Origin of the sequence: Vibrio sp. Vb339, from assembly GCF_902751245.1 — a bacterium.
Taxonomy (GTDB): Bacteria; Pseudomonadota; Gammaproteobacteria; order Enterobacterales; family Vibrionaceae; genus Vibrio; species Vibrio coralliirubri.
Genome location: NZ_CADDIS010000002.1, coordinates 288,225 through 345,895, shown reverse-complemented (window position 1 = coordinate 345,895; position 57,671 = coordinate 288,225). Strand labels below are relative to the sequence as shown.

The 57,671-nt window shown below is 44.4% G+C and carries 52 protein-coding genes (2 of these 52 cut by a window edge); 30 read left to right on the top strand and 22 right to left on the bottom strand.

Annotation, left to right across the window (positions count from 1 at the left end):
* From HRQ85_RS10440 to uspE, 5 genes are all read left to right on the top strand, one after another.
* Nucleotides 1-1,111, top strand: the 3' portion of a protein-coding gene (locus HRQ85_RS10440) for a heavy metal translocating P-type ATPase (protein WP_172379557.1). 1,262 nt of this gene lie to the left of the window's left edge; 1,111 of the gene's 2,373 nt are visible here — the last part of the coding sequence; its start codon lies beyond the left edge, outside the window; the stop codon is at nt 1,109-1,111.
* Nucleotides 1,111-1,347, top strand: a complete 237-nt coding sequence (ccoS, locus tag HRQ85_RS10435) for a cbb3-type cytochrome oxidase assembly protein CcoS (protein WP_048658746.1) — start codon at nt 1,111-1,113, stop codon at nt 1,345-1,347. The genes HRQ85_RS10440 and ccoS overlap by 1 nt, the downstream gene beginning before the upstream one ends.
* Complete coding sequence (locus HRQ85_RS10430; RefSeq protein ID WP_048658745.1) at nt 1,337-2,011, top strand: sulfite exporter TauE/SafE family protein; 675 nt, start codon at nt 1,337-1,339, stop codon at nt 2,009-2,011. The genes ccoS and HRQ85_RS10430 overlap by 11 nt, the downstream gene beginning before the upstream one ends.
* Before the next feature lie 86 nt (nt 2,012-2,097).
* Complete coding sequence (locus HRQ85_RS10425) at nt 2,098-2,844, top strand: FNR family transcription factor (protein ID WP_017632474.1); 747 nt, start codon at nt 2,098-2,100, stop codon at nt 2,842-2,844.
* A 132-nt stretch (nt 2,845-2,976) separates the two neighbouring features.
* Nucleotides 2,977-3,927 carry a universal stress protein UspE gene (gene uspE, locus HRQ85_RS10420; protein WP_017070547.1) on the top strand — a complete coding sequence of 317 codons (951 nt, stop codon included), beginning with the start codon at nt 2,977-2,979 and terminating at the stop codon, nt 3,925-3,927.
* Nucleotides 3,928-4,066: 139 nt separating this feature from the next.
* Here uspE and ttcA read toward each other — a convergent pair whose 3' ends face one another.
* The 4 genes from ttcA to HRQ85_RS10400 all read right to left on the bottom strand — a co-directional run bounded on the left by ttcA (nt 4,067) and on the right by HRQ85_RS10400 (nt 7,705).
* On the bottom strand, nt 4,067-4,960 hold the full coding sequence (gene ttcA / locus HRQ85_RS10415; protein ID WP_017059635.1) for a tRNA 2-thiocytidine(32) synthetase TtcA: 894 nt from the start codon (nt 4,958-4,960) through the stop codon (nt 4,067-4,069).
* A 303-nt stretch (nt 4,961-5,263) separates the two neighbouring features.
* Nucleotides 5,264-5,914 (bottom strand): DUF2987 domain-containing protein, encoded by a 651-nt coding sequence (locus tag HRQ85_RS10410; RefSeq protein ID WP_172379556.1) that lies wholly within the window; start codon nt 5,912-5,914, stop codon nt 5,264-5,266.
* A 122-nt stretch (nt 5,915-6,036) separates the two neighbouring features.
* Nucleotides 6,037-6,885: a glucosaminidase domain-containing protein gene (locus tag HRQ85_RS10405; RefSeq protein WP_172379555.1), complete on the bottom strand. Its 849-nt coding sequence runs from the start codon at nt 6,883-6,885 to the stop codon at nt 6,037-6,039.
* Complete coding sequence (locus tag HRQ85_RS10400; protein ID WP_048612081.1) at nt 6,878-7,705, bottom strand: hypothetical protein; 828 nt, start codon at nt 7,703-7,705, stop codon at nt 6,878-6,880. The genes HRQ85_RS10405 and HRQ85_RS10400 overlap by 8 nt, the downstream gene beginning before the upstream one ends.
* 329 nt (nt 7,706-8,034) lie before the next feature.
* Between HRQ85_RS10400 and potA the strand changes: the two genes are divergently transcribed.
* From potA to HRQ85_RS10370, 6 genes are all read left to right on the top strand, one after another.
* Entirely contained in the window at nt 8,035-9,150 is a 1,116-nt protein-coding gene (gene potA / locus HRQ85_RS10395; protein ID WP_017059631.1) for a spermidine/putrescine ABC transporter ATP-binding protein PotA, read from the top strand.
* The gene (gene potB, locus HRQ85_RS10390; protein ID WP_017059630.1) at nt 9,134-9,991 is read left to right on the top strand and encodes a spermidine/putrescine ABC transporter permease PotB; all 858 of its coding nucleotides are present in this window, start codon (nt 9,134-9,136) and stop codon (nt 9,989-9,991) included. Before potA ends, potB begins: the two co-directional genes overlap by 17 nt.
* Nucleotides 9,991-10,761 (top strand): spermidine/putrescine ABC transporter permease PotC, encoded by a 771-nt coding sequence (gene potC, locus HRQ85_RS10385; protein WP_004733706.1) that lies wholly within the window; start codon nt 9,991-9,993, stop codon nt 10,759-10,761. Before potB ends, potC begins: the two co-directional genes overlap by 1 nt.
* Before the next feature lie 148 nt (nt 10,762-10,909).
* Entirely contained in the window at nt 10,910-11,944 is a 1,035-nt protein-coding gene (locus tag HRQ85_RS10380; protein WP_172379554.1) for an extracellular solute-binding protein, read from the top strand.
* 211 nt (nt 11,945-12,155) lie between these two features.
* Nucleotides 12,156-13,193: an extracellular solute-binding protein gene (locus HRQ85_RS10375; protein ID WP_017059627.1), complete on the top strand. Its 1,038-nt coding sequence runs from the start codon at nt 12,156-12,158 to the stop codon at nt 13,191-13,193.
* A gap of 85 nt (nt 13,194-13,278) precedes the next feature.
* On the top strand, nt 13,279-14,064 hold the full coding sequence (locus tag HRQ85_RS10370; RefSeq protein WP_086774436.1) for a GGDEF domain-containing protein: 786 nt from the start codon (nt 13,279-13,281) through the stop codon (nt 14,062-14,064).
* Between the two features lie 139 nt (nt 14,065-14,203).
* Here HRQ85_RS10370 and cobB read toward each other — a convergent pair whose 3' ends face one another.
* The 11 genes from cobB to HRQ85_RS10315 all read right to left on the bottom strand — a co-directional run bounded on the left by cobB (nt 14,204) and on the right by HRQ85_RS10315 (nt 25,799).
* Nucleotides 14,204-14,938, bottom strand: coding sequence for a Sir2 family NAD+-dependent deacetylase (gene cobB / locus HRQ85_RS10365; RefSeq protein WP_048615943.1), 735 nt, complete (start codon nt 14,936-14,938; stop codon nt 14,204-14,206).
* A 258-nt stretch (nt 14,939-15,196) separates the two neighbouring features.
* A complete protein-coding gene (locus tag HRQ85_RS10360) occupies nt 15,197-16,417 on the bottom strand; it encodes an ammonium transporter (protein ID WP_048610990.1) in 1,221 nt (406 codons plus the stop codon).
* Nucleotides 16,418-16,793: 376 nt separating this feature from the next.
* Nucleotides 16,794-17,210, bottom strand: a complete 417-nt coding sequence (locus HRQ85_RS10355; RefSeq protein ID WP_172379553.1) for a hypothetical protein — start codon at nt 17,208-17,210, stop codon at nt 16,794-16,796.
* Entirely contained in the window at nt 17,194-18,267 is a 1,074-nt protein-coding gene (locus HRQ85_RS10350) for a formate dehydrogenase subunit gamma (RefSeq protein ID WP_012603931.1), read from the bottom strand. Before HRQ85_RS10350 ends, HRQ85_RS10355 begins: the two co-directional genes overlap by 17 nt.
* 13 nt (nt 18,268-18,280) lie before the next feature.
* Nucleotides 18,281-18,889 carry a formate dehydrogenase FDH3 subunit beta gene (gene fdh3B, locus HRQ85_RS10345; protein WP_004742271.1) on the bottom strand — a complete coding sequence of 203 codons (609 nt, stop codon included), beginning with the start codon at nt 18,887-18,889 and terminating at the stop codon, nt 18,281-18,283.
* Between the two features lie 11 nt (nt 18,890-18,900).
* Entirely contained in the window at nt 18,901-21,756 is a 2,856-nt protein-coding gene (locus tag HRQ85_RS10340) for a formate dehydrogenase subunit alpha (protein ID WP_048615939.1), read from the bottom strand.
* 10 nt (nt 21,757-21,766) lie between these two features.
* Complete coding sequence (locus tag HRQ85_RS10335; protein WP_004733728.1) at nt 21,767-21,967, bottom strand: twin-arginine translocation signal domain-containing protein; 201 nt, start codon at nt 21,965-21,967, stop codon at nt 21,767-21,769.
* A 76-nt stretch (nt 21,968-22,043) separates the two neighbouring features.
* Nucleotides 22,044-22,676 (bottom strand): TorD/DmsD family molecular chaperone, encoded by a 633-nt coding sequence (locus tag HRQ85_RS10330; RefSeq protein ID WP_172379552.1) that lies wholly within the window; start codon nt 22,674-22,676, stop codon nt 22,044-22,046.
* A 9-nt stretch (nt 22,677-22,685) separates the two neighbouring features.
* A complete protein-coding gene (locus tag HRQ85_RS10325; protein ID WP_050621323.1) occupies nt 22,686-24,347 on the bottom strand; it encodes a 4Fe-4S dicluster domain-containing protein in 1,662 nt (553 codons plus the stop codon).
* A gap of 299 nt (nt 24,348-24,646) precedes the next feature.
* Nucleotides 24,647-25,345: a DUF3306 domain-containing protein gene (locus tag HRQ85_RS10320; RefSeq protein WP_172379551.1), complete on the bottom strand. Its 699-nt coding sequence runs from the start codon at nt 25,343-25,345 to the stop codon at nt 24,647-24,649.
* Complete coding sequence (locus HRQ85_RS10315) at nt 25,335-25,799, bottom strand: DUF3305 domain-containing protein (RefSeq protein ID WP_050645560.1); 465 nt, start codon at nt 25,797-25,799, stop codon at nt 25,335-25,337. Before HRQ85_RS10315 ends, HRQ85_RS10320 begins: the two co-directional genes overlap by 11 nt.
* Nucleotides 25,800-26,252: 453 nt before the next feature.
* Here HRQ85_RS10315 and HRQ85_RS10310 point away from each other — a divergent pair, with 453 nt between their 5' ends.
* The 10 genes from HRQ85_RS10310 (at nt 26,253) to HRQ85_RS10265 (ending at nt 36,332) form a co-directional block, all read left to right on the top strand.
* Nucleotides 26,253-27,083 (top strand): formate dehydrogenase accessory sulfurtransferase FdhD, encoded by an 831-nt coding sequence (locus HRQ85_RS10310; protein WP_048611568.1) that lies wholly within the window; start codon nt 26,253-26,255, stop codon nt 27,081-27,083.
* Nucleotides 27,084-27,466: 383 nt separating this feature from the next.
* Nucleotides 27,467-28,408, top strand: a complete 942-nt coding sequence (locus HRQ85_RS10305; RefSeq protein ID WP_046225231.1) for an MBL fold metallo-hydrolase — start codon at nt 27,467-27,469, stop codon at nt 28,406-28,408.
* Between the two features lies 1 nt (nt 28,409).
* Nucleotides 28,410-28,724 carry a hypothetical protein gene (locus HRQ85_RS10300; RefSeq protein WP_172379550.1) on the top strand — a complete coding sequence of 105 codons (315 nt, stop codon included), beginning with the start codon at nt 28,410-28,412 and terminating at the stop codon, nt 28,722-28,724.
* A gap of 83 nt (nt 28,725-28,807) precedes the next feature.
* Nucleotides 28,808-29,692 (top strand): DUF692 domain-containing protein, encoded by an 885-nt coding sequence (locus HRQ85_RS10295; protein ID WP_172380053.1) that lies wholly within the window; start codon nt 28,808-28,810, stop codon nt 29,690-29,692.
* A complete protein-coding gene (locus HRQ85_RS10290; RefSeq protein ID WP_046225232.1) occupies nt 29,685-30,470 on the top strand; it encodes an HvfC family peptide modification chaperone in 786 nt (261 codons plus the stop codon). Before HRQ85_RS10295 ends, HRQ85_RS10290 begins: the two co-directional genes overlap by 8 nt.
* Entirely contained in the window at nt 30,467-31,111 is a 645-nt protein-coding gene (locus HRQ85_RS10285) for an HvfX family Cu-binding RiPP maturation protein (protein ID WP_172379549.1), read from the top strand. Before HRQ85_RS10290 ends, HRQ85_RS10285 begins: the two co-directional genes overlap by 4 nt.
* A gap of 67 nt (nt 31,112-31,178) precedes the next feature.
* Entirely contained in the window at nt 31,179-32,795 is a 1,617-nt protein-coding gene (locus HRQ85_RS10280; protein WP_052878434.1) for a cytochrome ubiquinol oxidase subunit I, read from the top strand.
* 9 nt (nt 32,796-32,804) lie between these two features.
* Nucleotides 32,805-33,941 (top strand): cytochrome d ubiquinol oxidase subunit II, encoded by a 1,137-nt coding sequence (gene cydB, locus HRQ85_RS10275; protein ID WP_172379548.1) that lies wholly within the window; start codon nt 32,805-32,807, stop codon nt 33,939-33,941.
* Between the two features lie 26 nt (nt 33,942-33,967).
* Nucleotides 33,968-34,075, top strand: coding sequence for a cytochrome bd-I oxidase subunit CydX (cydX, locus tag HRQ85_RS10270; protein ID WP_082151276.1), 108 nt, complete (start codon nt 33,968-33,970; stop codon nt 34,073-34,075).
* A gap of 367 nt (nt 34,076-34,442) precedes the next feature.
* Nucleotides 34,443-36,332 carry a methyl-accepting chemotaxis protein gene (locus HRQ85_RS10265; RefSeq protein ID WP_172379547.1) on the top strand — a complete coding sequence of 630 codons (1,890 nt, stop codon included), beginning with the start codon at nt 34,443-34,445 and terminating at the stop codon, nt 36,330-36,332.
* A 140-nt stretch (nt 36,333-36,472) separates the two neighbouring features.
* On the opposite strand, the gene HRQ85_RS10260 is transcribed toward HRQ85_RS10265, so the two are convergent.
* Nucleotides 36,473-38,056, bottom strand: a complete 1,584-nt coding sequence (locus HRQ85_RS10260) for an ABC-F family ATPase (protein ID WP_050650342.1) — start codon at nt 38,054-38,056, stop codon at nt 36,473-36,475.
* A gap of 462 nt (nt 38,057-38,518) precedes the next feature.
* Between HRQ85_RS10260 and HRQ85_RS10255 the strand changes: the two genes are divergently transcribed.
* Nucleotides 38,519-40,864, top strand: coding sequence for an ATP-binding protein (locus HRQ85_RS10255; RefSeq protein WP_172379546.1), 2,346 nt, complete (start codon nt 38,519-38,521; stop codon nt 40,862-40,864).
* Nucleotide 40,865: 1 nt separating this feature from the next.
* Nucleotides 40,866-41,753 carry a mechanosensitive ion channel family protein gene (locus HRQ85_RS10250; protein WP_048612067.1) on the top strand — a complete coding sequence of 296 codons (888 nt, stop codon included), beginning with the start codon at nt 40,866-40,868 and terminating at the stop codon, nt 41,751-41,753.
* 131 nt (nt 41,754-41,884) lie between these two features.
* Here the strand turns inward: HRQ85_RS10250 and HRQ85_RS10245 are convergent, their stop codons facing one another.
* The 3 genes from HRQ85_RS10245 to HRQ85_RS10235 all read right to left on the bottom strand — a co-directional run bounded on the left by HRQ85_RS10245 (nt 41,885) and on the right by HRQ85_RS10235 (nt 47,258).
* Complete coding sequence (locus HRQ85_RS10245; protein ID WP_172379545.1) at nt 41,885-43,504, bottom strand: methyl-accepting chemotaxis protein; 1,620 nt, start codon at nt 43,502-43,504, stop codon at nt 41,885-41,887.
* Between the two features lie 273 nt (nt 43,505-43,777).
* Nucleotides 43,778-45,805 carry a sensor histidine kinase gene (locus HRQ85_RS10240; RefSeq protein ID WP_061038997.1) on the bottom strand — a complete coding sequence of 676 codons (2,028 nt, stop codon included), beginning with the start codon at nt 45,803-45,805 and terminating at the stop codon, nt 43,778-43,780.
* Entirely contained in the window at nt 45,795-47,258 is a 1,464-nt protein-coding gene (locus HRQ85_RS10235) for a sigma-54-dependent transcriptional regulator (protein WP_172379544.1), read from the bottom strand. Before HRQ85_RS10235 ends, HRQ85_RS10240 begins: the two co-directional genes overlap by 11 nt.
* Before the next feature lie 302 nt (nt 47,259-47,560).
* Here HRQ85_RS10235 and HRQ85_RS10230 point away from each other — a divergent pair, with 302 nt between their 5' ends.
* From HRQ85_RS10230 to HRQ85_RS10205, 6 genes are all read left to right on the top strand, one after another.
* On the top strand, nt 47,561-48,367 hold the full coding sequence (locus HRQ85_RS10230; protein ID WP_017059611.1) for a substrate-binding domain-containing protein: 807 nt from the start codon (nt 47,561-47,563) through the stop codon (nt 48,365-48,367).
* A gap of 302 nt (nt 48,368-48,669) precedes the next feature.
* Nucleotides 48,670-49,368 carry an ABC transporter permease gene (locus HRQ85_RS10225; protein ID WP_017067174.1) on the top strand — a complete coding sequence of 233 codons (699 nt, stop codon included), beginning with the start codon at nt 48,670-48,672 and terminating at the stop codon, nt 49,366-49,368.
* Nucleotides 49,369-49,378: 10 nt separating this feature from the next.
* Nucleotides 49,379-50,098 (top strand): energy-coupling factor ABC transporter ATP-binding protein, encoded by a 720-nt coding sequence (locus HRQ85_RS10220; protein WP_050621333.1) that lies wholly within the window; start codon nt 49,379-49,381, stop codon nt 50,096-50,098.
* A complete protein-coding gene (gene mobA, locus HRQ85_RS10215; RefSeq protein ID WP_017067176.1) occupies nt 50,076-50,660 on the top strand; it encodes a molybdenum cofactor guanylyltransferase MobA in 585 nt (194 codons plus the stop codon). Before HRQ85_RS10220 ends, mobA begins: the two co-directional genes overlap by 23 nt.
* On the top strand, nt 50,660-52,477 hold the full coding sequence (locus HRQ85_RS10210) for a bifunctional molybdopterin-guanine dinucleotide biosynthesis adaptor protein MobB/molybdopterin molybdotransferase MoeA (RefSeq protein ID WP_172379543.1): 1,818 nt from the start codon (nt 50,660-50,662) through the stop codon (nt 52,475-52,477). The genes mobA and HRQ85_RS10210 overlap by 1 nt, the downstream gene beginning before the upstream one ends.
* Before the next feature lie 299 nt (nt 52,478-52,776).
* The gene (locus HRQ85_RS10205) at nt 52,777-53,043 is read left to right on the top strand and encodes a DUF2960 family protein (RefSeq protein WP_017063882.1); all 267 of its coding nucleotides are present in this window, start codon (nt 52,777-52,779) and stop codon (nt 53,041-53,043) included.
* A gap of 197 nt (nt 53,044-53,240) precedes the next feature.
* Here the strand turns inward: HRQ85_RS10205 and nagK are convergent, their stop codons facing one another.
* Complete coding sequence (gene nagK / locus HRQ85_RS10200) at nt 53,241-54,149, bottom strand: N-acetylglucosamine kinase (protein ID WP_050621335.1); 909 nt, start codon at nt 54,147-54,149, stop codon at nt 53,241-53,243.
* Between the two features lie 163 nt (nt 54,150-54,312).
* Nucleotides 54,313-55,059, bottom strand: a complete 747-nt coding sequence (locus HRQ85_RS10195) for a tRNA-uridine aminocarboxypropyltransferase (protein ID WP_172379542.1) — start codon at nt 55,057-55,059, stop codon at nt 54,313-54,315.
* 68 nt (nt 55,060-55,127) lie between these two features.
* Between HRQ85_RS10195 and HRQ85_RS10190 the strand changes: the two genes are divergently transcribed.
* Nucleotides 55,128-55,931, top strand: coding sequence for a sterol desaturase family protein (locus tag HRQ85_RS10190; protein ID WP_172379541.1), 804 nt, complete (start codon nt 55,128-55,130; stop codon nt 55,929-55,931).
* A 190-nt stretch (nt 55,932-56,121) separates the two neighbouring features.
* On the opposite strand, the gene HRQ85_RS10185 is transcribed toward HRQ85_RS10190, so the two are convergent.
* Nucleotides 56,122-57,671, bottom strand: the 3' portion of a protein-coding gene (locus tag HRQ85_RS10185) for a methyl-accepting chemotaxis protein (protein WP_172379540.1). It continues 496 nt past the right edge of the window; 1,550 of the gene's 2,046 nt are visible here — the last part of the coding sequence; its start codon lies off the right edge, out of view; its stop codon occupies nt 56,122-56,124.

Sequence of the window (57,671 nt, the reverse complement as noted above, 5' to 3'; positions counted from 1 at the left end):
GCGATACTTTGTTGCGGTTATCTTGATCATTTCATTTGGCACTTGGTTCTACTGGCACCAAACACGACCAGAAGACGCTTTCTGGATCATGTTGTCTGTACTCGTTGCGACTTGTCCGTGTGCTCTGTCACTCGCGACACCGACGGCAATTACCTGTTCCACTTCTCGTATGGGTAACTTCGGTATCTTGCTGCGTAAAGGCCATGTATTTGAAACCTTGTGCAAAGTGAATCACTTGATCATTGATAAAACAGGCACATTGACTGAGGGTGATATTCGTATCAGCCAAGTTGAAACCTTCGCTGAGCTTGATAAAGACACCTGTCTCAAAGTAGCGGCGAGCTTGGAGCAACACGCTAACCACCCTATTGCGAAAGCGTTCAAAACTCATATTTCAGATGATATTGAAGTAGAGTCTGTCAATAACGTGATCGGTTCAGGTATTACTGGTGAGTGGAATGGCCTGGAAGTAGCGATCGGCAGTAGTGAGTTCATTTTGGGTGAAGCTCAACCATCGGAAAGTAACGGTATTTACTTGTCGATGGCGGGCCGTCATATCGCAACGTTTACTTATGAAGATCCCATTCGCAAAGAAAGCATCGAGTTTATTAAGCAATTTAAAGAAGCGGGAATCAAAACGACTCTGCTTACTGGCGATTCTTTGATTAACGCGAAGCCTGTTGCTGAAGAGATCGGTATTACAGACATTGTTGCTAACGCGAAGCCTGAAGATAAACTTGCTTACTTGAACTCTCGAGATGCAAGTGACATTACCATGATGGTTGGCGATGGCATTAACGATGCCCCTATTCTTGCGGGTGCTCACCTTTCAGTTGCTATGGGTGGCGGTACGGATGTGGCGAAAGCTTCTGCGGATATGGTGTTGTTGGGTGATAAACTCGATAGATTACTTAAGTCGCGTACTTTGGCGTTAAAAACGCGTAAGATAATTCGTGAAAACCTAGCTTGGTCATTAGGGTATAACTTACTCATTCTTCCATTGGCTGTTGCAGGTTTGGTTGCTCCATACATCGCCGTTGTTGGCATGTCTGCCAGCTCTATTATTGTTGTGTCTAACTCGTTAAGGCTTTTAAAAGAGCAAGGTAAATAATGGAAAGTTTATACATCCTGATCCCCATTGCGATTGTACTAGTGTGCATCGCTGTTGGTATTTTTCTATGGGCGGTGAAGAGCGAACAGTTTGAAGATCTAGAACGTCAAGGTCACAACATTCTGTTTGATGAAGACGAAAAGGCTCACAACCATTCTGATAGCAAACCTGTCAAGAATGAGACAGCTTACAGCGAAAGCCAAACTAACGTAGACAAAAAGAACGATGACGCCTGATTGGATCGGAGCCTTTGTTGTTGGATTGATCGGCGCAGGCCACTGCATGGGAATGTGTGGTGGTATTGCGTCGCTTCTTTCGATTGGCAACAGTAAACCTTCCCCTGTTATTCCCCTACTTTATAACCTAGGACGCTTGCTAAGTTATGCCGTGATTGGTGGTGTGATTGGCGGTGCAATTTCTTCGATAGGTCAGCTAAGCGATTTTAACGCTCTGCTGGGTTGGCTGCGATTATTTGCTGCTGGCTTTATGATCGTCTTAGGTTTGTATATCGGTAAATGGTGGTTCGGCTTGTTGTTCTTTGAAAAGATCGGACAGAAACTATGGCGCTATATATCTCCTTTAGGTAAATCATTTCTACCATTGAAGCACCCTAGCCATGCTTTGCCGTTTGGCTTTATTTGGGGTTGGCTTCCATGCGGCCTGGTTTACTCTATGCTTACGTGGGCAGCCGTATCAGGAAGTTGGTACAACGGAGCCGGTATCATGCTTGCTTTCGGTTTAGGCACGCTTCCGGCAATGTTAACAGTTGGCATGGGTGCCAATTTCCTCAAAAAACTGCAACAAGCTGACTTATTTCGCCAACTAGGCGCAATTTTAATCCTCATTTACGGCTTCTATACCGGATATATGGCGCTACAGCTCATTATTTATACCGTATAGCCATTCTTTAAATCCGGTTTTTTTACTACCCTTTAGGATTAAGGAATGCTAAAATATTGACGTATATCAAATAGTGAAAGATTGTTATGATTTCTGAAAAGCCTGTGACGAAACGTGTTCAGTCTGGTGGTTGTGCGATCCATTGCCAGGATTGTAGTATTAGCCAGCTCTGTATTCCGTTTACTTTGAATGAATCTGAACTCGATCAACTTGATCAGATCATTGAGAGAAAAAAGCCTATTCAAAAAGGCCAAGAGTTATTTAAAGCCGGTGACGAGCTTAAATCTCTATACGCTATTCGCTCTGGAACGATCAAGAGCTACACGATTACCGAGCAAGGTGATGAGCAGATTACTGCATTCCACCTAGCGGGCGATCTTGTTGGCTTCGATGCGATTACTGGTGACCTACACCCTAGTTTCGCACAAGCGCTAGAAACTTCTATGGTATGTGAAATCCCATATGAGATTCTTGATGACCTATCAGGAAAAATGCCTAAATTGCGTCAGCAAATTATGCGCCTGATGAGTAACGAGATTAAAGGTGACCAAGAAATGATTCTGCTTCTTTCTAAGAAGAACGCGGAAGAGCGTCTTGCTGCATTCCTTTACAACCTTTCTACTCGCTTCTCTCAGCGTGGCTTCAGCCCGCGTGAGTTCCGCCTAACGATGACTCGTGGCGATATTGGTAACTACCTTGGCTTGACTGTTGAAACAATCAGCCGTCTTTTAGGTCGTTTCCAAAAAGCAGACATCTTGAGCGTTAAAGGCAAATATATCACTATCGAAGATCACGATGCGTTGATGGAACTTGCTGGCGTTTCAAAAGAATAGTCTAGATATCAATGATGTAGTTCAATAATGAGCTACATCATGTTTCTCTCTTAAAACCTCTTATATTTCTCTTAATCTCTCCATAACTACGCTACATTATTTATATGTTCGGTCTGAAAAGTAGGCTTAGTTATGAGTATCTATAACAAAATTTTAGTTGTCGCAGACATTAATCACGATGAGCAACCTGCTCTAGTTCGTGCTATCCAACTTGCCAAGAAAAGCACCTCAACAAGCCACATCACTTTCTTTTTGTCGATATACGACTTCTCGTATGAAATGACATCTATGCTCTCTATCGATGAAAGAGACGCAATGCGCAAAGGTGTAATTCACCAACGCGAAATTTGGATGAATAAAGTCGCAGAACCTTACCTAGATGATTCTATTGAATTTAATGTACAAGTGGTTTGGCATAACCGCCCGTATGAAGCGATCATTGCCGAGGTTTACAGTGGCGAGCATGACATCTTAATCAAAGGTACGCGCAAACACGATACCTTGGAATCTGTCATATTCACTCCAACTGATTGGCATCTTTTGAGAAAATGCCCTAGCCCAGTGCTATTGGTTAAAAATGATTTCTGGCCAGATCACGCGAAGATTTTTGCTTCAGTTCATGTTGGTTCGGAAACAGAAGCTCACTTAGAGCTTAACGACACTATGGTCGACAGGTTACTAGAGATCACGGGTCGTTTGGATGCTGAACCGTTCTTGGTGAATGCCTACCCAGTGACACCTGCTAATATCACGATTGAACTGCCAGAGTTTGATCCAACGTCTTATACTGACGCAGTTCGTGGTCACCACTTGACGGCAATGAAAGCGCTTCGCCAAAAGCACGGTATGTGTGAAGAACAAACTGTGGTTGAGCAAGGCTTGCCTGAAGATGTTATTCCTCGTGTGGCTTCTGAAAATAACGCTGCAATGGTTATTCTGGGTACCACGGGTCGTACTGGCTTGTCTGCCGTGTTTATTGGTAATACAGCGGAGCATGTTATCGACAAAATTAACTGTGATGTGTTGGCTCTTAAACCGTCTGGTTACGTGAGCCCATTAGACCCTAACCTTTCGAAAGGTTAAGTCGTTTAAGCACAGAGCTTCACTACAAGTTCAACTCATAAAAAAACGCCTCAAGCATTGCTTGAGGCGTTTTTGTTTATCTAGAGCAACGCCATTCCAAATACAGAATGGCTAATATCATCTTTATCGACTCAAATGGCTAAACGTTCGTTACGTCGATGAACATTGACTCATCAATGTTTGAAGATGAGATTTCAGCTTCTTCGAATTCGTATGCTTTGCGATCTTCACTACGGTCTAGAGGAAGGTTCACGAAATCAAACAGCTCGCGGTCAGCCAGTTGACTTGGGCTTACGTTCTGGATTGACTTGAAGATCTTCTCAACACGACCTGGCGTTTTCTTATCCCAATCAATTAGCATCGCTTTAATGTTCTGACGCTGTAGATTCTCTTGTGAACCACATAGGTTACAAGGGATGATTGGGAACTCTTTGTGCTCAGCGTATTTGATTAGGTCCGTTTCGCGACAGTAAGTCAGTGGACGGATAACAACGTTACGACCATCATCTGAACGAAGCTTTGGTGGCATAGCCTTTAGGCGCGCGCCGTGGAACATGTTTAGGAACATGGTCTCAACGATGTCGTCTAGGTGGTGACCAAGTGCGATCTTAGTTGCGCCGATCTTCTCTGCGAATGAGTACAAAGTACCACGACGAAGACGAGAACATAGGCCACACGTTGTTTTGCCTTCAGGCACTTTCTCTTTAACCACTGAATACGTATCTTTATCTACGATGTAGTAAGGAATGTTCAGCGTTTCAAAGTACTCAGGAAGAATGTGTTCAGGGAACCCAGGTTGTTTTTGATCTAGGTTTACTGCCACAACATCAAACTTGATAGGCGCTGCTTCACGTAAACGTAGCAAAATGTCTAGCATCGCAAATGAATCTTTACCGCCACTAATACATGCCATTACTACGTCATTCTCTTCGATCATGTTGTAGTCGATGATGGCATTTCCAACATTTCTTCTCAGACGTTTCTGAAGTTTGTTGAATTCAAGTGTTTCTTTTCTATTATCGTTTTGGTTCATTGCGACTCTCACACCGTCGTATTACCGACTGTAGATTGCTAGTGGGACTGTTTTAGGGCGTGGATTATACGGATTTTTATTTCATGTTGAAATAGTAACGGCAGGATAAACAAGCTGAGTATTAGAAAGATTCGGCTTTTATTGTTCGATAAGCTCCCTAAGCGGTAGGGAAACGCGGCTTCACAAGCTCTCGGTTGGTATCACAGATAAAGAAAAGCAGCCTGCTCTAATTCGATCAGGCTGCTTTAAGATATGTCATGAAAGTTTGGAGACTGATTCTGCTAACAATAATTCCTTTAAAAATTATTGCGCGGGAATGTACGGCAATACGCGAACTGTTGGTTCTGGTAACGTGATGCTGTCACTTCCACTCAGTTCTTCTAACGTGAATTTCGCACGTCCTTCTTTGATTGGTAGTTGTTTGCCATTTGAAAGCTCGATGTTGCCTTCCAGCTTATTAGCGAATTCCAGCGTTAACCCTTGGATATCTGGTGTGAACCAACCAGAGAACATGCCGCTGACGTCTTCTAACATCGCTTGCATCTGTGGTAACAGGCTTTTCAGTTGTGAGACCTCGACCTTTCCAGCTAAAGGCTCTTGAGTCATTACAACCAAAGAGTACGCACACTCTTCTTCTTGAGTTTGTACAAAGATAAGAGGATTAGCTGAACGAAGGTTTTGATCTACAGGTAGAAGCAGTTCATTCGCAGAAGAGACTTTTAGCTCCTCGTAGTGCTCTTCTTTTTCCATCCAAGCTTTGCTGATGTGACAGGTTTGCTGAGCTTGTTGATCAACAAAGAAGACCGCAACTTTGACATCATCATGCCCTTCTTTGGTGTTGTTTTTCAGTTGAGTATAAAGCTTAGAATACGTGAACATGTACTCTTGCGCGGAAGCTGGAAGAGAAACCCCAAGGCTTAATGAGGCTAATATAGCGAGTGCTGTCTTTTTCATTATTATAATCTTGTCGAAGTTGAGCGTTTATAAATAGAAAGAGCAGCCAATGAGCTGCTCTTTATGTGATGTTATTTGGTCGAACTTATCGTATAAGCTCAACAAATGATTATCAAATCGAGTTACTTTGTCCAGTATACCTCGTTGTGACGGATCATAGCTTGTAAATCAGTCACATAGTCTGAACCGCGCTCAGAATATTTTAACAAGCCATTGGTGAGCTCTGTCGCCGTTGCGGTTGTTAAAAGGTCATCACCTTGCGCAGCAAGTTTTGCACGAATCGCTCTTAGATCGGCGTAAGCACGATTACGATTAAGGTTCATGAAGTAACGATGTACGGATTCTTGGCTTGAAGAGAAAGTGGCGACTTCATGCGAGCTACCTTCGTTACGTTGTAGCGGAACAAGGCCACAACCTTTGGTGTAACACCAGTGTCCGAAATAGTTGTTGGCTTTAGTAGCGAAACGTGACGTTCCCCAAGCTGACTCATTCGCAGCTTGTGTCAGTACAAGCGCTTCTGGCAGCACATTCACGCGGTTAAGCATCTCTGTTAGCCATGCCTGATCCAAACCTTCACTAGGTACTGGCAGGCTGTACAACTTCCCTAACCTTTTCGCATAAGACGCGTCTTCAGAATCAATATTGCTTAAACCAGACTCAGAGAGCTTAGATAAAAACGCGCGCTCTTTGGTGATACGCTTGTTTTCAATATTGATGCTTGGACGAAGGAACGAAAAGAACGTGTCCTTTTTCTCATTCACATCTTCGATGGCCGCAAAGTTTGGTGTGCTCGAAGAAACCGTCAAGTCACCAAACTGGTCCGCTGAATTGGCGCTTTGCTCTGTCGTACGTCGACGCTCTTCTTCTTGGTAAATATAAGGACCAATCAGTGAAATAGAGCCAACAAGAGCTAGTGCCGTCACTTTAAGCGCAAGTGATTTGCTTGCGCTTGCTTGTGTGTCTTTATGCATCGAACACCTGTGGGTTTTTGTTATTGTCGTCGTTATTGCTGTCGTTGTTATCGTCATCGCTCTTAGGACGGTCTGAAGCAATCAGTTTCAACTTGATGCCAAACATTTCACGGTAAAGGATACCTTTCACGTGGAAGAAGAACGGAAGAACGAAGATTAAGCCAATGCCGTACATCATCGCAGCCACAATGAACATCAACATAACCATTAGGTAAATAGAAGCGACTACAAAGATCTTCTTGTTTACTGCTCTTAATGAAAGCAGCAGCGATTGCATTGGCGGCACTTTCTTATCACAAATCAGCAGAATTGAATGGCTGAACGCAAGTGAGAAGTAGATCGACAAGAACGGTAGAATCATACCTGCGATGCCTTGAAGCATTAGGCTAAACAAAGTCACTAGAATCACCGGAACCGTAAACTGCAGACCTTTACCGATGTGGCGTACTTTGGTTTGTAAGCCAGCAGCGTGGCTCATTGCCATTAAACAGATACCGGCATAGATAGGTGCACTGATCACTTCATAGCTAAAATTCGCAATAAAAATCGATTCAACGATTTGTGGCGTAAACGACTCTGGGTCGATAACTGCATCCAAGATAACCGCAGGATCACCAAGCTGTAGTTTTAGTGCGATATAAAAGATAGCGAGCTGCACAAACATCAAAGCAATAATCGCTGGGGAAAACGAAAGAAAGTGACTTATCGTATGTTTCCAAGCTTCTTGGAATACAGCCGTTGCTTTGAGCTCATAATCGCCAGAAAGTGCACGGTTGATACTACCGCCCAAATTAAAATCTTTTTCGATGTCGTTGTTCATATTGATACCTAGGTGTGCCGATTAAGCGAAGCCACCTAACTTATTGATAAAAAATTACCTTCATTATACTCATATGTCGGATACAAACTAAAATATGAATCTGTAACAAGGCTTGCTTTTGCGTCTTAATGGTTAATAATTAGACACTTGTTAGGGTGTAAACCCAGTAAATAACAGTATGGTAAAGGATGTTTACTTTTACCTGCGAAATTTTTTATCTTCGAAAGGTAAAAAATGCTTTGAATTCACGTTTTTGGTGATTATGATGCGCGCCTTAAAGGTGTATAGCAACAGGTCTCAAATAGAACCAAGGTGGAGAAAAACAGACGTTGAACGCTAAAAAATCAGTAGGAAAGCCAGTAGTACAGCTAACTGGCATCAGTAAAAGTTTCGATGGTAAGGAAGTCATCGGCAATCTGGATTTAAACGTAAATCATGGTGAGTTTCTCACGATTTTAGGCCCATCAGGTTGTGGTAAAACAACCGTGCTAAGAATGATTGCGGGTTTTGAAACGGCAGATAGTGGTCAAATATTATTAGCTGAACAAAACGTAACCCAAGTTCCTGCTGAACAAAGGCATGTAAACACTGTATTCCAAAGCTATGCCCTATTCCCGCATATGACCGTTTTCGACAATGTGGCATTTGGCTTACGCATGCAGAAAGTTCCAAATAGCGAGATTGAACCTCGTGTAATGGATGCTTTGAAAATGGTGCGCCTAGAACAAATGGCACAACGAAAGCCACACCAGCTATCTGGTGGCCAACAGCAACGTATCGCAATCGCTCGTGCTGTCGTTAATAAGCCTAAAGTTCTTTTGTTGGATGAATCTCTATCTGCTCTGGATTACAAACTACGTAAACAGATGCAAATCGAGCTGAAACAATTACAACGCCAACTTGGTATCACGTTCATTTTTGTAACGCATGACCAAGAAGAAGCGCTGTCTATGTCTGACCGTATTATTGTTATGCGTGATGGCGTGATTGAACAAGACGGAACACCAAGAGAGATCTACGAAGAGCCTAAGAACTTATTTGTAGCGCGTTTCATTGGTGAAATTAACGTATTCGAAGCGACAGCGAAATCTCGTCAAGATGAAAAACGCATTGTTGCGACAATCGAAGGTGAAGAGTCCATTATCTATCACGATAAAGACGTAACACCGGGTCAAAAACTGCAAGTATTGCTTCGCCCTGAAGATCTTCGAATCGAAGAAATTAAAGAGTCTGAGCAACGCGGTATTGTTGGCCACATTGTCGAGCGAACCTATAAAGGCATGACATTAGATTCAGTCGTAGAACTTGAATCTGGTATGCGTGTCATGGTTAGCGAATTCTTCAACGAAGATGACCCTGATGTTGATCACTCACTGGGCCAAAAAGTTGCAGTAACTTGGGTTGAGAGCTGGGAAGTGGTATTAGAAGATGAGCAAGAAGTTTAATTTACAAAACGCAATTGTTGCTTTAATCACAGGTTGGTTAGTGCTGTTCGTGATGATTCCAAACATCATGATCATCGGTACTAGCTTCTTAACTCGTGATGAAGCGAACTTGATTGAGATGACCTTCACTCTCGATAACTACGTGCGTTTGGCTGACCCGCTGTATTTTAAAGTGTTGATGCACTCTTTCTATATGGCAATTGTCGCAACCCTACTTTGTTTAATCATTGGTTACCCGTTCGCTTACATCGTGGCAAAAATGCCGGCGAAGTGGCGTCCAATCATGTTGTTCTTAGTGATAGTGCCATTCTGGACTAACTCTTTGATTCGTACATACGGATTGAAAATTGTACTGGGTACGCAAGGTGTCTTGAACAAAAGCTTGTTAGCGCTAGATATCATTGATAAACCGCTACGTATCATGTACTCAGAAACCGCAGTAATGATCGGTTTAGTGTACATCCTACTTCCGTTTATGATTCTGCCGCTGTATTCAGCGATTGAAAAACTGGACGATACGTACTTAGAAGCGGCTAAAGATTTAGGTGCGAACAAACTGCAAACGCTATTGAAAGTGGTACTGCCACTAACAATGCCGGGCATTATTGGCGGCTGTTTGTTAGTTCTACTGCCAGCGTTAGGCATGTTCTACATCTCTGACCTATTAGGCGGAGCTAAGAACCTATTGATTGGTAACGTGATTAAGAGCCAGGTGCTTAACGCTCGAGACTGGCCGTTTGGTGCAGCGACGAGTATCGCACTGACCATGGCAATGGCTGTGATGCTGTATGCCTACTACCGAGCAGGTAAGTTATTGAACAAGAAAGTGGAGCTAGACTAATGGGGCGCACAGTTAAGTTCAGCTTTATGGCGCTGGTATACGCCTTTCTATACCTACCTATTATCGTATTGATCGCTAACTCGTTTAATGCCAATAAGTTTGGTATGAAATGGGGTGGCTTCACCACTAAATGGTATGACGCGCTTATTAACAACGACAGCCTAATGCAGGCTGCGTGGCACTCGATCAACGTAGCGGTGTTCTCTGCAACAGCCGCAACGATTGTCGGGAGCCTTACAGCAGTAGCCCTATTCCGTTACCAATTCAAAGGTAAAGGCATCGTAAATGGCATGCTGTTCATCGTAATGATGTCTCCAGATATCGTAATGGCGATTTCGCTTCTTGCGCTATTCTTGGTAATGGGTGTTCAACTTGGGTTCTTTACCCTACTTGCTGCTCACATTACCTTCTGTCTACCGTTTGTTGTAGTAACGGTATACAGTCGCTTGAATGGTTTTGATGTGAAGATGCTAGAAGCCGCAAAAGACTTAGGTGCAAGTGAATGGACGATTCTAAAGCAGATCATTCTACCTCTTGCTAAGCCAGCGGTTGCTGCGGGTTGGTTATTGAGCTTCACTCTGTCTTTGGACGATGTGATCATCAGCTCTTTCGTAACCGGCCCAACGTATGAAATCTTACCACTGAAGATTTACTCAATGGTTAAAGTGGGTATCTCTCCTGAGGTAAACGCCCTAGCAACAGTGATGTTAGTGGTGTCGTTAATACTGGTGATCATTTCTCAGTTATTAGCGAGAGAAAAAATCAAGTAAGTCTCCTACTCTATACAGAGACTGGCTTGATTAAGAAGTTAAGAGACTTCAAGTTCTAAAAAGTGTTAATCATAAACAGAATGGTAAATTGCCATTCTGTTTTTCTATCTACTGCCTTCGGGCAACGTTTAGTTTGGAGCTAACGTCAATGAAAAAATGGGCTACTCTATTAGCTGGTAGTGCATGTGCGCTTTCAATGTTATCTGCACCATCATTTGCAAAAGATAACAAAGAATTGGTATTCATGAACTGGGGACCTTACATCAACAGTGAGATTCTAGAACAGTTCACTGATGAAACTGGTATCAAGGTTATCTACTCGACTTACGAGTCGAACGAAACCCTGTACGCAAAGCTAAAAACACACAACAAAGGCTATGACCTAGTTGTGCCGTCGACTTACTTCGTATCTAAGATGCGTGACGAAGGTATGCTACAAAAGATCGACAAAACTAAGCTGGACAACTTCAAGAATCTAGATACTAACTATCTAGATAAGCCGTACGATCCAAGCAACGACTACTCTATTCCTCACGTAGTTGCTATTACTGGTTTGGCTGTTAACACTGACATGTACGACCCAGAAGATTTCCAAAGCTGGGCTGATCTATGGAAGCCTGAGCTTGAAGGTCAACTGATGATGATGGACGACACTCGTGAAGTGTTCCACATCGCACTACGTAAGTTAGGTTACTCTGGTAACACAACAAACGAAAAAGAGATCGACGAAGCGTACGCTGAGCTACAAAAGCTGATGCCGAACGTTCTAGTATTTAACTCAGACAACCCAGGCGCGCCTTACATGTCTGGTGAAGTGGGTCTTGGTATGCTGTGGAACGGTTCTGCTGTTGCTGCGCAAAACGAAGGTCTACCAATCAAACTGGTTTTCCCTAAAGAAGGCGGTATCGGTTGGGTTGATAACTTTGCGATTAGCTCTGGTGCGGTAAACGTAGAAGCAGCTCATAAGATGATCGACTTCCTACTTCGCCCTGAAATTGCTGAGCAAATCTCTCGTGACACAGGCTACCTAACAGCCGTTAAAGCGTCTAACGAGAAGTTCAAAGACAGCCCTGCGCTATTCCCATCGCAAGAAGACCTTGATCGTGTTGAATGGCAAGCTGCGGTTGGCGATAAGACAGTGAAGTACGAAGATTACTTCATGAAACTTAAAGCAGGTCAGTAATTTAGCTTATTATCTCATGGCGACTAAGTAACAGGTTTACTTAACAAGTCGACTTAGAGAACTAATAAGTTAAAAATAAGAATATCAATGAATAGGCAGCTTAGGCTGCCTATTTTATTATATCGCTGCTATAATATAGCGCGATTTTTCGAAATCCTTTTACCTTGGGTTCACTACCCAGCTCCAAATCAAACAAATGAACGGAACAGTAATGAAAAAAACACTGTATACCGGCGCATTGTGTGCTGCTACTTTACTTTCTACACCCTCTTTCGCAGCTGACCAAGAACTGTATTTTTACAACTGGTCTGAATATATTCCAAATGAAGTACTAGAAGACTTCACAGAAGAGACTGGTATCAAAGTCTACTACTCAACTTATGAGTCTAACGAAAGTATGTACGCTAAGTTAAAAACTCAAGGTACGGGTTACGACTTAGTGGTTCCTTCTACTTACTTCGTTTCTAAGATGCGTAAAGAAGGCATGCTTCAAGAGCTTGATAAAACCAAGCTAAGCCACTTTGCAGATTTGGATCCAAATTACTTAGATAAGCCATTTGACCCAAACAATAACTACTCAATCCCATACATCTGGGGTGCGACGGGTATTGGTATCAACTCAGACATGCTAGACAAGTCTTCAGTTAAAAACTGGGGCGATCTGTGGGATACGCAGTGGGAAGGTCAGCTGATGATGATGGATGACTCTCGTGAGGTTTTCCATATCGCTCTATCTAAACTGGGCTACTCTCCAAACACGACTAACCCTGAAGAAATCAAAGAAGCCTACGAAGAACTTCGTAAGCTAATGCCAAACGTATTGGTATTTAACTCAGATTTCCCAGCGAACCCTTACCTAGCAGGTGAAGTGTCGCTTGGTATGCTTTGGAATGGCTCTGCTTACATGGCACGCCAAGAAGGCGCAACGATTGACATTATCTGGCCAGAAAAAGGCGCTATCTTCTGGATGGACAGCCTAGCAATTCCAGCAGGTGCTAAGAACACTGAAGCGGCTCATAAGATGATCGACTTCCTTCTTCGCCCAGAGAACGCTGCGAAAATTGCTCTAGAGATCGGTTACCCGACACCAGTTAAAACCGCTTACCCTCTTCTTCCTAAAGAATTTGCTGAAGATAAGAACGTTTTCCCACCACAATCAGTGATGGATAACGGTGTTTGGCAAGACGAAGTTGGTGAAGCGAGTGTCATTTATGACGAGTACTTCCAAAAACTTAAAGTAAACAACTAGGTTCTTGCTAATAAGTTAATTAAAGCGGCGTAAGCCGCTTTATTTTTATCTACACTTTATATAGGATTGCATTAAACAATACGAAGTGCGATTTAATATGCCAGCAAACCCTATTTTATTGGTCGTGACACTGATGCTTCTCGCGTCATTCTTGATGCTTGCTCTCAGTTCGTTTATCCATATCGATTCAAATTACGACTTGTTTTTCGAAACAAACACGCTCGTGATTACCATGTATATCTATTACGTTGCTCGACATGCCATTCGCCCTCATAAAATCCTTCGCTGCGGCGCTCTACTGCTTATTTTCAACCTCTTTTATGATGTAACGACAGAGCTCAAATATCTTGATGAGTGGGCAGATAGAAACGAATTACTCGATACATTTCTTGAAGATGGTTTATTGCAGATCGCCTTCCTACTTATCGCTTACGGTATTACTGAACTGACAACCAAATTGAAAGATCAGGGAAAGCAAGATGAGCTAACTGGTTTATACAATCGTAAGAAGTTCGACGCGATTCAGCTTAAGGAATTCGAGTTAATCTACTTTGATTTGGATGGATTAAAGAAAATCAATGACCGCAAAGGGCATCAAGTCGGCGATCTGATGATCGTTCGTTTCTCTCAAGCGCTCAGCCAAGCTGCACTTGAAGATGAAATGGTCTTTAGGGTTGGAGGCGATGAGTTTGTTGCGACAGCGCAGCTTGGTCGTGGAGGCGAGTTTGTTACTCAACTTACTAACCTACTGCATGGAGAAAACATCAGTTTCTCTTACGGAATTGAAGTGACCAATCAAGATAACTTCAAACAGGCGCTTATTGAGTCCGATAAGGCGATGTACGAGATGAAGAAAGCTCAGCGAACTTAATTGAACCTTGCTTTAACGCCCGTTACTATCTTACAACACTTGCGTTAGCCTTAAGTAGAAACAAAAAAGCAAACATACATGTGACTCTAAGATCCTTAAAGCCGATGTACATTTGCCATTGATAATGGATTAGGAAGTTTTAAGCCGTTAGAGAGCCCTTCTCTGAACATAACAGCTCGCCAACCAGTTTAGGTACCTCGATACTCGCCTTGCCGTAACGCTTCTCTTCAAATTCACTTTCAACCGCACTAGGTTCGAGGTTTATCTCGATTGTATGCGCACCATGCATTTTCGCATCATGAACAAAGCCTGCCGCTGGGTAAACAACACCTGACGTTCCGATAGAGATAAACAGATCTGCTTCTTCGAGTGCTGAATAGATGTCACCCATTCGTAACGGCATCTCGCCAAACCACACAATATGAGGACGCATCTGCGCTGGAATTTGACAGCAATGACAGAGTTCACCGGTTTCGATGTCACCTTTATGTTCGATAACTTGATTCGATTCACTGCAACGTGCTTTCAAAAGTTCGCCGTGCATGTGAATAATGTTGTTGCTACCGCCTCTCTCGTGCAGGTTGTCGATGTTCTGAGTGATGATTGTTACTTTGCCATCAAGTTTGTCTTCGAGCTCACCTAGCGCCTTATGGGCGGAATTTGGTTGAATGCTCTCACCTTGTAAGCCATGGCGACGTTTATTATAGAATGCTTGAACCAAGTCGGGATCTTTAGCAAACCCTTCTGGGGTCGCGACATCTTCGATTTTATGGTTTTCCCATAGCCCGTCTTGTGCTCGGAATGTTTGTATCCCCGACTCCGCAGAGATGCCAGCGCCAGTAAGAATTACGATATTTCGATATGGGAAATGCATACAACGTCCTTTTCAATATGTCACTTTGTAACAGCTTAGCACTGTTCAAATTCCAACAATAGTTTTAGGGATTAGACCATAGTCTTAGGCAACTGAATTCATTGGCTATTTGTGACATAACTCGCTTGATGGGTGCTGCCGTTGTTACGCAAACTCTCCGTTTTGCTTTTGACTGAAACAAAAAAAGCGACCGAAGCCGCTTAGTTCTGTTTAACTGATGCCTACTTGATGAGCCTAAACCCATCAAAGTGAACGACGTTAGTCTTCGTTGATAGACGAGATCTTATGGATTGAAAGATCCGCGCCGTTGAATTCGTCTTCTTCACTTAAACGTAGGCCTGTTAGTTTGCTCAACACACCATAAACAATCATTGCGCCAATCAAAGCCACAGCAATGCCCGCCAGTGTGCCGACCACTTGAGAAGCAAAGCTCACGCCCCCTAGCCCCCAGAATGTTTGTGAACCGAAGATACCTGCTGCTATGCCACCCCAAGCACCACATACGCCGTGTAGAGGCCACACACCGAGTACATCATCGATCTGTGTTTTGTTTTGCATGTAAGTAAATAGGTAAACAAATAGCGCGCCTGCCACGCCGCCCGTCACCAAAGCGCCAAGTGGGTGCATCAAATCTGAGCCCGCACAGATAGCGACGAGACCAGCCAAAGGACCATTGTGGATGAAGCCCGGGTCATTTTTACCTGCAATTAGAGCCGCAAGAATACCGCCAACCATTGCCATGAGTGAGTTCATCGCCACCAAGCCGCTGATACCATTGATCGCTTGAGCTGACATCACGTTAAAGCCAAACCAACCCACACATAAGATCCAAGAGCCTAGTGCTAAGAATGGGATATTCGATGGTGCAAAGTTGGTGTGTTTACCCGCACGGATTCGACCTTTACGCATCCCTAGGAAGTAAACCGCAACCAAAGCAATCCAACCACCTACGCCGTGAACCACTACAGAGCCTGCGAAGTCATGGAACCCATAACCAAACTGGCCTTCTAGCCAATCTTGGAATCCAAAGTTGCCGTTCCAAATGATGCCTTCAAAAAATGGATAGATGAAACCAACCGTAAACAGTGTCGCAATCAAAATTGGGTAGAAACGTGCACGCTCTGCGATACCGCCTGAAACGATCGCTGGGATTGCCGCTGCGAATGTCATAAGGAAGAAGAACTTCACCAGCTCATATCCGTTGCCTTGCGACAGTGTTTCTGCGTCTGCAAAAAAGTGTGCACCGTAAGCAACCCAGTAACCGATAAAGAAGTAAGCAATGGCGGAGACACCAAAATCCGACAGGATCTTAACGAGCGCGTTTACTTGGTTCTTCTTTCGAACGGTACCGACTTCTAGAAATGCAAAGCCAGCGTGCATCAAGAAAACCATGATGGCACCGAGTAATAGGAATAAAGTATCTGAACTTTGGGTAAGGGTTTGTACTGCACTATGAACTTGAGTCACCGTTTCACTCATTAAAGCATTCTCCTTCGCTTTATCTGATTTGCACTGATATCGTGCGATTCAATGTTGTAATTAATTAAAGACTCAACAGTGAACGCAAGATGCGTTCCAAGTGTGTGGTGTAATTTTCGTGCAACAGTTTTTGCTTTTAACTTACTGATTAATCGTGCATAAATTTATCGGTGCACTTTCTTGGTTCTTAATAAGCGTGAAAATGGAAACAAGAATTGCACCAATTAAGGGAGTTGCACCATATTGAAGCGGTCAATTCCATGCTTCATTAAGTTTCGTTGCTGATTAGAAACAAAAAGCCCAATGACCGAAATTATTGGGCTTTCAAAAGGATTATTGTGCTAGATAATTCGCTATCTAATGAGCCAATACTCGACTACAAGTTTGGACCTGTTGTCGGGTTTTGCGGTAGGTTTTGACTTAAACGCTGCATACCTTGATACATACGAATAAACCAAACCACAATCGCAACACCACCAAACAACATGCCTACATACGGGATGTAGTAAGCGATGTCATCGATAATATGGTTTTGATACCAGTAATCGTTCACACCAATCAACACGCCATTAGAGGTCGCTACCGTCACGATAAGCACAACAAAGAACGTCAGTTTCAAGAAGAACGAGCGAATCAAGCCGTAGTAATGTGTATCCACTACTTCGCCGTCTTCGCCTTTATCTAAACGATAGCCCGCGTAGATGATGGCAACCACACCAGAGAGAAGACAAGTAAATGGTGTAAAGCAGCTTAGGATGTAAGCAACCCAAATACCTTTATGAGGTTTGTTCATTCTTATTCACCCCTTCCGTTTTCTCTGTTGCAGCGTTTGCGCTTTGTTCAACGCCGTTTTTCTCTTGTTCCATCACTTCTTTGTACCAAAGGTCATGGTGCTCTTTTGCCCAAGTTTCATCAACTTCGCCTGTTACCATGCCTTCTAGTGCACCTTCCATACCGAACAAGCCGATGTAGATGTGGAACACAAAGCCACAGATAAGGATCAAAGCAGCCAACATGTGGACTAGGTTTGAAAGCTCCATATCACGACGGGTTTGACCGAAAATTGGGAAGTCTAAAACCAAGCCACTGATCGCAGCCACACTACCCATTACAATCAATAGCCAGAACAACGCTTTCTCACCCGCGTTCGAAAACTCTGCAGATGGATGAGAACCTTTATGTTTCCCGACCATACCACCTAGTTTCATGAACCACTGGATATCGACCATCTTGAAGATAGACTTACGCCACCACTTGATGAGAACAGCCATCAACAGCACATAGAAAATTGGGCCGATGTAGTTATGGTATTGCTTAGCCAGTAGAACGATGAAACCCCACAGATCCGTTGGGATATAAGGTTTCAAGAAGTGTTTACCGTAAACCAACATCAAACCACTGAACGCCAGTGTTAAGAAGGTAAACGCCATGCTCCAGTGCAATGCACGGTCTAGTCGCGACCAACGTTTGATCTTACGGCCGGTTCTTGGAGCGCTTAGCATTAGCGGGCCAATCACAACGTACATCAAAGTCACGAAAGCAATACTGCCAAAGATAGCGACAGCACCGGCTGGTGACATCCACTTCTCTTTCAATATGTACCACGTTTGACCCGGAGTACTGATCAACACACCGTGCTCAGCAGATTGAGATGTGGTGTAACCTTCTTCACCGTTTCTTACTTGTCGCCAAAAATCAGCACCAGCAAGTTGTGTGATTTCTCGTTGAGCAGAGCTCGATTGAGTTTGTGATGAGTTCGTCTCAGATGCATGACTCATAGGAGAAAGCATTGTTAGTGCTGCCAACATCGGCAGCACAACAAGGAAGAGACGCTTAAACATTGTAAGCATATGTCTCTCCTACTTAGCTCTTAGTCGCATCGTAAGAAAGGTCGTTGCCGTCTGTCCAACCTGCACCTTTCGCACCACGTTCAACAACACGCTGACGGAATACATCAGAAACTTTCTCTGCATCACCCGCTAGCAGTGCTTTGGTTGAACATAAAGAAGCACACATTGGTAGTTTGCCTTCAGCAATACGGTTCGCACCGTACTTCTGACGCTCTTCAACAGAACCTGGCTCTGTTTCAGGGCCACCTGCACAGAATGTACATTTGTCCATCTTACCGCGCTCACCAAATGCTTCTTGTTTAGGGAATTGAGGTGCGCCAAACGGACAAGCAAACAAGCAGTAACCACAACCGATACACAGATCTTTATTGTGAAGTACGATGCCGTCTTCTGTATGTTCAAAACAGTCCGCAGGACAAACTGCCATACATGGCGCATCAGTACAGTGCATACACGCTACTGAGATAGAGTTTTCACCCGGTTCACCGTCGTTTAGTGTTACAACGCGGCGACGCTGAATACCCCATTCCAGAGCATCATCATTTTCATTCTTACATGCAGTGACACAACCGTTACATTCGATACAACGCTTGGTGTCACAAAGAAATTTCATTCTAGCCATTTTAAGACTCCTTACGCTTTACGAATATTACAAAGGGTTACTTTCGTTTCCTGCATCAACGTGACAGGGTCGTAACCGTATGTGGTTGCTGTGTTAGCAGCTTCACCAATAACGTAAGGATCAGTGCCTTCTGGATACTTAGAACGCAAATCTTCGCCTTCGAACTTACCACCGAAGTGGAATGGGATGAACGCCAGACCCGGTTTCACACGACGTGTTACCATCGCTTTCACCTTAATTCGGCCCTTCTCAGCACCTTCAACCCAAACGTCATCGCCATCTTTAAAGCCAATGTCGTTTGCATCTTTCGGGTTCACTTCAACAAACATCTCTTGTTGTAGTTCTGCTAGCCAAGGGTTAGAACGCGTTTCTTCACCACCACCTTCGTATTCAACCAGACGACCAGAAGTAAGAATAATCGGGTATTCACCTGACTTGTCTTGCTCTTGGATTGACTTGTACAACGTAGGAACACGGAAGATTGCTTCCTTGTCATCCCACGTTGGGTAGTCAGCAACTAGGTCACGACGCGGTGTGTAAAGTGGTTCACGGTGCAGTGGTACGCGGTCTGGGAATGTCCAAACGATCGCACGCGCTTTCGCGTTACCAAAAGGAATACAACCATGCTTGATAGCAACACGTTGGATGCCACCAGAAACGTCGGTTTTCCAGTTTTTACCTTCAGCAGAGGCTTTCTCTTCTGCTGTTAGGTCATCCCACCACCCCAGTTGTTTCAGTAGTTTGTCACTGAATTCAGGATAGCCGTCTTTGATTTCGCTGCCTTTTGAGTAGCTGTCTTCAGCTAGTAGGCTTTGACCTTCAAACTCCACACCGAAACGAGTACGGAAGTTACCACCACCTTCAGCGACAGTCTTAGACGTATCGTAAAGGATATGCGTACCTGGGTGTTTCATCTCTGGGTTGCCCCAACATGGCCAAGGAAGACCATAAGTCTCACCATTCGCTGGGCCGCCTTCTGCAGCAAGCGTGGTTTTGTGGAACGTGTGCCAGTTTTGTTGGTGCTCTTTCAAACGCTCAGGGCTTTGACCTGTGTAACCGATCGTCCACATACCTTTGTTGAATTCACGAGTGATGTCTTCAATCAATGGTTGGTTGTTCTCAACACGGATGTTTTTGAACAGCTGATCAGAGAAACCAAGCTTCTTAGAAAGAAGGTACATGATTTCGTGGTCAGGCTTGGATTCGAACAGAGGATCAACAACCTTGTCACGCCACTGTAGCGAACGGTTTGATGCCGTTACACTGCCGTAGGTTTCAAACTGAGTAGTAGCTGGAAGCAAGTAAACGCCATCGGTACGGTCGTTCATTACTGCCGCGACTGTTGGGTATGGGTCAACGATAACCATCATATCCAGCTTCTGCATCGCCTTCTTCATCTCTGGACCACGAGTCTGAGAGTTCACCGCGTGACCCCAGTAGAACATGGCACGGATGTTTTCGCGCTGACGAATCTTGTCTTTGTCTTCAAGTACGCCATCAACCCAACGAGAGACAGGAATACCTGCACTGTTCATTGGTTTTTGACCGCCGTATGCGTTGTCGTCGAAACGTCCTTTGATCCAATCAAAGTCGATATCCCAAACTTTCGACCAGTGGCGCCATGAGCCTTCAGACAAGCCGTAGTAACCTGGAAGTGTGTCTGACAGTACGCCAAGGTCAGTTGCGCCTTGTACGTTATCGTGACCACGGAAAATGTTTGCACCGCCACCTGACTTACCGATGTTACCTAGCGCAAGCTCAAGTACACAGTAAGCACGTGTGTTGTTGTTACCTGTAGTATGTTGAGTACCACCCATACACCAAACGATACAACCCGGACGGTTTTCAGAAAGCAGTTTTGCTGTGTGGTAAACGTCTTCTTCGCTTACGCCAGTAACACGCTCAACTTCAGCTGGGCTCCACTTCGCGACTTCTTCACGGATTTCGTCCATGCCGAATACACGTTGGCGGATGAACTCTTGGTCTTCCCATTTGTTAGCAAAGACATGCCATAACACACCCCAGATAAACGCAACGTCTGAACCTGGACGAAGAGAAACATAGTGATCAGATTTCGCAGCAGTACGCGTACGACGAGGATCCGCAACAACGATCTTACAGTTGTTCTTCTCTTTCGCGATTAAGATGTGTTGCATCGCGACTGGGTGAGCTTCTGCAGGGTTCGAACCAATGAACAGCATCGACTTACAGTTGTGCATGTCATTGAACGAGTTTGTCATCGCACCGTAACCCCAAGTGTTTGCAACACCGGCTACTGTGGTTGAGTGACAAATACGCGCTTGGTGGTCAACGTTGTTGGTACCCCAAAGCGACGCCATCTTACGGAATGCGTAAGCTTGCTCATTACTGTGTTTTGCACTACCTAGGAAGTAAACGGAATCAGGGCCTGACTCTTTGCGAAGTTCTAGCGCTTTGTTGCCGATCTCTTCAATCGCTTGTTCCCAAGAAAGCTTTTTCCACTTACCGCCTTCCAATTTCATTGGGTACTTAAGACGACGTTCACCGTGGCCGTGTTCACGCAGAGCTGCGCCTTTAGCACAGTGTCCACCAGCGTTGAATGGGTGATCGAATGCAGGCTCTTGACCTGTCCAAACACCGTTTTGAACTTCAGCGTAAATACCACAACCCACAGAACAGTGAGAACAGATAGTACGTTTCACTTCTGTTTTCGCTTCTGGATCGACTGATTTAGCCTGCGCCTTTTTCATCATACCCGGAGCGAATAGACTTGCGCCTACTACCGCGCCACCAGCGGCTAATGAAGTGTTTTTCATGAAGGCACGTCGAGACACACCCAGTTGATTGGTTTCTTTGCTCACACTATCGGAGCGTTTGACAAGTTTCATCCGTTATCTCCTAAAGTGTGTCGTAGTAATCGCGAATGTGTTGCGTTTCACGATAGCCCGTCTTCTTCATGTCTTCTTTCGGCATTTCAACCGTTTCTGAAGCAGTTGCCACCTTCGTTGTACCAGCGACAACGGCACCAGCAACGGCTGCAGTCGTTAAGCCTTTGAGTAAGTCCCTACGGCTTGTGTTTATTTCTTTATTATCTTTCATCATTGCTTCCTTACCTTACGGTAGATCTTTTTGGAGGCTTAATGCCCCTCTATCGATATAATCGCGTACTGCTCGATTACTCGTAATCAGTGACGTTTTTCACATCAATCTTTAATTTATGCTTACTGCTTTTGGTATTAACGCTAAAACGCACTTGCTCTAACGTTAGGAATGCTTCGCACAGCTGAGCTGCCGATTTGTAGAAGTTCGCACTTTCTGCACTTTCAAGCTGACGCGTAAAAGAGTTGAACCAAGGACCAAGGTGCTTATTGAAAACGGCTTGTTGAAGCGCTTCTTCTTCACCGGTTAGCATTGCCATTACTTCACACAATGCCGCAATATGATCTTCTGGTTCTTTTACTTGATCATTACGCTCAATGCCTAAAAGCTCTAAATCATGACGAATCTCTGCTAATGGTTTTTCCATCATGGCGCCAGTTCTATGCCAAGAACCAAATGGAACAATCTCTCCACGGCCAATACCAATGAACAGGTCTTGATATTCGTCTTCTAATGCTTCACGATTTGATTCCGTTGCTGCTTGTTGAATGGCAATCCAAGCTTTTTGCATCGCGCTCTCAGACGCTTCAATGTCTAGCGTCTTTAGAAAATCAATCACCTCTTCAGAAGGTGCGCTACGAAACAATGCAGAAAGAACCAAATAGATTTCAGTTCTTAGTGTCTGTTCTTGATCTAAATTCGTTTCCAATGCCAACTCCTAGTATTTCAGTTGCTTCAATGGGTCTTGAGCCATCGAATCAAACATATCTATCACACGGCAGTCTTCACACATCGCAATACGGTTGATTGCTGATTCGTCTGAAAAATGAGAGTGACCGCGTAACTTATTTTGTAACATGTCAATCATAGACTGCGGTGCGAATGGTTTATGACAACGAACACATTCCGCTGCTTTCTCTTCATGAATCACAACGGCCTTCTGACGTTCTTCTTTCACCCAGTTCATGCGAGGCGTTAGAGTCAGAACATTTTCAGGACACGCTTTTTCACACAGACCACATTGAATACAGTCTTGTTCTACAAACTTAAGTGATGGAGACGCGCCATCGGTATGAAGAGCACGTGTAGGACAAACCGCCACACAACTCATACACAAAGTACAATCTTTGCTTTCACACGAAACCGTGCCATATGGCGCATTTGATGGAAGCTCAACAATGTTTTCAACTGGAATTCGAGATGAAGACATTGCATCAAGTGCTGTGAACAGGCGTTGACGTTTATTGCCTTGAAGATCGCCAAGTGCAAGATCGAATGAATCTACACACAGAGTTGGAGGACCTTCACGTAGAGACTCTAAATACAGGATATCGATGGTTTCTTTTGGAACACCGATTTGGTCTAGTAACTCTTGAGCGATCCCTACTTCGTTATTCAGAACACGAATGATGGTTTCTGGCATAAAACGAGAAGCAGCAAACAGAACTTGAGTTGCGCCATTCACTAACGCTGCAAACCAAGTATCAATACCAATAGAAGGCAGTTCTTCAACAACGATTGGAATCACGTTATCTGGCAGTGCTTTTAGCGCCATCACATTGTAAGTCTCATGACGAGAGCTACAGATCAGTACGATTGGATCCAGACCGCCCGCTTGCTCATAGTTAGCTAGCGTACGTTCAATAAACTTTTGAGTGTCGTCAGGATTTGGCAGCGCATAGGTAATCGCTTCTGTAGGACAGCTAGTTGCACAAGTACCAACGCCTTGACATAGGTAAGGGTTAATCTCGATCTTATGACCAGTCTTATCCGAGCCTTCACTTGATAGTGCGCCAGCAGGACAAGCATCGACACAACGCTCACAACCTTTTACGCCACGAGAACTGTGCGCACAAAGGTCAGTGTCTAGACGAAAGAACTTTGGCTTATCAAATGTGCCCATTAGCGTTGGAATCTCTTCCAGTGCTTCAGCCAGTTTTGGATAGCCACGGCCTACTGGGTAATAACCCGGTACAGGCACTTCTTCTGTCATGCAGCTATTCAGACATAGGTCTAGGACAACATCGAAACAATCGTGATTAATCGCGACTTTCGCTAGGTTGCTTGATGTGCCTTTACTTTCGATCACAACTTCAAACGTGCCAAGGAAACCGGATACTTGAACCGAATTCGCGAAGTACAGTTCTGGGTTTGTGCCCTTTTCGCCGTCTGTTGACAATAAGGTTAGGCTCGTCAATTGAGGTAATTGAGCCGCAGCACTTTCAATGATCGCAGTTGGACCAATAACAAGAGTATTACCGCCGCTTTCGTAGCTAACAGTAGGTGGAATCAGATTTGTTAACTCAACTGTATTTTCAAATGCATACAGTCTTGCTTTAGCGTTATTTGAAGTTGCTTGTTCTAATAATTGTTTAAGCATTGCTCAGTTCCATCTTTGGACATGGATAATCTGTTCAACCTTCATTGTAGTAAGCGATAGAGAACTTGCTGAGTAATCTGTTAACAACTAACCCTTTAGCCAGTGTGTCGTTCGTCAGACCGTGAACTCGTCTATCTACAAAAAAGTTGATAATGAACGTTATTTTGCAAATGCCATGCCAATTTAATATGCCTTACATATCAGTGATTTAGTTCTTTATAGCGTTTATTGTGCGTATAAAAAAACCGCTTGGGACATTTTGTCGCAAGCGGTTCATTGAGTGTTTAGTCAAAATGTACCTATTCTTTGTGTGGTATATTTTGTCCCATCTCTTTCCGGTCAGCTTCGTCTGACATTGTAGCGTTATCATCTGATGCTGTTTTTTTATACAGTTCTTTTTCTTGTTCGGTTATTTCGGCACTTTCTGACGTTTCAAATTCATTATCCGATACCTCAAGATCGCTTTCAGAATTTTCTAAAACTTCACCTTCGTCTTTATTATCAATGATTTGCTCTTCTTCTGGCGCAGTTTCTTCTTCCGTTTTGTCTTTAACCCAATCACGCAAGGTTTCCGCCACCCCTTCAGAAAGAGACTTCAAATTACTGTAATCGTCGTCGTAATCATCTAAACCATCACGAATGTTGAACTCTTCTGAGAGGAATAATTTACGCAATGCCGCTTTTTTTACGCTCTCTGATGCTTCTGACACCAATAATTGAGCAACAGACAAGTCTTCAGTCGTTTCTGGGGCTATCTCCTGAGATTCAATAGCTTGAGAATCGACAGCATGAGCGTCTTCATTCTGTTCTGGAGACTCATTTTCTAAAACCTCACGGTCTAATGACTCCGATGTTTCTGCGTCTATAGATGAAGCAGCAGTCGAAGCTTCAGCGGAAGTAAGCTCAGTTTCCTCAAGCGTTTGTTGCGCTTCTAATGGTTGGTCGGTCGATTCATCAAGCTTTCGTTGAGACCAACGGCTAAAAAAGTTAGTTGCCATTTGATCGACCCGCGCCTTTACGTTTCTTACGTCTTGCTTCCAATAACTCGCCATGACGACCGATGAACGCTTCCATCCAAGCTTGTACAGGCAATGGAATGTCGTATGAAAGGACTTGGTTGTCACCGTCCATGTATTGCCCTGCAACGGTTTGTGATGCTGTAAGTAACTGAATGACGGGCTTAACGCCAGAATCAACATTATCCATTACTAAGAAAAGTTTAGGTTGCTGAGAGCTGAGGTTGAAACGATAGTCTGTACGCTCGTCTTTATGTAATTGGAGTAAACACACGTCTTGGGCATCGTGTTCTGGCGACAGTTCAAACCCCGTCAATTCCCATTGCGTCGTTATCCAGATACCTGTTTTGATCTCTTTCTCTATTCTTTGGACACCGATTGGCCAAGCTGCTTCTGTTTTTTCATATTGTTCTTTGAATTCTTTTATCTCAGACATACTTCACCCAATTGATTTTCTTTGGTCTGAATGCACTTAGGACATTTTGTACTGTGCGCAATCATATACACCCCATAAAGCAATAAACACGCCAATACGGATTAATTGCGAGAGCGTATCTATAGCGTTCGTTATCAAGTTGTCACTATAACGTTAGTCGAAACTGGTTATTTCAGACAACTCCACCCAGTGAACTCTCATATTTTGCGCTATTTTAATCTAATGCTTCATGTTTCCATCAATCCCCGTTATTTTGGAATAAGATTTGCTTTAGCTAATTCGCTAATGTTATTCACAGAGCTATGTATTCTCAGAGCTATGGCATGTTCGAAACGATAATCGAAACCTAGCTATAGCGAACCAACAAACTAGCGCATTGATGAATGAGAGCCTTATTGCTCTTGTTGACTTCTTATCTCATAAAATCGCTATCTCATTAAGTAGGAAATGACTGTGGTAAAACCAAACATAATAAAAACCAGTGAGAACCCACTTCAGACAATCGAAGTTGAAGTGTTTGATGAATATGGCGAAAAGCTAACAAAACAGATCGCGTGTGAGCGCCCTCTTACCGTGATGTTGAACTGGAAAGAGATAGTAACCCTAATGACATTGGGCTCTCGTCCTGAGTCATTAGTATTAGGCTATTTGAAGAACCAAAGCTTCCTTTCCGATCCCGAAGCGGTTGAATCTATTATCATCGATTGGGAAACCAGCTCTGCTGCGGTTATCACCAAAGAAGATACAAGCCAACTTGAGCAAGCGCTTAAGAAGAAGACAGTAACCTCTGGTTGCGGTCAAGGCACCATGTATGGCAACGTAATGAAGCAGTTGGAAGATTACCAAGTGCCTCAAAACAAGATTAAGCAATCTGAAATCTACACAGCGCTTGAAGCGTTGACTCATTACAACGATACCTACAAGAAAGCAGGCGCGGTGCACGGTTGTGCGGTTTGCAAAGACGACAAGGTTCTATCGTTTGTTGAAGATGTTGGCCGACACAATGCCGTTGATACATTGGCTGGTGAGATGTGGCTTAACAAAGAGACCGGTGAAGATAAGATCTTCTATACCACAGGCCGTTTAACGTCTGAGATGGTGATTAAGGTTGCTCAGATGGGTATCCCTGTTTTGCTATCACGTTCTGGCGTGACGCAAATGGGCTTAGATTTGGCTCAGAAGTTCGGCATCACCACGATTGCTCGCGCTAAAGGTTTACGCTTCCAAGTGTTCACGGGTGCAGACAAGATCGACTTTGATGTAAAAGGCGAACAATCAGCGTAAATTATCTAAGACTAATTTACAGATGAACTTATATAAGGTGTAGGCGAAGGCTTGCACTTTTTTTTGTTTCTTTTATTCCATTTACTCTCCTTAGCACTCCCTCTGCTTACTCCATTATTTTATTCCCACAATTTTTACAGCCAGTTCGCTGTTACCCCCCTTTCTGCACATTATTTCAGCAACAGAACGCGCTTAATATTATCGTTTAGTTTTACTTAACGTTAATTTCAAAATTACTAGATATACCAAACGTTAACAATTCTTTATCTTATGCTCCGTGAACAGAACGAAGCACGCACTTATCGTGCTGCTTGGCGAAAGTTTCACTTCTTTGAATGCTCACTTCGAAGAAAACACATAAGAAAAAAGAATTGGATAACAATATGAAACAGCCTTTAAAAGCTTTAGCAATAGCTCTTGGATTGACCTTGGGCGCCAACTGTCACGCAATTGAACTTAAGCCGGTCGATACCGACTTTACATTACAAATACTGGGTTCAGGTGGTCCTATCTCGGATGACCTACGTGCATCATCAGGTGAAATCGTATGGTGGAAAGGCAAATCACGAATCATGATTGATGCCGGTGGCGGTGTTTACCTACGTTTCGGTCAAGCGGGTGCAAAACTTGAAGACCTAGATTTCATGGGTATCACTCACTTCCATACCGATCACGTCAATGACATGCCCGCTCTTCTTAAAGGTGGCTACTTCTTTGAACGTGAAAAGGCGTTGGAGATTTCAGGTCCAGCCGCAGGTTCAGCGTTCCCTAGCCTCAACGGTTACTTCGCAGCGAACTTTGACCCAGACCATGGCGCATACGCTTACCTTGCTGGCTTATACGATGGAACCGATGGTCTATTCCCAGTCAATCTTACCGATGTTGACTATCAATCCACAGTGCCAACCGTTGTTTATGAAAAAGATGGTTTGAAAATCACGGCTCTGGGTATTCCTCATGGTGATGTGCCTTGTCTCGCTTACCGAATTGAAAGTGAAGAAGGCGTGATGGTAATTTCAGCTGACCAGAACGGTAGCAACCCTGCGTTCTTAGACTTCGCTCGTGGCGCCGACATCATGATGATGCCAATGGCGATTCATGAACAAGCCGATGGTGTCTCTACATTCATGCACGCTAAGCCTTCTGTAATTGGTGAAATTGCGAAAGAGATCAATCCAAAAATGTTGGTACTTAACCACTGGATGGGTCTAGGCCTTAAGCGCAAATCTGAATCAATCAAAATTGTACGCGAATACTACGACGGACCAATCATGTCTGGTCGTGATTTAGCGAGCTTCCCTATGTCTGCTGTAAAGGAGAAATAATATGAACAACAAAATCGCCCTATCAATCGCGATCACGTCCGTGATTAGCCTTAACTCTGCAATGGCGTTTGCTGATGCACCTGCTGAAGCGCCTGTTGAAGCTAAACAATCTTCAGGGCACGGTGGTAAATGTGCTGCGGGTAAATGTGGTACAGAAAAACGCTTCGAAAAGGCGGAACTGACCACCAACCCTCAAGACCGCTTAGTGCGTGCTCGCGACGGGAAATGTGGCTTAACGGCTGAAGGTATCTCGCCAAGCAAAGAGCGCATCCTAACGGCGAATAGCAAGGTGACAGGTGGAGTATGTGGCCAGTAGAAACGCATAAAACTAAAGCTTTAAAAACCAAAGCTCTAGCATCAAGTGACCAAGCCCCTAAAAGCAGCGAGTTAAATCATAAAGTGCGAACCATTCAGAATACAGACAAAGGCATTGGGCTACGCAGTGAGCATATTGAACTGCTCGCTCGTTCCCCAAAGCACCCTGATATTGATTTTCTGGAACTGGCTCCCGAGAACTGGATGAGCTTAGGTGGTCTTAAGCGCGAACAACTACAGGATATAGCGAAGCAATACCCTTTGATCGCACACGGTTTAAGCTTATCCATTGGAGATTGTCAGCCGCTTAACACGCAGTTTGTACGTCAGGTTGGTCAATTTCTCGATGAACTGAATATTCAGGTATACAGCGAGCATTTGAGCTTCTCTCGAGACAGCCAAGGGTATCTGTATGAACTGTTACCCGTGCCACGTCACGCAGAAAACATCGGCTATTTAGCGGACAGAATCAAGCAAGTCCAAGACATCATTCAACGTCCTTTGGTAATGGAGAACATATCTTATTACCACAACTACGGAGATGAGATGCCTGAGGGTGAGTTTATCGCTGAAATAGCAAAGCGTAGTGGCTGTGAGTTGTTGGTCGACATCAACAATCTCTACGTGAACAGTCAGAACCACCACTTTGATGCGGCTGAAATGCTTAAAGCTTTGCCGAGCGATGCTATTCGCTATTACCACATTGCTGGACATTTAGTTGAAAGTGATGGCTCAGGTGGAGGCAACAAATCGCTGATTGATACCCACGGAATGCCGGTACAGCAAGCGGTTATTGACTTGGCGCGCTACACCTTCTCTATTCATGGCAGTAAACCGTTATTGCTAGAAAGAGACAACAACGTACCGCCTTTGGTCGTGCTGACTGAGGAGTTGCGAACGATGCACAGTCAGGTTCTAGATGCTGGTATTGCTCATCGTCCAATGAATCAGGAGTTGGTTTATGCATAACCCTCCTAGCATGATGATCACTCAAACACACGCACTAACCGCACTGATACGTTCGCCACTTGAAGACAACGCAGTGTGTCGATACAGCGAGTTCATTAGAGATAACGTATTTGGTGTATTGAACAACACATTCCCGCTGTTTTGCCAGCAAGTCGACCAAGACCAACTACTGATATTGGTTGATGAGTTTGTTGTCGTGCATTACGCCTCAGAGCCAGAGTTTCATCATATAGCCACTGAGTTTGTTAGCTTTATCCAGCGTCGCACTCAACCAATGGGTATGTCTAATCTGAGTGATTTGTCTACTTTGAGTGCGAGTCATGATCTTACAGCCGACCAGCTTGCGGTGTTGGAGTACGAATGGTGTGCCTTTTGCGTTGAAATTGACGCTTCAAAGCAAGTATTGCCGATGTCATGGACGGGTGATCTTCGTGTTGATGAACAACAGCTTCAATTGGGTTTGTTAGTCAACAGTACGATGAAGCTCGTACAGGTACCTTTCCTTGTTCATGGTGAGTCACTGACGTTTCTAACACAAAGGCGACACCCCATTTATTACGCGATTTATCGCGACCGTGACCAACGCGTCAACACGATAAAACTAAGAGAAATTGATGTTGCGATTATTCAAATAATTCAACAACAACCAAATCGTTCTTTAGCCGATATAAAACAAATAATTGCTCAACAATTGGCGAGATTCGAGTTTATTAATTGGGTCGAACATTTCAGTGAAGTTGAACTGATTGGCGTTCACTCTTTAGGAGAAAAATTATGATTAAGTCAGCCCTCAGCTGGTACGACGCTATTGTCGAAAAATGCAAACAATACGATTACTTAGTACTGCTTTCAGTACGTCTTTATTTGATTCCGGTGATTTACGTCGGTGCACGCTCTAAAGTGCTGGGTTTCTCGGGAACAGTGGCATGGTTTGGTGCTTCAGCAGCCGACGGTGGTCTTAACCTTCCCTTCCCTGAGCTACTGGCATTCCTAGCGGCAGCGACCGAAGTATTAGGTTGTATCTGTATCGCGTTAGGTCTGTTTACTCGCTTTATCTCGATTCCAATGATTTTCATGATGAGCGTAGCGAGTGCAATGGTTCACTGGAAACACGGTTGGGATGCGATTGCGACTGGTGGTATGGAAGCAACCGTTCGACTTAACGGCTTCATCGAATGGCTCGCGGTTAACTTCCCAGGTCGTTACAACTACATCACAGAACTTGGCGACCCGGTAATGCTGAACAACGGTATGGAGTTCGCAGGAACCTACTTCGTGATGTTGTTAGTACTGCTTGTTTACGGTGGTGGTCGTTACGTGAGTGCAGATTACTGGCTACGTAAACAGTTCTCTAAAAAACAAAGCACTTCGTTGGTAATAGATTCTTTTCACACAGCTACATGTAAAACCCTTAATTAGTTCTCTCTAATTATCATCTTATTTTCCATTATCTTACCCGTCACACTCGTGGCGGGAAGGAGTTTTTATGCTTACAGATGTCGTTGATCTGTCGCGGTTTCAATTCGCAAGTACCGCTCTTTATCACTTTATATTCGTCCCCCTAACTATAGGCCTCTCCTTCTTACTCGCAGTGATGGAATCGCTGTATGTCATGACCAACAAAACCATCTACAAGGACATGACCAAGTTCTGGGGTAAGTTGTTTGGTATTAACTTTGCTGTCGGTGTTGCTACCGGCTTAACCATGGAATTCCAGTTCGGTACTAACTGGGCTTATTACTCGCATTACGTAGGCGATATCTTTGGCGCTCCGCTCGCCATTGAAGCCTTGATTGCGTTTTTCTTGGAATCAACCTTAGTCGGTATGTTCTTCTTCGGTTGGGACAAGCTTTCTAAGCGTCAGCACTTATCGGTAACGTGGTTGACGGCGTTGGGTTCGAACTTCTCTGGTCTGTGGATTCTGATGGCCAATGGCTGGATGCAAAACCCAGTGGGCGCAGAGTTTAACTTCGAAACCATGCGTATGGAGATGACAGACTTCGTCGAAGTGATCTTCAACCCAGTGACTCAAGTGAAGTTCGTACATACCGTTGCGGCAGGTTACACAACCGGCGCGCTATTTATTATGGGTATCAGTGCTTACTACATGCTTAAAGGGCGTGATTTACCGTTCGCTCGTCGTTCATTTGCAGTGGCAAGTGCTTTTGGTATGGCTGCGATTGTTTCGACAGTGATGCTAGGCGATGAATCTGGTTATGAATTGGGTGATGTTCAACAGGTGAAGCTGGCGGCTATCGAAGCTGAATGGCACACAGAAGAAGCCCCTGCCTCATTCACACTGTTCGGCTTCCCGAATCAAGAAACCATGGAAACGGACTACGCGATTAAGATCCCTTACGTGATGGGTATTATCGCTACGCGTTCATTGGATACGCCAGTTATCGGCATTCATGATCTATTGGCAAAGAACGAAGAACGTGTTCGCAGCGGTATCTTAGCTTATGGACTATTAGAAAAGCTGCGTTCTGGTGATAAATCACAACAAAATATCGATGATTTTGAATCGGTTAAACATGACTTAGGTTATGGATTGCTGGTTAAGAAATACAGCGATAACGTGGTGGATGCTACAGAACAACAGATCAAACAAGCAGCCAAAGACACAATCCCAACGGTTGCCCCTCTGTTCTGGAGCTTCCGCATCATGGTGGTGTGTGGCGTCTTGATGTTTGCCATCATTGGTCTTTCATTCGTACAAATTTGTCGCCGTAAGATTGGTACCAATCGTTGGTTACTGAAAGCAACAATATGTGCGATTCCACTTCCTTGGATTGCTTGTGAAGCCGGTTGGTTTGTTGCGGAATATGGTCGTCAGCCTTGGGCTATTGGTGAAATTCTGCCAGTAAACATGGCGGCTTCTAATCTACCCGCTTCAAGTCTATGGATCTCTATCGGCCTAGTTTACTTGTTCTACACCGCATTCCTAATTGTAGAAATGTTCCTGATGGTTAAGTTTGCAAAAATGGGCCCGAGCGCACTGAAGACGGGTCGCTATCATCATGAGCAATCAAACCAAGATCTAGCCCTTACAGGTGAGCAAAGCGCACCGCGTCAGCTAGATAAAACTATCGACCTTCATTAAGGAATTCAGATGTTTGATTACGAAAATCTTCGCCTGTTTACATGGGCAGTTATTGGCGTGTTGTTGATCGGTTTTATCATTACCGATGGTTTCGACATGGGCGTTGCGGCGTTGCTCCCTGTTCTAGGGAAGTCGGAAGTTGATCGACGAATCATGATTAACTCGATTGCCCCTCACTGGGATGGCAACCAAGTATGGTTGGTTACCGCAGGTGGCGCTATCTTTGCGATATGGCCTGCAATCTACGCGGCTGCGTTCTCCGGGTTCTATTTAGCCATGATTATCGTGTTGGCGACCTTGTGGTTAAGACCGCTCGGTATGGATTACCGCGCTAAAATCGACAACCCACAATGGAAGAAAGCGTGTGATATTGCACTTATCGTCAGTGGTTTCATTCCTCCGGTTATCTTTGGTGTTGGTTTCGGTAACTTGATGATTGGCGTTCCGTTTGAATTTAACGAATTGCTAATGATGTCATACCAAGGTGGTTTCTGGGATCTACTCACGCCCTTCCCACTACTATGTGGCTTGGTAAGCTTGGCGATGGTTGTCACGCAAGGCGCGGCATTCCTACAGATGAAAACGACGGGTGATTTAAAACAACGTGCGCAGAAAGTGATCGTATGTATGGCGCTTGTCACTGTCGGACTGTTTATTGTTGGTGGGATATACGCGTATACACTTCCGGGTTATCTGATTACTAGCCCAGTTGTGACCGATGGTGTTTCAAACCCATTACTAAAACATGTCATGAAGTTTGATGACTTACTGCTACATAACTACGAAAACTATCCGGTACTTTGGGGAATTCCTGCGCTGGGCATCATCGGAATGCTGAGTTGTGCAGTGATGACTCGACTTAACCGCGCTGGTTTGGCCTTCGCTTCGTCGAGCTTATCGATAGCAAGCATCATAACGACAGCGGGCGTTGCCCTATTCCCAATGATCATGCCATCTAGCTTGATGCCGTCGCACAGCTTAACGCTGTGGGACGGAACATCGAGTGAGTTAACACTGTGCATTATCTCGGTTGTCGCAGTTATCGTGGTGCCAATTATTTTGGGTTACACAATCTGGTGTTACTACAAAATGTTCGGTCGACTAGACAGCCAATACATTCACGATAACAGCTCGTCACTGTATTAATTAAAGATGAAATAGGAGGATAACCTATGTGGTATTTATGTTGGGTACTGGGCGTCTTACTCGCCTGCGCGTTTGGAATCATTAATGCGCTGTGGTTAGAACACACCGACTTTCTCGATGAACAAAACGAATAAAGCTGATCGGTAAAGTTACTAACAACTGTCAACTCGATAGTAAGCTAACTACTTAAAATAACTGAAAGTCCTCACTTAATACGATGCCTGCGATTTCAAAGATTGCCGACATGAGTGTTAATGAGGGCTTTTTCTTTTTGTATCTAATCTCATGTGCTTAACCTCATCTTATCCAGCAAACTAGACTCTTCAAATTACTAAGTTAATTGTCAAGTTGGTGCATATCATCGATTAAGTTGCTTTCCCACCAACCGACCTTGCTTTAACAACCCTATAGGCTATTAGTTACATATCCATCATTTAAATGTATCTAATAACTATTAAGCATAGATGGACATGAAACGTCATCGGCTAAAGGGAGTTAACCATGAACAATCCATCAGAACCTCAGCATCGTTTGCTGTCTCTTTCTATTCGCAGTAAGTTTATTTTAATCAACCTCACCCTGTTTATTTCTGTTTTTATCTATGCCATCTACGAGCAGTTCAGCTTAGACAAATTGGAATCATTGGAGATCGCTGCAACCGAAAACCTCAGAAGCTCAGTCGATTTATTAACGCTTAGGCGACATGAGAAAGACTTCTTGTCTCGCCACGATCAAAAATATGCAGAGCGTTTCGATAAAACCGCCGATACATTGAATCAAAGATTGGTGACGTTGAACCAAACCCTAACCTCGCACGAGCTTCACCTGACCGATCAAATGACCAAGATCTCCGATACCCTTCATCAATATCAGAAACAGTTCCACCAGATCGTTAATCAAGTGAACGACATCGAACGCACAACCCCACCTTTGGGCTTTGTCGCAGCTCTCGATGGAAAAAGAACAACGCTGAAATCAGCAATCGAATCAGAATCAAGTTTGGCACTGGAACTTGCGTTGTTAGAGCTGATCGAAAAAGACTTCCATTACCTCGCACATATTAATAGCCAAACGAACGCAGCGTTAACCAATGCGCTTGTTGAGTTTGAACCCTACTCCCAAACTTCGATTGCGACTGAACAAGCCTATTCCGAATATAAGGCTGCGGTTGAAACTCTGTTGGTTGCTAACAGTAATCTAGGTTTGTCTGCAGAGTTGGGGCTTAGAGGCGCGTTACGTAGCAATGTTCATCAAACGGAACAAGCTATTGAAGAAGTGCAGAATGAGATAAGCCAAGCGATTAAAGCGGCAGTTAGAAACACACAAAACATGTTACATCTGTTTGGTGCAGCTATCGTCGCTCTACTTTCTCTGTTATTGGTGTTCATCGGTCGCAACATCCTGGGTCGTATCAAAGCGATAAACGTGATGATGGAGTCTATTGCAAATGGAGATGGAGACTTAACCGTCAGAATGAACACCAAAGGTAACGACGAGCTCGCTCAACTTGCCCACTCGTTCGATACCTTCATCGATAAACTGCACGGTAACATCAAAGAGCTATCCGGCGTGATGACGGTGCTGACAGACAGTTCATGCAGCTCTGAAGAAGCGGCAGTTAAAAGCATGAGCAATGCAGAGAAACAAAAGCAGCAATCTGAATCGGTAGCGACGGCAGTTAACGAGTTAGTGATGACCAGTAATGAGGTGACGGCGAACATCGAAAATGCCGCAACCAATGCCGAGAAGATCAAAGAAAATGCCCATCAAGCGCTACAAAAAACACAATCAACCAACGACAGTATTAATGTCTTGGTAGAAAACATCGCAGAGTCTCAGGATCTCATCGTTCAGCTCGAAGAACAGAGCCGTGAAATCAATCAGGTGGTGACGACCATTCAAGGTATTGCTGAGCAAACTAACCTATTGGCACTTAATGCTGCGATTGAAGCAGCGCGTGCTGGCGAGCATGGACGAGGTTTCGCTGTGGTTGCGTCCGAAGTGAGAGAGCTTTCCCTAATGACCAACGATTCAACCCATCAAATAGAATCCACGATTCATGGTTTAACCACTGGGATAGACAAAACCGTTGCTAAGATGACAGCGAGCTTAGAACAAACTGAACTGGTGAAAAGCCAAACCAAAGACGTGGTGAATGCGATAGAAGGAATACACTTCCAAGTTGGCGAGATGTTCGACTTAAACAGTCAGATCTCAACAGCGTCCGAAGAGCAATCGATGGTTTCGGTTGAGATTGACCGAAACATTACGGATATCGCTCACCTTGCCAGTGATACCTATACCGTGGTTTCTGGATCAGTACGTTGCAGTGAACAAGTCTCGAGTGTGAGTGTGAAGCTAGAGAAGATTGTCGCGCAGTTTAAGTACTAGTGATTAGTGATTAACGCAAGCTAGTTGATTTATGCGGTATGGAAAAACAAAAGGCCTCTATCTGATTGCTAAGATAGAGGCCTTTCTAATTTTGAATACGTACTAACGTGTTATTACGTATTAGCTCTTGCTACACGGTATTAGCCGCGTGCTTTCAAGAACTCAGCGTAAGTACCGCGGAAATCGTTGATCTTGCCATCTTTGATTTCAAGGATACGAGTTGCAAGCGAGTCTACGAATACACGGTCGTGAGATACGAAGAACAATGTGCCTTTGTAGTTCTCAAGAGCCAAGTTAAGCGCTTCGATAGATTCCATATCCATGTGGTTTGTTGGCTCATCCATTAGAAGGATGTTTGGTTTATGCATCATGATCTTACCAAGAAGCATACGACCTTGCTCACCACCAGAGATAACCTTTACAGATTTCTTAATGTCGTCTTGACCAAATAGCATACGACCTAGGAAGCCACGAACAACTTGCTCGTCTTCGCCTTCTTGGCGCCATTGGCTCATCCAATCAAACAGGTTCATGTCTTGTTCGAAGTCATGTGCGTGATCTTGAGCGTAGTAACCGATGTTTGAGTTTTCAGACCACTTGTACTCACCAGTACGAGGCTCAAGAGCGCCCGCTAGTGTGTTAAGCAGTGTTGTTTTACCCACACCGTTTTCACCGATGATAGCAACACGCTCACCTACTTCGAAAATACCGTCGAACTTGTTGTATAGGTCTTCTTCAAAACCTTGAGATAGGTTTTCAACCACAAGTGCGTTACGGAATAGCTCTTTAGACTGTTCGAAGCGGATGAATGGGTTTTGACGGCTAGACGCTTTAACTTCGTCTAGTTGGATCTTGTCGATCTGCTTAGCACGAGACGTTGCTTGCTTCGCTTTAGATGCGTTGGCAGAGAAACGAGATACGAACGTTTGAAGTTCAGCAATTTGTGCTTTCTTCTTAGCGTTGTCAGACAGTAGACGTTCACGAGCTTGAGTCGCAGCCGTCATGTACTCATCGTAGTTACCTGGGAATAGACGAAGTTCGCCGTAATCAAGGTCAGCCATGTGTGTACAAACAGAGTTTAGGAAGTGACGGTCGTGCGAAATGATGATCATTGTGCAGTTACGTTGGTTTAGCGTATCTTCCAACCACTTGATGGTGTCCATGTCCAGGTTGTTCGTTGGTTCGTCAAGAAGCATGATATGCGGGTCTGCAAACAGTACTTGAGACAATAGAACACGAAGTTTCCAACCCGGTGCTACTTCGCTCATCAGACCGAAGTGCATTGATTCTTCAATACCTACCGCTAGAAGAAGCTCACCCGCTTTAGCTTCTGCCATGTAACCGTCCATTTCAGCGAACTGAACTTCAAGGTCAGCCACTTTCATGCCGTCTTCTTCGCTCATTTCTGGCAAAGAGTAAATGCGGTCACGCTCTTGCTTAATAGCCCAAAGCTCTTTGTGACCCATGATAACCGTGTCGATTACTGTGAATTCTTCGTAAGCAAATTGGTCTTGGTTTAGCTTAGCAACGCGCTCGTTTGGATCGTAGCTTACGTTACCAGCACTTGGCTCAAGTTCACCCGATAGGATCTTCATGAACGTCGATTTACCACAGCCATTCGCGCCGATTAAACCGTAGCGGTTGCCTTCGCCGAACTTAACTGAAATATTTTCGAAAAGTGGCTTAGCGCCGAATTGTTGGGTGATATTTGCTGTGGAGATCAATGCCATTACCTTTTTAATGTGAAAAACGCCGCAACGTTACTTGTTCAGGGCTTTAACTGCAAGTATTGATTGCAATTACTGGCCATTAAGTGAGTGATAACCTAGTCAAATCATAGTTTGAGCTGACTCACATTTTTGATTTTCTATTTATCGCCGTAAAACCGTCGATTTTAAGGAAAAACAAAATATCGAACAGCGCCTCATAATAGGCGGTATATAACGCCCCAAATCATGCCAACCATTGAATATATCGTATGCTGATTGGTCACAGTAAAAAACAACCCGATCAACGCAACAGCAGACATAACAAAGATGCTCAAATACTAGCTTAATCCCTGACAATTTCATGACAAAATCGCTCGAAACAGGAATAAAGTACTCGCCCCCGACACGGGGTTGGATTTCACAAAGTCAGATTATCTAACTATAGTAATCCTAACCTCATAATTCTAAGAGACTTTTATGCGTTCACTATCGCGCTTCTTAATCCTCACTTTGGCCATTCTCTCTTGGCCTAGTCATGCCAACTTGGAATATGACTTACAATCTCAGCCGCAGGTATCCGATTCCGCTGTTGATCTCGATGACCGAATTGATTCGTTACCTGATCCCCTCTTTATGGAGCCTTCGGACAGACGCCAAGTCAATATATTGCTTGCTGAAGTGCTACAAGTTCAAAAGCAGGAAATCAAAACCTTCGAGCAACAGATAAAAGCCTACAGAGTGAACAACGACGCCGAACAATGGTTTGCCGTTCAAACCAGTTACGTCACTTTGAATAGCTTGAATGTGAGCAAGCAACACCTGTTAGAGCAGACGAACTCCGCTAATAAAGAGCGTCTAACGGGTTTTGGCCCTTACGGCGTAACTCAATTTAAACAAGAGTGGGAATTAACCAAGCTCAACATTGAGTATCTTGTTTACTTCCAGATTCGTAGCTTTAAAGCGCTCGTTAAAGACATCTTTATTTCGCCAGTGCCTGTGATTGGTGCATCGTTAAAAGTGTTGTTTATCTATTTTGGTTTAGCGTGGTGGCTTGCCAACAGCACTCGTTTGATCGAATTGTTCAGAATTAATTTTCTTGAAGCGAAAACGAACCCTCCATTCTTAGTACGTGTGATCTGGTACATCAGCCGCGCTGATCGTGCGATTGCTTGGTTAATCGCGATTACGCTTTCTCTAAGAGTGCTCTCCAGCATCCCTAGCCTACAACACCTGATTTTCCTTGAGATCTTCACCTGGTGGATTCTAGGTGGTTCGATTGCCATCAGCTTTATTTTGGAATTTGCGTATCGTTTAGGTCGTACATCCAATCAAGAAGTGATTGCGCTGCGCCTATCGACTATTCGCCGTTATGTATGGAGCTTCATTGTTGCGGGTGTAACCCTGCAAATCTCGAGCATCACGCTAGGCAAAGGCACTATCTATAGCTGGATCTACAGCGCCCTGTTTTTCTGGTTTGTACTGGTTACCATTTCAGTGCTTAGATTATGGCGCGCGAAAGTCTTCGATACGTTGCAGCACATCTCCGATCGTCCGGTATGGGTGAATTGGGCGGTAAACCGTAAGGAAACCTTCCTACTTAATATAGTAGCAACGGCAATTGGCATCGTATGGTTGAGCGTGTACAGTTTCCAACACCGCATCATGGCCTTGTTATCTAATTACACGCTGTTTAGCCAAGCTTTGGCGTATCTATTTAGAATCGAAGTGGCTAAGCAGTCTGACCTTGATAAAAACCAACAAAACTTGGTTCGAATCAAAGGCGATCAAACCTATGAGTACATCCTACCGGGTAATATCGACAGCACGCTGATTGATTACGCTGGTGATGAGGTTAAGCAACTGTCTCGCTACTTGATGTCAGACAGCCCTGCTATCTGTATTGTTTCAGGTGAACGTGGTGTGGGCGCAACAACGCTGCTTTATACCCTGCTGCACAAAGTCTCTAACGCTGAACCAGTCTACGTAAGTTGCCCTTACGCGGGTTATCAAGAGCTGTTAGCGCATCTAGCGGTGAGCATCGGCTTGGAAGAGAAAGCGACTGAGATTCAGATCTTGGCGCATCTTCGTAAAAGCAAGACCACGTACTTGATTGCGATCGACAATGCACAGCGATTGGTTAAGCCAATGGTTGGCGGCCTGTCTGATTTGATTCGTTTAACCAACCTACTGCGTCGTTCTAAAAAGAACCACCGTATCGTGATTTCGATTGCTAAGTCGAGCTGGCGATTTGTCGATCGAGCGCGTGGTGAGCGTCTGCTGTTTGATTTGGTGTGTTTCCTACCACGTTGGACAGAGAAACAAGTTGGTGAGCTTTTAAATAGCCGTATCAATACGGAGCTTGAGAAGCCGCTGTCGTTCGATGGTTTAGTGGTGCCTAAACAGTGGGACCAAGATGACATGAGTGAAGAAGATCGCGCACGCCAAGGCTTCTACCGAATCTTGTGGCATTACTCTGATGGTAACCCTACCGTTGCTCTGCGCTTCTTCCGACTCTCTTTGAATCGAAACAAAGATACCGATCAAGCCGTGGTGCGCTTGTTCCATGTTCCTGAAGCACAGGAGCTGGAAAACATGCCAAAACCTATGTTGGCTGTACTGCGCTCTATCGTGCAGTTGGAAATCGCTTCTCCGGAAGTATTGTCTGATTGTACGCAGCTAAGCACTGCAGAGATAACCGGCATTCTGCGTTACTTTGAAAGCCGTGGTTATATTGGTTGGCATGAAGAAAAGGCTCGAATTTCCGAGCACTGGTTCCGTCACATTACTAACGTTCTCGACCGTCAACATCTACTGGTGAAGTAAAATGAAGAAGTTATTTATCCTACTATTTGTTGGCTTGGCAAGTGCTGTCAGTTTCCCGACCTTTGCGACGGAAGAGTTAGCCAATGTAGAAAACATCTCAAAGATAGCTAGCCTAGTGCGATGGAGCGGCGTGTTCTTCTCCATGATCGTTATCGCTGCAATGTGGTTGCTGCTTAAGTTTATCAACTCAATGGTGACCAGTTTTGGTAGCCAATTCGTGCAATATCGAATGTTGCTACAAAAACTGCAGTCGTTTACTCAGTTCTTTATCTACGTGAGCACCGGTCTTATCGTGTTCATGATGAGCTTTAGAATCAACGACCAAATACTGGCTTTGATTGGTGGTACCCTCGCTGTGTCGGTCGGCTTTGCGCTTAAAGACTTGGCAGCTTCATTCATCGCGGGTATTACGGTAATGATTGATAGACCCTTTCAAGTTGGTGACCGCGTCACGTTCGAAGGAAACTACGGCGATATCATTACCATCGGTTTGCGTTCAGTGCGAATGAGAACCCTGAACGATGACATTATTACCATTCCGAACAACAAGTTCTTAAATGAAGTGACCACCAGTGGTAACTATGGCGCATTGGACATGCAGGTGGTGATTCCGTTTTACGTTGGTATGGATGAAGACATCACCCTAGCCCGCGACCTGATTCAAGAAGCGGCGTCTTCTAGTCGTTATATCCACTTGCCGAAACCTGTAACGGTTTTGGTTAAACAGACGATTACCGATAACTACCTAGCGATACAGCTAACCTGTAAGGCTTATGTTGTGGATACTGCGTATGAGAAGCTGTTTGAAACCGACATCACTTTGCGTGTGATGAAAGAGTTTAAGAAGCACAACATCAACCCACCGAAAATTTCAGTGGCGGCGCATTAGGCTTGATGCTTTAGACGTTTGTTTCTTATAGCAATTGACTTGCCATAAATAAGAACACCTCCGAACTTATCTCGAGTGCGGAGGTGTTTTTTTATGAGCTTTTTATCTTCAAGCTAATGTTCGTATTGATGCTATACCTTAAAGTATTTCAATTGCTCAGTAAGGTGTTCTGTAGTGTTCGCCATTTTCTGACTGTCTTCTGCGAGTGATTGTGAGGCCTGCAGTACCTCATTTGCAGCGAGATGAATCCCAGTGACACTTTCACTCATTTCAGTGGCTACCGTGCTTTGCTGCTCTGAGGCTGCGGCAATTTGCGCCACCATGTCATTGGCGTTATGCAGTTCATTCACAATCACATCGAGTTGCTGGCGAGTCTCGTTAGACGCGATAACGCTGTGATCAACATTCTCGTTACTGCTTTGCATTGCCTTAAAGGTGCGTTCTGCTTGTTGAGTCAGTTTCTCAATCGTGGATTGCACTTCGTTAGTTGAATTCTGAGTGCGGCTAGCAAGGTTGCGGACTTCATCAGCAACCACTGCGAATCCTCTGCCTTGCTCTCCTGCACGCGCTGCTTCTATTGCTGCGTTGAGCGCTAACAAGTTCGTTTGTTCTGATACTTCACGAATGACACCAACGACTTGGCTTATTTCGGTGACGCCAGATTGCAGATCTCTGACTAAGTTGTTCGCGGTCGAAATGTTCTCTGAAACTTGAGATATAGTCTCAGACGTTACCTGCATGTTTTGGTCGTTTTGGTTTGCGTGGTCTACAACCTTATTGGTGCTAGCCGCGGTATTTTCGGCATTCACAGCGACATCAGAAATGGTCGCACTCATCTCTGTCATTGCAGTCGATAATAATTCAAGTTGTGCATGTTGTGAGTTAACACTGGTTGCTGCTTCTTCACTGGCTTGAGCAATGTGGCTCGCCATGTGGCTGGACAAATCCGCCGATTCATTGGCTGTACGAAGCGTGCTTTGCAGTTTGTCGAGCATGGTATCAATTTGTTGGCTCATATCGCCCAGTTCATCTTTGCGTGTCATATTCATGCGTACACGAAGATCGCCATCGGCAATTTTGTGAGTGTTGTCGATAAGCTTGTTAAGCGGCACTAGGATGTTATTTGAAATCGCGTAGCCCATCGCAAACAATAAGCCTGACAATACGACCGCGACCAACCCCTCTTTGAGCGCCAATGCATAGAACGCGTCTTGAATGTCCGCAACCAGGATGCCCGAGCCAACAATCCAATTCCATTCTGGGAACAGCTGTACGTAGGAGATCTTGTCTTTGAGTTCACCTTGAGGGCTCATCCATTGGTAATCAAGAAAGCCTTTCTCTTCTGGAGTACGAGAAATGGTGACCATCTCACGCCAGTGGTGTTTACCCGCACCATCTTTAAAATTACCCGCGTTCTTGCCATTGAGTTCAGGTTTTAATGGATGGATAACAACGTTGAGTTGCTGGTTTAAGATCCAGAAGTAATTTGTGGTGTCATAACGAAGGTTTTCGATGGCTTGAAGTGCTTGTTTCTTTGCGACCTCTTCACCGAGCACATTACGTTGACTGTAATAGTAGCTCGCTAAGCTGACCGCAGTTTCGACTTGAGCACTGAGCTTATCTTGACGCTCTTGCATCGAGCTAGCACGCTGCTGCATTAGGTTAAAAGTGGACGCCATTACCAATAGAACAACCGATAAAATGACGATGGAGACGAGTTTTGATTTGATAGATAAGTTACTTAATTTCATAGCTGACTGACTTTATTATTTGTTTTGATTATGGATTTTCGGCCAAGGTATCAAAATTTCGTACAGTTCAGATGATATGCATCAAGATCGAAAGATATACACTGTGTTACATAACCAAAAAGAGGTGCTCGTCAAACCGGCAAAGGTTGAGATTTGGTTTGCGATAGATTAGTAGTGCGGGATTTTCGTGCTTGGGCTAAAACGTTCGTGTAATAGCCCAAGCGCGTTAGAAGTATTATCAGATGATAATGTCGGTGAATAAGTTCTTAGAACTTATAGGTTTGATACTAGCAATTGAGGTGTCGCTTTCTGTTGAAGATAGATACTAAAGCAACTTCCCTTACCTACCTCCGATTCAACTCGGATCTCACCGCCAGTTTGGCTCAAGATACTCTGAGAAACGGATAAGCCTAAGCCTGTGCCGTCTCGCTTGGTGGTATAGAAAGGCGAGAAAATGCGTTTCAGTTGTTCTTCCTTAATACCGCAGCCTTCATCTTGAACATGAACGATAGCGCCATGAGACACGCCATTTTCAACCCAGTCTTCACTTGAGATGGTTAACGTGCCCTGACCGTCCATTGCATGAATCGCGTTCATTTGTAGGTTAACCAGAATCTGTAGCAATTGGTTTCGGTTCACTTCGACTGAGGTTTTAGCGTTCAGTTGTGATACGTACACAATGCCTTTCTTCTTCGCGCCTGTTTTTACAAGCGTAATACTTTCATCGACAATTGGATTGATATGTTGCCACGTAATTTCGTCTTGTACGCCGCCGTGACGGCTGTATTGGAGCAGGCTTCGTGTGATGTTTCGAATTCGATCAATCTGCTCCATGATCGCGTGGACTTCTTCGTCTACGCGGCTCACTTCATCGCCCAGTTCAAACTTCATCAGTTCAACGTTGCCAAGAATCACGGCGGTTGGGTTATTGATCTCATGAGCTATACCCGCTGTTAATTCACCTAATGCGGCCAGTTTTTCATTGACCACCAGCTTGTCTCTGGCTTGATTGAGAAGTTTGATGTGCAGTTCGAGTTCTTCGGTTTTCTCTTTCAAACTCGCGGTACGAGAATGCACTTTGCACTCAAGTTCAGATGCCGCTTGTTGAATCTCTTGATTGCGCTCGTGCAGTAGATCCAACATCTTGTCGAATTGTTTAGCGAGCAGTGTCAGTTCGTGTTGATCATCCAAACCTAGCGTACCAATTCGCTTGTCTTGCCCCATCTGTACTAGTTTGACGACCTTATGGATGCGTTCAATTGGGTTGAAAAGATCACGTGCGCCACGGTGAACGATCAAACCGGATGCCAACAGCAGCAACACAATGGTAATGCTGATTTCGCCAAGGTTGGTCAAGTAGGTTTCTATCAACGGCCAAATCAAATAACCGGTGTAGAGCATACCAATTACATTATTAAACTGGTCACGGATTGGTTGGTAAGCCGTGATGTACCAAGCATCGTAAACATACGCTCGATCTAGCCACTCTTTGCCTTCATTCAAGACTTTCGAGTGCACCTCGTGAGAGACACGTGTACCAATGGCGCGCCCCACACTGTCTTCACTGCTCAAAGGCACGTTGGTGCTAACACGAAGATCATCAAGGAAGACCGTGACCGTACCAATATGACGATTAAACCCTTCTCGTTGTGGATAGATAAGGCTACTGATCTGATCGACAAGTTGAGTGCTGTTATTCAGTAAGATCCCACCATCCAGAAAACCAATCACATGATCATGTTCATCTTTGATGGATACAACGGTTCGGCTTACCAATCCTCGAGTCTCGACCTCTTGCCCGTTGAGCATCGGAACTTCCGCTTTTTTAGCGAGGTCACGATCGAGATAATTGAGTTCGCTACGGCTTAAGACACTGAAAAACGAAGACTTGTGAGTTAAGTTTAGATACTCGAGTTTCTTCTCCATGCTCTCGACACTGCGCCAGCGCAGAAAATCGAGCTCATAGCGAGATTTGTTCTCAGACACCCAGCGCGTTAGCTCTTCGTGTGAAAGATCACTCGCAAGTTTGGTTCGAAAGTTATAAGACTCGGCAAACGCACGAACGTTGTATGCCTGCTGATTTTGGATCAGGTGAATACTGTTATCGGCAACATCCAAACGCTCATCAACATCAATCAGAGCGCCCTGCCACGTGTAATGTATTGACCAATACAGTGTGATAGCTACAAGTGCACACAAGGTAAGAATGATAGGAGCAGATGTAAGGAATAATAAGCGGTAGCGAACCATGGTTTTGAATCGGAACGCCCACTTTGACCACCAACGACGTCTAATCGGCATATTCAGAGCCTTCTGTGTTCCAATCTTTGTATTTACGTTCTAGCGTTTTACGTGCCACGCCAAGATCTCTCGCAGCTGCCGATTTATTGCCATCATGGAAACTAACAAGCTGTTCTATATGAGATTTTTCCACTTCTTTAAGTGTCCAAGTGTTTGGATAGCCCTCGGCAGCGTCTGTATTATTCAAGTTTGGCATTTCTGCACCATGTGACACCGTCACTGAAATGCTAGCGGGTACAGGATCGCCATTAATCTCGCGCCAATAGTGTGCTGGTGGCTTGTCTAAAAGAATGCATCGTTCGACTAAGTTTTTAAGCTCACGAATATTCCCCGGCCATTCGTATTCGTTCAACGCCAAGATATCTTCATGTGCCCAATTTGGAACTGGCATGCCAAGCTCGCTCGATAAAAGACGAGTAAAGTATGGAACAAGTTCAATCAGGTCTGACGGGCGCTCTCTCAATGGCACCACATCAATCTTAAGTACATTGAGTCGGTAGAACAGATCGCGGCGGAAGTGCCCTTTATCGACCTCTTCTTGAAGATTTCGGTTGGTCGCCGCCACCACTCGTACGTCAACGGAAATTTCCTTCTCGCTACCGACTGGACGAATGGTTCTTTGTTCTAACACGCGTAACAATGCAGCTTGCATTGGCAGTGGCATTTCACCAATTTCATCAAGGAACAAGGTGCCACCACTTGCGACCCGGAAAAGACCTTCACGGTTTTTCTTCGCACCAGTAAATGCGCCTGATGTATGTCCAAACAGTTCACTTTCTAGAAGCTCTGGAGCAATCGCACCACAGTTAATTGGCACAAATGGACCTGTGCGTTTACTGGCTTCATGTACACCTCGCGCAACCAACTCTTTACCTGTACCCGACTCACCTTCTATCAAAACGGAAGCTCGAGACGGTGCAAATTGACTGATCAGCAATTTAAGCTGTTTGGTCTTGTCTGAATTGCCGATCAATTCGGTCTTGATATGACGACTAACATCACGCTTCAACGCGTACTGCATTCTTTGGTCGAGTCGCTTATCCATACAACGCAGAACCGCTTGTATCATCTGTTCGAGGTTGAACGGCTTAAGAATAAAATCTGAAGCACCAAGCTTAAGCGCGGATATGGTCATCTCTAGATCGGCATAACCCGTCATGAAAATCACATCGGCGCGTTTGTCGTTGTCGTTAAACGCTTCTTCCCACTCAATGCCAGAGCGACCTGGTAGGTTGATATCAAGGACAATCAGATCAAAATGTTCGCTCGAACGCAGTGTTTCAGCCTCTTCAACCGACCCTGCGCTCGAGACCTTGCCAAAGAACTTACTCAGTGCTTTCTTTAAGATAGCCTGCATACCCAATTCATCATCGACGACCAAAACGGAAAACGCCTGATACTGAGTCAATGTGTTCGGGTTGAGATTGGATGCAGATGAACTAGGTAAATACATAATGATTAGCCGGTGAGGAAAGTTGGGACAGAGTGTACCAATTAACCTTTTCTCCAACAGGGACAATGTGCGACATTTTGTCCTAGCTCATGTTTTGATTCATTTTAACGGGGTAAAAGACTCAGTTTTGTCCGAAATAACAGCAATTTAATGAAATCTGATGCATTATTTGTTGGCATTAAGATTGCTTATAAGGTGTAGATTTCTAATTACAACAATTAGCGTCTTATGCTCATGCCCTCTTTGAGCCCTTTAAAACTGAAGGCATGTCATTCATTTATAACAGAATGGACATAATAATAATGAAAGCAATTCCCCTAACTATTGCAGCTCTATCGATCGTCAGTTACACGGCTAGCAGCGCGGAAGACACCACTCATATTAAGTTGGCGACAACCACAAGTACTTATCACTCTGGTCTACTGGACTACTTATTGCCTGAGTTTGAAAAGGATTCTGGTATCAAGGTTGATGTTCTTGCCGCTGGTACGGGTAAATCACTTCGCATGGGCGAAAATGGTGACGTTGATTTGGTGATGACTCACGCACCAAAGGCTGAAGCGAATTTCGTAGAAAAAGGTTACGGCGTTTTACCTCGTAAGCTGATGTACAACGACTTTGTCATCGTTGGCCCACAAAGCGACCCTGCAAAAATTGAATCTCAAAAAGCAGTGGCAGATGTGTTTAAAGCGATCGCGACTAATAACGTGACGTTTGTATCTCGCGGCGACGACTCTGGTACTCATAAGAAAGAGATGGGTATTTGGGCACAAACTAAAATCGAACCAAACTTTGGTGGCTACCGCAGTGTTGGTCAAGGCATGGGCCCCACTCTGAACATGGCGTCAGAGATGCAAGGCTACACCATGACAGACCGTGGTACTTGGTTGGCTTACCAAAACAAACTTGATCTAAAAATCCTTTTCCAAGGTGACAAGAATCTATTTAACCCTTACCAAGTGATTCTGGTTAATCCTGAGCGCTACCCAAGCATTAACTACCAAGCAGCGAAAGTATTTAGTGATTGGTTGGTTAACCCAAAAGGTCAGAAACTGATTAACGACTTTAAACTGCATGGAAAACAACTATTTGTTGCAAGCGCAGAATAGTTTGTTGTAAGTGAACTGTCGTTTTCTGTAAGTAAAAGTAGCGCTAAGGGTTCAACCCGAATCAATTAGCGCTACGCTTAACTAAACAGTTAACGAAGCACCTAAGCAATGTCGTTTTAAAAACTGTCTTGTTTTTACAACAGATCGCTATAAAGCTCTCGCTTTAATAACTTTCACGCTTAAAAACACATTCATGCTTAAGAACGTTAGCTGACCAATACACACTCAAATAGTTAGTGTCAGCTATGATTAACATCAGTCATTACCGATAAAACCTATTATCGATTTACACGAGATACTTCATGACCCTATGGCAAACAACGATTGATGCAATGAATCTACTTGTGAGTTTTGACCACGAATTGTGGAAAATCGTCGCGGTATCCTTCAGCGTATCTTTGTCCGCCATTTCATTGGTGATTGTTCCTGCAATCCTTATGGCTTTCTTATTGGCTTATACCGAGTTCCCCGGGAAATGGGCTTTGCTTTCAGTGATCAACACCCTGCAAGCGATCCCTACTGTGGTGATCGGTTTGTTGATGTACATGATGCTTTCTCGCTCTGGCCCGTTAGGTGATTGGCAATTGCTGTTCACCCAAAAGGCGATGATTCTAGGTCAGATGGTGATCTGTTTCCCTATCCTAGTTGCGATGATGCATGGCGCTCTGCAGGCCAGTGACCGCCGAGCCGTAGAAACAGCGCGCACACTTGGTGTATCAACAACACGCGTGGCGTGTACCTTAATTTGGGAAACACGTTTTCCTCTGTTGGCTGCAACCATTGCTGCCTTCTCTCGTATTGTGACAGAGGTAGGTTGTTCAATGATGGTCGGTGGCAACATTATGGGGATGACAAGAAACATCCCAACAGCTATCGCCATGGAAAGCCATAAAGGCGCATTTGCTCAAGGTGTCGCCCTCGGTATGGTGTTATTAGCATTGGCATTAGCCCTTAACTTTTTCCTTTCCAGTGTGAGAGGAAAAGGCTATTTAAGAACTTAGGAACGCTGTCATGAGTATAAAAATAACAACGCAGCAAATTTCAATGCGCTACAAAGAGCGTGTTTTGTTCCACATTCCCGAATTGTCGATCGGCCCCAACGATGCCATTTATCTCAAAGGAGACAATGGTGTTGGTAAAACGACCCTACTTAAAATATTGTCTGGATTAATTCAGCCGAGCTCAGGCCGTATTCAGTCTCCAACACAGAGCTGGCAGCAGAAGTTATTCCCACGGCTCAAGTTCAAAGACATCATCTACCTGCATCAAACCCCCTATCTTTTTGATGGCTCGGTGTACCAAAATGTCGCTTATGGCATTCGCTTTAACAAAGAGAGCCAAAAAGATAAGCGAGCTCAAATAATTAATGCATTGAGAATGGTAGGTTTAGAAACCCTGGCAGATGAGCACATTTCTGTGTTGTCTGGCGGTGAGCGTCAACGCGTAGCAATGGCTCGAGCTTGGATTCTTAAGCCTTCAATCTTGCTTATGGATGAACCAAGTGCTTCTTTAGACAAAGAATCTATTGAAAGATTGGTGATTATGGCCGAAGATCTTCTTCAGAGAGGCGCGAGTTTAGTCATCACCAGTCACCAAACTAACGCGTTAACCGATTTATGTAAGAAGCAGTGGTGGATCAAAGACAATACTTTGACCGAATCCCCGCTTCTTCAAGTTATTAAGAAAGATAAAGCACAAGAGAATATTTATGCTGCTTCCAACGCAAACTAGTTGGGTTATTTTGGCTGGCGGACAGGCCAGCCGTATGGGCGGAAAAGATAAAGGACTCGTTGAGCTCAACGGTTCTCCGCTTATTCAATACGTTATAAACAAGCTGTCACAGCAAGACGTCAGCATCACTATCAATGCCAATCGTAACTTAGACAGTTACCAAGCATTTGCTCCGGTTGTTTCCGATTCTTTCCCTGACTACCCAGGTCCATTGGGTGGCATTCATGCTGGTCTTAAAAACGCGAACACAGACTGGGTTGGCTTTGTCCCTTGCGACAGCCCGCAAATCAGTGACGACCTTGTTGAGCGTTTTTGTTCTGCAGTTAAAGAAGACAGCGACATTCTTGTCGCGCATGATGGCGAATTTAAGCAACCTGTCTTCACCCTATTCCACAAGCGTGTTCTACCAAAGTTAGAAGCGTTTTTGGAACGTGGTGATCGTAAAATCATCTTGCTATACAAAGAGTGTGTTACCGAATACGTCGATTTCAGCGATTCTCCTAACTGCTTTGTTAATCTCAACACGCCAGAAGAACTCACCCAATTCGGAACGCTTCAATAATGAAAGATTCTAAACAACGCCCTAACCTTCCTTTATTGGGCTTTGCTGCTTATAGCGGTACAGGCAAAACGACCGTACTTGAAGCCCTACTTCCTCTGTTGACTGACGCGGGGTTAAAAGTTGGCGTGTTAAAACATGCTCACCACGATTTTGATGTCGATAAGCCGGGTAAAGACAGTTACCGCTTGCGTAAAGCGGGCGCGAACCAAATGTTGATTGCTTCTCGTAATCGTCACGTGATGATGACAGAAACACCAGAAGCCGAAGCAGATTTTGATTACCTGCTAACTCGCTTTGATACCAAAACGCTTGATCTAATTTTGGTTGAAGGCTGTAAGAACATCGCTTTCCCTAAAATTGAATTGCACCGAGATGAAGTGGGTAAACCTTGGTTATACCCGAACGATAACAACATTATTGCTATCGCGGCAGACAGCCAAGTTGAATCAGAGCTGCCACAAATGGCGATCAGCGATTTAGAAGCGATTCGTGATTTCATCATCGATTACGCGCAGTCCTTTGACCTTGCCTCTACAACAGGCAAAGCCGTGTCATGCTCACCTTCAAAAGACGCAGCGCCTGCAGTGTGTTGTGACTCGTTCTCCCCTGCAGGTTTAACCGTTACTCAAGGTCAGCAAAATATTGTTGATAGCATTGACGCGCTTGATCTCACAGAGAGTGTTGAATTACTGCAAGGCTACGGCCGCGTGTTGGCTGAAGATGTGATTTCACCAATCAACGTTCCTCAGAATACCAACTCTGCAATGGACGGTTATGCGATTCGTAGTGAAGATCTAGAATTGGACAGCTACAACATCGTTGCTGAAGTCATGGCGGGTCACAGCTATGAAAAAACCGTTCAACAAGGTGAAGCCGTTAAAATCATGACCGGCGCACCAATGCCAGAAGGCGTTGATGTTGTCGTGATGCGTGAACAAGCCGTCCAAGATGGCGACAAAGTTAGCTTCCCTGATGCTAAAATCTCGGTTGGACAAAATGTCCGTATGGCAGGTGAAGATTTAGGAATCGGCCAACCTGTCTTTACACGTGGCACACGCATCGAAGCGCCAGAAATGGGCATGATGGCGTCGTTAGGTTTTGGTACCTGCCCTGTTCTGCGTAAAGTGAAAGTGGGTGTGTTCTCTACGGGTGATGAAGTTCAAGCGCCGGGTAGCGAGCAAAAACCAAACTCTATCTACGATTCAAACCGTTTCACTATTATCGGCATGCTTCAAAAGCTTGGCTGTGACATCGTCGATTACGGCATCATTGAAGATGACGAACAAAAGATGATGGACGTGCTGCATTCTGCGTCGCTTGAAACCGATATGGTGCTGACTTCTGGTGGTGTGTCTGTTGGTGATGCGGATTACATCAAGCTTGCGTTGGATAAGCTGGGTGAAATCAACTTCTGGCGTATCAACATGCGTCCAGGTCGCCCATTGGCTTACGGTAAAATTGAAAACAAACCGTTCTTTGGTTTGCCGGGTAACCCTGTTGCTGTAATGGTGTCGTTTATTAACTTTGTTGAGCCTGCGATCCGCAAGCTTCAAGGTCAAACGAACTGGACACCAGTGAAAGCAAATGCGGTAGCAACTGAACAACTGCGCTCACGCCAAGGCCGTACTGAATTCAGCCGTGGTGTGTTCTCGATGAATGAATCTGGCGTGCTTGAAGTGAAAACAACGGGTAAGCAAGGTTCAGGTATTCTGCGTTCAATGAGCGAAGCGAACTGCTTAATCGAGATCTCACCTGCGGTTGATACCGTGAAAGTTGGCGAGACAGTGACGATCATTCCTCTGCAAGGTCGCGTTTAACTCAAAACAAACACCTAAATTGACTTAGCAGCTTTTTAATTGATTTAGAAGCTTTTAAGTGATTTGGAAGATCTTCGCCAAGACATAGACGAAGCCCCTTCTATCGAGCTTTCGATGTTAAGGGGCTTTTTGTTCTTTTCGTTTCGTGAAAAACAACCTGTTCGTTTCCTAAAAGACAAATAGCTTAAATTACGCTAAACGTTTAGAACGATAATCTTAAGATTTCTTACCATTACCTTGAGCCACGTACGGTTTTTATGTAGAGTGCGCGCAAAGTAATAATTCTATTGGAGAGCACCATGGCTCGTACCATTCTGTACACTTACAAAGACGAAGACAAAGAGTTACTGTTTTCAAAACAAGAACACCGCACGATCCAAGAAGCTGTTGCTGCAGCGGAAGGCATCGACATCTCTGAGTATCTAAAAACTGAGCAACAGCTTGAGTTGATTTCTGATACTAAAGCGGTTCGCAATTACCAAGACAACTACTTCCGTAAGCTTGGCTTTACTAAGCTTACGTTGAAGCAAAAAGACAACCTTGGTGTTGGTAAAAAGAAGAAGTAAGCCCTCTTGGCTCTTTTCTTGATATGTCGCTTCTAGTTTTTCGTTTGTAGTTAAGCTCCAAGATCTTAGAGCTAAAGAAACGAAAACACTGAACAATAAAAAATGCCGCAACCTCTTTCGAGATTGCGGCATTTTTATTTGTGCTTTTTAACTAATCTAACCTTAGCTAGCTTAACTTAAGTCAAGTCAAGTCAAGATTACTTAATGTTAAGGAATGCAGCGCCACGAACGCCGCCTGAATCACCGTGCTTCGCTTTGATGATCTTTGGGCATTTTGCTACAGACAGTAGGTATTTAGGGATACGCTTTGGCATCTCTTCGTAGATAAGTTCGAAGTTTGAAAGACCGCCACCCAATGCAACTACGTGTGGATCAAGACCGGTAAACAGGTTCGCGAAACAGATAGCCAATAGTTCCATGAAACGATCAACGTGCTCAGCCGCTTTTGCTTCACCTTCATTGTACGCTTGGATGATTTCAATCGCTTTCTTCTTCTCACCGAAGTAGTGCTCGTAAATCAATTCAAAGCCACGACCTGATAGGTAGCTGTCTAGACAACCTTTCTTGCCACAACCACAACCCAGTAGCGGTGCGTTGTCGCCAAGGTGGAACCAAGCATCAATAGGAAGACGCATATGGCCCAGTTCACCTGCAACGTGGTTACGACCAGAGAAAACTTTGCCTTCGTAAACTAAACCGCCACCAAAACCAGTACCTAGAATTAGGCCTGCTACTGATGGTTCGTCTTTAAGCTCGTCATCCCACGCTTCTGAAAGCGCAAAACAGTTCGCATCATTTTCAATTTTCACACTACGACCAATAAGCGCTTCTAGGTCTTTACGTAGTGGTTTCCCCGTTGAAGCTGGCACGTTAACAACCAGCATTGTGCCGTCGTCAGCATCTTCCATACCAGGAAGACCAAGACCAATTTTACCTTCGCAAGAAAATTCGTTGTCGTACTTCTTCACCAAACCGGCAATCGTATCAAGTAGCAGTTGATAATCTTCAGTAGGCGTTGGTACGCGTTCTGTTGCTACTCGCTCAAGTTTTTCATTGAACGCACCAAATTCAATTTTTGTGCCGCCAACATCGAAGCCGTAATACATGAAATCTCTCCAATTTTTCCCTAAATTCGGGCAAATAAATTTTTCAAATTAAACATCTAGGAAGCATTATCCATAACACTCCCCCTACAAACCGTGATAGATAACAAACTTATCTCGTGTTCGAATCTGTTTGAACAACAAGTCAGCACAAAGCGGTTAAAGGTTAGAGTGACGTCTCATTTTTAGTATGCTGTATGAAAGCGTTCAGGCTTGGTTTGGTTGGATCGGACTTATAACGCGTCTTACTTAGCATGTAGCTTTCGCGAAATGTCTCAAACCACAGCTGTAAAGTCTGAGCGCCCTGCTCTTCACCTGCCTGTTTCAAAACCAAGCTCGCCACTTCTGCAGTCGAAAGATGTTGTTCGTTGTCTGACTTACGCATCATGTATTGCGAAACCGATTCTGGTTCAATCGACAACACGGGTAAATCTTGCAGATACTCTGAACGACGGAAGATACGTCGCGCTTCTCGCCAACTGCCATCAATAAAAATCAGCAGCAACGTCTTGTTCGAATCTCGCATCTCACCAAGGTCTGCAACCACGCGCGATTTGTCATCGGTATAATCTTCAGGAAAGACCACGACTGGCTGATATTTATCGTCTTTCAGCACATCAAGCATCTCTTGATTTGGCTCAGTACGATGCCAAAGGTAGGCATAGCTGTCTTTAACGGTATCAAGGATTAAGCGGCCGGTATTACTTGGCTTGAGTATTTCATTGTCCGATAAGATCAACATGGTCGCGACGTTCGTATTTACGTCTGGTTGATGTTCACAGATACAGCTGTCTTGTTTGATTTTGCAGAACTCACATCGAACCACTTTACACCCGCGCGCGTTAAACGGCTTGGTAGAAAGAGACAAACGGTGTTGATATAAACGGTGAAAAGCGTGGATTCTCATGGACAATAACGATAAATCTAGAAAAGTGGCACGATTGTACTTACAGTGTCCCTAGAATGATAGAAGGAATTCCCATGCAAGACCCATCACTGCTTCGCCTTGTTTGTTTTATTGTCGTTTTGGGACTGTGTGCGCTTTGGGAATACCGTTTTCCACGTAAAGCACTGACTCAAAGCAAATGGTTTCGGTGGGGAAACAACTTTGCGCTGGTTGCTTTGAACAGCTTTCTATTGGCCACTTTAATTCCTATTGCAGCATTTCAAGCGGCGGTTATCGCACAAGAAAATCAATGGGGTTTGTTCAATACCCTGTCACTTCCGAAAGAACTCACTATTTTGATTTGTGTATTGCTGTTGGATTGTGCCATTTACCTACAACACTTGGTGTTTCACCGTGTTCCTTGGTTGTGGAAGCTACATCGAGTTCACCATGCGGACCTCGATATTGATGTCACAACCGGAACGCGCTTTCACCCTATTGAGATGTTTCTTTCAATGCTTATCAAAGTAAGCTTGGTGATCGCGCTTGGTGTGCCTGTCATTGCTGTCGTGATTTTTGAAATTGTTCTTAATGCCAGCGCGATGTTTAACCATAGCAATGCACGTCTTCCGTTATGGATTGATAAACAATTAAGAAAAGTGATTGTGACTCCGGACATGCACCGCGTTCATCACTCGGTCATTGTGAAAGAAACCCATTCAAACTTTGGTTTCTTTTTATCTGTGTGGGACATCTGGTTTAAGACTTACCGCGCCCAACCCAAGCTTGGCCATGATAAGGTGCATATTGGTGTTCCCGAGATTCAAGATGGTAAAGAGCAACGGCTAGATTTAATGTTGCGTCAGCCATTTGCACGATTCCCGACAACGAAAGATTAGGTTCGAATTCGGTTGAGTCTCAAGATTATATTGAGATCAACCTTAGCTTAATCCGAAAACAAAACGCCCTTAGATTCTTGTGAGAACTTAAGGGCGTTTCTGTATCGATAGAATTATAAGAGCAGCTAGTGCTTCAACTCTTGTGCGGTTTGGCTTAACTCAGCACGCTCGTTTATTTCAGCACGCTCGTTTACTTTAAAACGTACTTATGAAGCATAGCTTGTTGGTGCCCTGCTATCTCTCCGACTTGCTCTGAACTCTCGATCATAGATTCAAGTTGCAGCTTAGTATTCTCGCCCTGCTCAGATACTCGGGTGATTGAATGGGTTACATCGACAGTCGCACGAGCTTGTTCTTCCGTAGCCACCATGATTTGCTCAACACGCCCTTTGATCTGGCTTACTGCAAATTCGATTTTCTCGAAGGCTTGTCTTACATCGCCACTGGTTTGCAATGCATTGGCCATCTCACTTCTCGATTCCGTTACAGAAGCACGTGAGCGATCTGCTGCCGCGACTAGTTCATTCATCATGCTACGAATATTGGTGGTTTGCTGGGACGTGCCGCTCGCCAATTTACGCACTTCGTCTGCAACTACCGCAAAACCTCGACCTTGTTCACCTGCTCGCGCCGCTTCTATCGCAGCATTCAGTGCCAATAAATTGGTGTTTTCAGCGATACCACTGATCATGTCGACCATTTCACGAATCTGCTTAACTCGACCATCCAAGTCAGCCATCGACTCTTCACTCATGCTAAGAGATTGCTCAAGCGCTTGTAATCGTTGTTGGTTAAGGCCAACCACTTGGCTGCCATTCACTGACTCATCTTCTGCTATTTGTGCATCGTCGTTCGACGCGTTAGAGATACGAGCTATCTCACCAATCGATGCTTCTAGTTCAGTAATGGTGGTGATCATATTCTGAAGTGATTCGTTCTGCTCGTTCAAGCTCGAATTGGTTTGCTCTGCAGCGTCGTGGCTTACTTCAGCCGTTTGATAAAGCGTCTCACAGTTACGCGTTACTAAACGAACCGAATCTGCGGTTGAATCAACGACCGTATTGAGTTTTGAAGTAATAACTTGCAGCTCTAGCGGCCCCAGTAATTCACTCTGTTTAGAGAAGTCATGATCTGCCAGTGAACTCAACTGTTGAGTTATGTTTTTAAGCCCTTTATTCATCCAACGGCGTAACACGAACCATGAAATCACAATGATTACGGCAATCACTAGTCCGCTGATAAACAACACACGATCAATATTGGTGATGGTTTGATTTACAATCAGTTCACTTTCATCAATCAGGTGGGAAGCGGTAGAAGACAGCTGATTCAATGTGCTAATGACGGTGTTCGCTAAGTTAATGACTTGCGTTAAGTTCTGCTCTTGTTGCTGAACCAGTTCGAGTTTCAAGAGAATTTGTTTGATTACGCCTTCTTCGGTAAAGCCTTCTTTCACCATCTCGTAAGGCGCCGTCAAGCTCGCGAACTCAGCGATGTCTGGGTGCCAATCGGCAAAATCGCTGTAAGCCAAGTTAAGGCCTGCGATTCGGTTTCTCAATTGACGGTATTCGTCTTGTGCTTTATCAATGTCAGATTGCATCATCAGCATCAAGAAGGTGTTCGCCATAGCAGACGCGCTGGATGTAAATCGGTTCGATGCATCGCTCGCTTCTGGGTTGTCTTCAACCAATAATGAGCTGATTCTATTCATTTCTGGTCCGATAGACCCAACGCCATAAC

Coding starts and splice junctions, on each gene's coding strand:
- HRQ85_RS10430 (WP_048658745.1), top strand. CDS start 1,337: ATGACGCCTGATTGGATCGGAGCCTTTGTTGTTGGATTGATCGGCGCA.
- HRQ85_RS10325 (WP_050621323.1), bottom strand. CDS start 24,347: ATGCTTAAACAATTATTAGAACAAGCAACTTCAAATAACGCTAAAGCA.
- HRQ85_RS10205 (WP_017063882.1), top strand. CDS start 52,777: ATGGCTCGTACCATTCTGTACACTTACAAAGACGAAGACAAAGAGTTA.
- HRQ85_RS10265 (WP_172379547.1), top strand. CDS start 34,443: ATGAACAATCCATCAGAACCTCAGCATCGTTTGCTGTCTCTTTCTATT.
- HRQ85_RS10410 (WP_172379556.1), bottom strand. CDS start 5,914: ATGAAAAAGACAGCACTCGCTATATTAGCCTCATTAAGCCTTGGGGTT.
- HRQ85_RS10335 (WP_004733728.1), bottom strand. CDS start 21,967: ATGAAAGATAATAAAGAAATAAACACAAGCCGTAGGGACTTACTCAAA.
- HRQ85_RS10355 (WP_172379553.1), bottom strand. CDS start 17,210: ATGAACAAACCTCATAAAGGTATTTGGGTTGCTTACATCCTAAGCTGC.
- HRQ85_RS10315 (WP_050645560.1), bottom strand. CDS start 25,799: ATGTCTGAGATAAAAGAATTCAAAGAACAATATGAAAAAACAGAAGCA.
- HRQ85_RS10350 (WP_012603931.1), bottom strand. CDS start 18,267: ATGCTTACAATGTTTAAGCGTCTCTTCCTTGTTGTGCTGCCGATGTTG.
- fdh3B (WP_004742271.1), bottom strand. CDS start 18,889: ATGGCTAGAATGAAATTTCTTTGTGACACCAAGCGTTGTATCGAATGT.
- HRQ85_RS10280 (WP_052878434.1), top strand. CDS start 31,179: ATGCTTACAGATGTCGTTGATCTGTCGCGGTTTCAATTCGCAAGTACC.
- HRQ85_RS10305 (WP_046225231.1), top strand. CDS start 27,467: ATGAAACAGCCTTTAAAAGCTTTAGCAATAGCTCTTGGATTGACCTTG.
- potC (WP_004733706.1), top strand. CDS start 9,991: ATGGGGCGCACAGTTAAGTTCAGCTTTATGGCGCTGGTATACGCCTTT.
- HRQ85_RS10210 (WP_172379543.1), top strand. CDS start 50,660: ATGAAAGATTCTAAACAACGCCCTAACCTTCCTTTATTGGGCTTTGCT.
- potB (WP_017059630.1), top strand. CDS start 9,134: ATGAGCAAGAAGTTTAATTTACAAAACGCAATTGTTGCTTTAATCACA.
- HRQ85_RS10380 (WP_172379554.1), top strand. CDS start 10,910: ATGAAAAAATGGGCTACTCTATTAGCTGGTAGTGCATGTGCGCTTTCA.
- cydB (WP_172379548.1), top strand. CDS start 32,805: ATGTTTGATTACGAAAATCTTCGCCTGTTTACATGGGCAGTTATTGGC.
- HRQ85_RS10300 (WP_172379550.1), top strand. CDS start 28,410: ATGAACAACAAAATCGCCCTATCAATCGCGATCACGTCCGTGATTAGC.
- HRQ85_RS10245 (WP_172379545.1), bottom strand. CDS start 43,504: ATGAAATTAAGTAACTTATCTATCAAATCAAAACTCGTCTCCATCGTC.
- HRQ85_RS10190 (WP_172379541.1), top strand. CDS start 55,128: ATGCAAGACCCATCACTGCTTCGCCTTGTTTGTTTTATTGTCGTTTTG.
- cobB (WP_048615943.1), bottom strand. CDS start 14,938: ATGCATTTCCCATATCGAAATATCGTAATTCTTACTGGCGCTGGCATC.
- HRQ85_RS10240 (WP_061038997.1), bottom strand. CDS start 45,805: ATGCCGATTAGACGTCGTTGGTGGTCAAAGTGGGCGTTCCGATTCAAA.
- HRQ85_RS10230 (WP_017059611.1), top strand. CDS start 47,561: ATGAAAGCAATTCCCCTAACTATTGCAGCTCTATCGATCGTCAGTTAC.
- HRQ85_RS10405 (WP_172379555.1), bottom strand. CDS start 6,885: ATGCATAAAGACACACAAGCAAGCGCAAGCAAATCACTTGCGCTTAAA.
- ttcA (WP_017059635.1), bottom strand. CDS start 4,960: ATGAACCAAAACGATAATAGAAAAGAAACACTTGAATTCAACAAACTT.
- HRQ85_RS10425 (WP_017632474.1), top strand. CDS start 2,098: ATGATTTCTGAAAAGCCTGTGACGAAACGTGTTCAGTCTGGTGGTTGT.
- HRQ85_RS10235 (WP_172379544.1), bottom strand. CDS start 47,258: ATGTATTTACCTAGTTCATCTGCATCCAATCTCAACCCGAACACATTG.
- HRQ85_RS10255 (WP_172379546.1), top strand. CDS start 38,519: ATGCGTTCACTATCGCGCTTCTTAATCCTCACTTTGGCCATTCTCTCT.
- HRQ85_RS10375 (WP_017059627.1), top strand. CDS start 12,156: ATGAAAAAAACACTGTATACCGGCGCATTGTGTGCTGCTACTTTACTT.
- HRQ85_RS10360 (WP_048610990.1), bottom strand. CDS start 16,417: ATGAGTGAAACGGTGACTCAAGTTCATAGTGCAGTACAAACCCTTACC.
- ccoS (WP_048658746.1), top strand. CDS start 1,111: ATGGAAAGTTTATACATCCTGATCCCCATTGCGATTGTACTAGTGTGC.
- nagK (WP_050621335.1), bottom strand. CDS start 54,149: ATGTATTACGGCTTCGATGTTGGCGGCACAAAAATTGAATTTGGTGCG.
- HRQ85_RS10220 (WP_050621333.1), top strand. CDS start 49,379: ATGAGTATAAAAATAACAACGCAGCAAATTTCAATGCGCTACAAAGAG.
- uspE (WP_017070547.1), top strand. CDS start 2,977: ATGAGTATCTATAACAAAATTTTAGTTGTCGCAGACATTAATCACGAT.
- HRQ85_RS10320 (WP_172379551.1), bottom strand. CDS start 25,345: ATGGCAACTAACTTTTTTAGCCGTTGGTCTCAACGAAAGCTTGATGAA.
- HRQ85_RS10290 (WP_046225232.1), top strand. CDS start 29,685: ATGCATAACCCTCCTAGCATGATGATCACTCAAACACACGCACTAACC.
- HRQ85_RS10285 (WP_172379549.1), top strand. CDS start 30,467: ATGATTAAGTCAGCCCTCAGCTGGTACGACGCTATTGTCGAAAAATGC.
- cydX (WP_082151276.1), top strand. CDS start 33,968: ATGTGGTATTTATGTTGGGTACTGGGCGTCTTACTCGCCTGCGCGTTT.
- HRQ85_RS10400 (WP_048612081.1), bottom strand. CDS start 7,705: ATGAACAACGACATCGAAAAAGATTTTAATTTGGGCGGTAGTATCAAC.
- HRQ85_RS10340 (WP_048615939.1), bottom strand. CDS start 21,756: ATGAAACTTGTCAAACGCTCCGATAGTGTGAGCAAAGAAACCAATCAA.
- HRQ85_RS10250 (WP_048612067.1), top strand. CDS start 40,866: ATGAAGAAGTTATTTATCCTACTATTTGTTGGCTTGGCAAGTGCTGTC.
- HRQ85_RS10225 (WP_017067174.1), top strand. CDS start 48,670: ATGACCCTATGGCAAACAACGATTGATGCAATGAATCTACTTGTGAGT.
- mobA (WP_017067176.1), top strand. CDS start 50,076: ATGCTGCTTCCAACGCAAACTAGTTGGGTTATTTTGGCTGGCGGACAG.